This is a genomic window from Kutzneria sp. NPDC052558 (assembly GCF_044547355.1).
GTDB lineage: Bacteria > Actinomycetota > Actinomycetes > Mycobacteriales > Pseudonocardiaceae > Kutzneria.
This window is the reverse complement of the sequence record NZ_JBIUAG010000006.1, coordinates 115,343-173,013: the sequence shown is the minus strand read 5'-3', so window position 1 is coordinate 173,013 and position 57,671 is coordinate 115,343. Positions and strand designations below refer to the sequence as shown.

The window sequence follows — 57,671 nt, the reverse complement described above, 5'->3', positions numbered from 1 at the left end:
ACCAGTTCGGGCCGGGCTTCGCCGGCCTGCGGCCGAGCCCGCTGCTGGCCGAGCTGTACCAGCCGGAGCCGGGCCGGGCCGACGACGACCAGCTTTCGCTGGCCGGCCTGTCCGAGGCCGAGCAGAGCCGCAAGCTGCTGTCGGTCGTGCGCTCGTACGCCGCGGTGGTGCTGGGCTACGCCGGGCCGGAGGCGGTCGGACCCGACCGCGCCTTCCGCGACCTGGGTTTCGACTCGCTGACCGCAGTGGAGTTCCGCAACATCCTCGGCGCGGCAACGGGTCTGACCCTGCCGTCGACAGTGGTGTTCGACTACCCGTCGGCCGGGGTGCTGGCCGAGTACCTGCGCGGCGAGCTGGTCGGTGCTTCGGCTGACCTGTCGTCCGCGCCACTGGTGTCGGCGGTCGACGACGAGCCGATCGTGATCGTGGGCATGGCCTGTCGGTTCCCGGGCGGGGTCGACTCGCCGGAAGCCTTGTGGCGCTTGGTGTCCGAGGGCGTCGACGCCGTCGGCGAGTTCCCGGTTGACCGGGGTTGGGACCTGGACGCCCTCTACGACCCGGAGCCGGGCGCGGTGGGCAAGTCCTATGTCCGCGAGGGTGGTTTCGTCGATGGCGCGGGGGAGTTCGACGCCGGCTTCTTCGGTGTGTCCCCGCGTGAGGCCGTGGCGATGGACCCGCAGCAGCGGCTGCTGCTGGAGACGTCGTGGGAGGCGTTGGAGCGGGCCGGGGTCGCGCCGGCGTCGGTGAAGGGCGCGCCGGTCGGCGTGTTCGTCGGCACCAACGGCCAGGACTACCCGGCGCTGCTGGCCTACGCCGGCGACGACTTCGAGGGCCACTCCGGCACCGGCAACGCGGCCAGCATCGTCTCCGGCCGGGTTTCCTACACGCTGGGCCTGGAGGGTCCGGCCGTCACCGTCGACACCGCGTGCTCGGCGTCGCTGGTGGCGATGCACTGGGCGGCGCAGGCTCTGCGGTCCGGCGAGTGCTCGCTGGCGCTGGCCGGCGGCGTGACCGTGATGTCCACTCCGGGCATCTTCGTGTCCTTCTCCCGCCAGCGCGGCTTGTCGGCCGACGGCCGCATCCGGGCCTTCTCCGACGACGCCGACGGCACCGGTTGGGGTGAGGGTGTCGGCATGGTGGTTCTGGAGCGCCTGTCCGACGCGCAGCGCAACGGGCACCAGATCTTGGCCGTGGTCCGGGGTTCCGCGGTCAACCAGGACGGCGCTTCCAACGGTCTCACGGCCCCCAACGGTCCCTCGCAGCAGCGGGTCATCCGCCAGGCCCTGGCGTCCGCCGGGTTGAAGGCGTCCGATGTGGACGCCGTCGAGGCGCATGGCACCGGCACGACGCTGGGCGACCCGATCGAGGCCCAGGCGCTGCTGGCCACCTACGGTCAGGACCGAGAAGAGCCGCTGTGGCTGGGGTCGATCAAGTCCAACATCGGCCACACCCAGGCCGCGGCAGGTGTCGCCGGTGTCATCAAGATGGTGTTGGCGATGCAGAACGGCGTGCTGCCGCCCACCCTGCACGTCACCGAGCCGACGTCCCATGTGGACTGGAGTGCCGGCAAGGTCGAGCTGCTGACCGAGGCCCGCGACTGGCCGGTTGGCGCCGGCCCGCGCCGGGCTGGTGTTTCGTCTTTCGGCGTCAGCGGCACCAATGCGCACGTGATCCTGGAGCAGGCCCCGGTCGTCGAGTCGCCGGCGGTGGAGCGTTCCGTTGTGACGCCGTGGGTGCTGTCCGGCACCTCGGCCGAGGCCCTGCGGGACCAGGCCGCGCGCCTGGCGTCCCATGTGGACGGTGAAGACCCGGCCGATGTCGCCTTCTCGCTGGTGTCGTCGCGCTCGACGTTCGACCACCGCGCGGTGGTGTTCGGGGCGGAAGCCTTGCGCGCGTTGGCCGCCGGTCAGGCTTCGCCCGGTGTGGTCACCGGTGCCGCTGGCGATGGCCTGACGGCGTTCATGTTCTCTGGTCAGGGTTCTCAGCGGGTCGGCATGGGCAAGGCGCTGTACGCGGCCTTCCCGGTGTTCGCCGATGCCCTTGACGCCGTGTTCGCGCACCTAGACACCGAGCTGGACCGTCCGCTGCGTGAGGTGATGTTCGACGGTGCCGCCGACCTGGACCAGACCGGCTACACGCAGCCGGCGCTGTTCGCGATCGAGGTTGCCCTGTTCCGCCTGCTGGAGTCGTGGGGTGTGCAGCCCGACTTCGTGGTCGGCCACTCGATCGGCGAGCTGGCGGCGGCGCATGTCGCCGGTGTGCTCAGCCTTGAGGACGCCTCCAAGCTGGTGGCCGCGCGTGGCCGCCTGATGCAGGCGTTGCCGACCGGCGGCGCGATGGTGGCCATCCAGGCCACCGAGGCCGAGGTTCTGCCGCTGCTCAACGAGAAGGTCTCCATCGCGGCGATCAACGGGCCGAGCTCGGTGGTCGTCTCTGGCGATGAAGAGGCCGTCCTCGCGGTGGCCGCCCAGTTCGAGAAGACCAAGCGGCTCAAGGTGTCCCACGCGTTCCACTCGCCGCTGATGGACCCCATGCTCGACGAGTTCCGCGCGATCGCGGCGAGCATCACCTATGCCCAGCCTCGGATTTCCGTGGTGTCGAACCTGACCGGCGACCTGGTCGCCGAGTTCGACGCCGAGTACTGGGTGCGGCACGTGCGTGAAGCCGTGCGCTTCCACGACGGCGTCACCACGCTGATCGGCCTCGGTGTCTCCACCTTCCTGGAGGTCGGCCCCGACGGCGTGCTGGCCGGCATGGCCCAGGGCGTCGACTCGGTCGCCGCCCTGCGCCGCGACCGCGACGAGGTCGAAGCGATCACCAATGCCCTGGCCCGCCTGCACGTGCGCGGGGTCAAGGTCGACTGGCTCAAGCTGATCTCCGGCCGGCTGATCGACCTGCCCACCTACGCCTTCCAGAGCACGCGGTACTGGCCGACGGTCGACTTCTCCGCGAAGCCGGCTGCTGCCCTGTCGACCGGGACGGTGGACGCCGAGTTCTGGGCGGCCGTCGAGCGCGAGGACCTGGAGTCTCTCGCCGACACCCTGGAGCTGTCGGCCGACTCGCTGACCGACGTGCTGCCGAAGCTGTCCTCCTGGCGTCGCCAGCAGGACAAGCAGCACACCATCGACAGCTGGCGCTACCGGGCCACCTGGACGCCGGCCACCGAGCTCCCCAAGCCGGCCCTGGACGGGACCTGGCTGGTCATCGGATCCGACACCGTGGCCCAGGCCCTGAACACGACCTCGGTCACGCTCGATGAGCTGAGCACCGCCGCCACCGCCGACCTGAGCGGAATCCTCTACGTCGCCGGTGAGAACGCGACCGTCCCGAGTGGACTGGCGCAGATCGCCGACGTGCTGCGGACCCTCGGCGAGCAGTCGATCACCGCCCCGCTCTGGGTCGCCACCAGGGGCGCGGTCAGCGTCGGCCGCTTCGACATCGCGCCCGATCCCGCCCAGGCCGCCGTGTGGGGCCTCGGCCGGGTCGCCGCGCTGGAATACCCGCGCAACTGGGGCGGTCTGGTCGACCTGCCGGAAGCGCTTGACGACCGCGCCGCCACCCGGCTGCGCCAGGTGCTCGCCGGCGCCGGCGAGGACCAGGTCGCAGTCCGCACCTCCGGCGTCTTCGTCCGACGGCTGACGCACGCGCCGGCCGCCAACCACGACGACGTCTGGACCCCGCGCGGCACCGTCCTGATCACCGGCGGCACCGGTGGACTCGGCGCTGAGGTGGCCAAGTGGGCGGCTGGCAACGGCGCCGAGCACCTAGTGCTCACCGGCCGTCGCGGTCTGGAAACCCCTGGTGCGACTGAGCTTCGTGACGAGCTCACGGCCCTCGGCGCGAGGGTCACCATCGCCGCCTGCGACGTCCGCGACCGGGATGCCTTGGCGCAGCTGGCCAACGAGCACGCGCCGATCAACGCCGTGGTGCACGCGGCCGGCGTCAACGAGTCCGTCGCGCTGGCCGAGGCCACCGAGGAGACCCTGTCCGCCGTCATGTCGGCCAAGGTCGACGGCGCGGTGCAGCTGGACGCGTTGTTCGGCGAACTCGACGCCTTCGTGCTCTTCTCCTCGATCTCGGGGGTGTGGGGCAGTGGCCGGCAGTCGGGTTACGCCGCCGCCAACGCCTTCCTCGACGCGCTGGCCGAGAACCGCCGCGCCCGGGGCCTGGCCGCCACGGCCGTCGCCTGGGGCCCGTGGGCCGAGGTCGGCATGGCCGCCGATGTCCGCGAACAGCAGCAGCTGGCCAAGCGCGGCCTCACCGCCCTCGACCCGGCCCTGGCCGTGCGGGCGCTGGTCGAGGCCGTCGGCGGCGGCGACGCCTGCGTCACCGTCGCCGACGTGGACTGGGCCAAGTTCGCCGAGGGCTTCACCGTGCTCCGCCCGAGCGCGCTGATCAGCGGCCTGTGCCAGGAGAAGCCGGCGCAGGTCGAGGTCACGCGGGAAGCGGCCTCGGTCGAGCGGCACGAAGTGCTGGACCTGGTTCGCCGCGAGGCGGCCGTGGTCCTGGGGCACTCGGCCGCCGAGGCCGTCGACGCCGACCGGGCCTTCCGCGACCTCGGCTTCGACTCGCTGACCGCGGTCGAACTCCGCAACCGGCTGACCGAGCTGACCGGCCTGGCGCTACCCACGACCTTGGTGTTCGACTACCCGAACGCCACCGTGCTCAGCCGTTACATCATCGACGAACTCTTTGGCGGCGAGGACAACCAGCAGTCGGGGGCGGCCGTCGCCGAGGCCGACGAGGACCCGATCGTCATCGTCAGCATGAGCTGCCGCCTGCCCGGCGACGTGCGGGCGCCCGAGCAGCTGTGGCAGCTGGTCGACAGCGGCTCAGAAGCGCTGTCGAAGTTCCCGACCGACCGGGGCTGGGACGTCGACTCGATCAGCGGCCCGGCCGACGAGCAGCGGATCTACGCCGTCGACGGCGGCTTCCTCACCGGCGCGGGCGAGTTCGACCCGGCCTTCTTCGGGATGAGCCCGCACGAGGCGATGGCCGCCGACCCGCAGCAGCGCCTGCTGCTGACCACGACCTGGGAGCTGTTCGAGCGGGCCGGCATCACGCCCGCCTCGGTGCGCGGCACCCAGACCGGCGTGTACGTCGGGGCCGGCGGCTCCGGCTACGCCACCGGCGTCAGCAACCTGCCCGAGGAGCTCCAGGGGCACATCCTCACCGGCACCGCCCCGGCCGTCGCCTCCGGCCGCATCTCCTACACGATGGGCCTCGAGGGCCCGGCGATGACGATCGACACCGCGTGCTCGTCCTCGCTGGTGGCGATGCACCTTGCCGCGCAGGCACTTCGCCGCGGCGAGTGCACGCTGGCGGTGGCCGGCGGCGTGACCGTGATGGCCACTCCGTTCTCGTTCATCGAGTTCGGCCGGCAGAACGGCCTGGCCGCCGACGGCCGCTGCAAGGCGTTCTCCGACGACGCCGACGGCACCGGCTGGTCCGAGGGCGTGGCCATGCTGCTGCTGGAGCGCCAGTCCGACGCCATCCGCAACGGGCACCCGATCCTGGCTGTGGTCAAGGGATCCGCGGTCAACCAGGACGGCGCCTCCAACGGTCTGACGGCCCCGAACGGTCCGTCGCAGCAGCGGGTGATCCGGCAGGCGCTGATCGACGCCGGCGTCACACCGTCCGAAGTGGACGCGGTCGAGGCGCACGGCACCGGCACCGCGCTGGGCGACCCCATCGAGGCGCAGGCGTTGCTGGCCACCTACGGCCAGGACCGCGACGAGCCGCTGTGGCTGGGGTCGATCAAGTCCAACATCGGCCACACGCAGTCGGCCGCCGGTGTCGCCGGTGTGATCAAGATGGTGGAGGCGATGCGGCACGGCGTGCTGCCGCGCACCCTGCACGTGTCCCGGCCTTCGTCCCATGTGGACTGGAGCGCCGGCCAGGTCGAGCTGCTGACCGAGGCCCGCCGGTGGCCGGAGACCGACCACCCGCGCCGGGCCGGCGTGTCGGCGTTCGGCGTCAGCGGCACCAACGCGCACGTGATCATCGAGCAGGCCCAGCCCTTCGCCGAGGAGACGGATGTGATCGAGAACGCGCCGGGCGCGCTGCCCTGGGTGGTGGCGGGCCGCAGTGCGCAGGCCCTGCGCGAGCAGGCCGAACAGCTCGTCTCCGTCGCGGAGACGGCGAACCCGCTCGACCTGGCCTACTCGCTGGCGACCTCGCGGTCCGCGTTCGAGCACCGGGCGGTCGTGCTCGGCCAGGACCGGGACGACCTGATCCGAGGCCTGGCGGCCATCGCCGCCGACGAACGGGTTCCCGGCGTGCTGCGCGGCACGTCCACCGGCGGCGGCAAGACCGCGTTCATGTTCTCCGGTCAGGGTTCTCAGCGGGTCGGTATGGGTAAGGCGCTGTACGCGGCCTTCCCGGTGTTCGCCGATGCCCTTGACGCCGTGTTCGCGCACCTGGACACCGAGCTGGACCGTCCGCTGCGTGAGGTGATGTTCGACGGCACCGCCGACCTGGACCAGACTGGCTACACGCAGCCGGCGCTGTTCGCCATCGAGGTCGCGCTGTTCCGTCTGCTGGAGAACTGGGGCCTGCGGCCGGACTTCGTGGTCGGCCACTCGATCGGCGAGCTGGCGGCGGCGCACGTCGCCGGTGCGCTCAGCTTGGCGGACGCTTGCCGCCTGGTGGCCGCGCGGGGCCGTCTGATGCAGGCGCTGCCCGAGGGCGGGGCCATGGTGGCGATCCAGGCCACCGAGGACAAGGTGCTGCCGCACCTGACCGATGGTGTGTCCATCGCCGCGATCAACGAGCCCACGTCGGTCGTGGTCTCCGGGGTCGAGGCCGAAGTCCTTGCTATCGCGGCGAAGTTCGAGAAGACCAAGCGGCTCAAGGTGTCCCACGCGTTCCACTCGCCGCTGATGGACCCGATGCTGGCCGAGTTCCGCGAGGTCGCCGAGACCGTGACCTACCACCAGCCGCGTCTGGTGGTCGTGTCCAACCTCGACGGCGAGCTGGTGTCGGAGTTCGACGCCGAGTACTGGGTGCGCCACGTCCGCGAGGCCGTGCGTTTCCACGACGGCGTGACCACGCTGGCCCAGCAGGGCGTGAAGCGGTTCGTCGAAGTCGGGCCGGACGGCGTGCTGGCCGGCATGATCGAGAGCGGCGACGCCGTCGCGGTGCTGCGCCGGGACTGGGACGAGGTCGACGCGCTGCTGACCGCCGTGTCGCAACTGCACGTCGGCGGCCTCACCCCGAACTGGAACGCGGTGTTCGCCGGCTGGGGCGGCCGCCGGATCGACCTGCCCACCTACGCCTTCCAGAACGACCAGTACTGGCTGCTGCCGGCCGTCGAGGCCGCCGGCGCCGACCCGTCGGCCCTCGGCCTCACCGCGACCGAGCACCCGCTGCTGGGGGTCGCGGTCGGGCTGGCCGAGCAGAACGGCCTGCTGTTCACCAGCCGGATCTCCACGCAGGCCCTGCCGTGGCTGGCCGATCACGTCGTGGACGGCCAGATCCTGTTCCCCGGCACCGGTTTCGTCGAGCTGGCGCTGGCCGCCGGCGACCAGGTCGAGTGCGACGAGCTCACCGAGCTGGTCATCGAGACGCCGATGGTGCTGCCCCGACAGGGCGGCCTGCGGCTCCAGGTGGCGCTGGGCGCGGCGGACGACCGTGACGCCCGCACCGTGAACATTTACTCCCGTCCCGAGGACGACGACGCGGCGAGCTGGACCCGGCACGCGTCCGGCGAGATCAAGGCCGGCACGATCGCCGACGGCGAGGCCATGGCCCAGTGGCCGCCGGCCGACGCCACCGCGGTCGACATCGAGGGCCTGTACGAGCGGCGCGCCGGCTTCGAGTACGGGCCGACTTTCCGTGGCCTGCAAGCGGTGTGGCAGCGCGGCGCGGACGTCTACGCCGAGGTCAGCCTGCCCGAGCAGCTGCGCGAGGAGGCCGACCGCTTCGACCTGCACCCGCTGCTGCTGGACGGCGCCTTGCAGGCGTTGGCTTTCCTGCCCGGCATCGCCGGCCTGCCGTTCGTGTGGAGCGGAGTGTCGCTGGCCGCCGTTGGCGCGTCGACGATCCGCGTCCACCTGTCCACAAAGGACTCCTCGGTTCACCTGGCCCTGGCCGACGGAACCGGCCAGCCGCTGGCCACCGTCGACCGCCTGGTGCTGCGCGAGGCCTCGGCCGGCCCGGTCCAGGCGGCCGAGAACAAGGCAGCCGCGCCTTCCCGGCGACGCCGCAAGGCCCAGGACACCGTGGCCGCGGCAGTCGTCGCCGACAACGGCGGCAGCCTGCGCGAGCGGCTAGACGGCCTTGAGCCGGCCGACCAGGACCAGTTGCTGCTCACCATCGTGCGGACCCAGGCGGCGATCGTGCTGGGCTACCGCGGCCCGGACGCGGTCGACCCGACCTGGACCTTCCGCGACCTCGGCTTCACCTCGCTGTCCGCGGTGCAGTTCCGCAACGGCATGAACGAGGCCACCGGCCTGCGCCTGCCGGCGACCCTGGTGTTCGACTACCCGACCGCCACCACCCTGGCCGACTTCCTGAAGCAGGAGATCCTCGGCGCCGAGGAGACCGTGGCCGCCGCGGTGGTCCGCGCGGCCGATGACGACGACCCGATCGTCATCGTCGGCATGGGCTGCCGCTACCCGGGCGGCATCGACACCCCCGAGCAGCTGTGGCGGGTCGTGGCCACCGGCACCGACGCCATCTCCGGCTTCCCGACCGACCGCGGCTGGGACCTCGACACCCTCTACAACCCCGACCCCGACGTGCCCGGCACCTGCTACGCCCGCGAGGGCGGCTACCTGCACAGCGCCAGCGAGTTCGATGCCCCGTTCTTCGGCATCAGCCCCCGCGAGGCGGTGTCCATGGACCCGCAGCAGCGCCTGCTGCTTGAGGTCACGTGGGAGGCGCTGGAGCGCACAGGCCTGGACCGGGAGGCGTTGAAGGGCAGCCAGACCGGCGTCTTCGCCGGCATCACCTACGGCGACTACGCCGGCATGCTGGCCTCGTCCGACGAGGCCGCCGAGGGCATGATCGGCACCGGCAACTCGCCGAGCGTGCTGTCCGGCCGCATCTCCTACACGCTGGGCCTGGAGGGCCCGTCGGTCTCGATCGACACCGCCTGCTCCTCCTCGCTGGTCGCCATGCACTGGGCCGTGCAGGCCCTGCGCGACGGCGACTGCACGCTGGCGATCGCCGGCGGCGTCACGGTCATGGCCAGCCCGGTCTCGCTGATCGAGTTCAGCGCGCAGAAGGCCCTGGCCGCCGACGGCCGGTCCAAGTCGTTCTCGGCCGCCGCCGACGGCGCGAGCTGGGGCGAGGGCGCCGGTGCGATCGTGCTGGAGCGGCTGTCCGACGCCAAGCGCAACGGGCACCCGATCCTGGCCGTGCTGCGCAGTTCCGCGGTCAACCAGGACGGCGCGTCCAACGGCCTGACCGCCCCCAACGGCCCGTCGCAGCGACGCGTGATCCGCAAGGCGCTGGCCAACGGCGGCCTGACCGGCGCGGACGTCGACGTCGTCGAGGCGCACGGCACCGGCACCACGCTGGGCGACCCGATCGAGGCCGGCGCGCTGCTGGCCACCTACGGCCGCGACCACGCCGAGGACAACCCGCTGCTGCTGGGCTCGATCAAGTCCAACATCGGCCACTCGCAGGCCGCCGCCGGCGTCGCCGGCGTCATCAAGATGGTGATGGCGATCCGCAACGGGATCGTGCCGCCGACCCTGCACGTGGACGAGCCCTCGCCGCACATCGACTGGACCTCGGGCCACGTCAAGCTGGTCACCGAGGCGGTGCCGTGGCCGGAGACCGGCCGCCCGCGCCGGGCCGGCGTCTCCTCGTTCGGCATGAGCGGCACCAACGCGCACACCATCATCGAGCAGGCCCCCGAGATCGAGCCGGCCGCCGTGGAGCACGGCGACGCCGAGGTCGTTCCGTGGCTGGTGTCGGCCCGGTCGGCGGCGGCGCTCAAGGCGCAGGCCGAGAAGCTGCTGTCCGTTGTGGACGGTGACCCTTCCGACGTCGCGTTCTCCCTGCTGTCCAAGCGGTCCGCGTTCGAGCACCGGGCCGTCGTGGTCGGCGGCGACCGGGACGAGCTGGCCGCCGGCCTGCGGGCGCTGGCCGCCGGCATGCCGGCCGAGAACCTGGCCCAGCAGTCGGTCGGGGCCCGGGGCAAGACGGTGTTCGTGTTCCCCGGCCAGGGCTCGCAGTGGGTCGGCATGGCGGTGGAGCTGCTGGCCTCCTCGCCGGTGTTCGCCCAGCGGATGGCCGAGTGCGAGGCGGCGCTGTCGTCCTTTGTGGACTGGACGCTGACCGAGGTGCTGTCCGACGCCGAGGCCCTGGAGCGGGTCGACGTCGTGCAGCCCGCGTGCTGGGCCGTGATGGTGTCGCTGGCCGAGTTGTGGCGCTCCTACGGTGTCGTCCCCGACGCCGTGGTCGGTCACTCCCAGGGGGAGATCGCCGCCGCCGCAGTCTCGGGCGCGCTGTCCCTGGAGGATGCCGCACGCGTGGTTGCCTTGCGCAGCCAGGCGATCAGGGATGACCTGGCCGGCCTGGGCGGCATGGTGTCGGTCGGTTTGCCGGCCGCCGACATCGAGCTGGGCGAGCGGGTGTGGGTCGCCGCCCACAACAGCCCGACTAGCACCGTGGTCGCCGGTGACTCCGATGCCCTCGACGACCTGGTGGCCCGCTACGAGGCCACCGGCGTCCGGGTCCGCCGGATCCCGGTGGACTACGCCTCGCACACCGTGCACGTGGAGCGGATCCAGGACCGGGTCCTCGCCGACCTCGCCCCGATCACCCCGCAGGCGTCGCAGATCCCGTTCTTCTCCACGGTGACGGCCGACTGGATCGACACCGCCGGACTGGACGCCGCCTACTGGTACGCCAGCCTGCGCCAGACCGTCCGCTTCGACGAAGCCATCGCGGCGCTGGCCGAGCAGGGCTACGGCGTGTTCGTCGAGTCCAGCGCCCACGCCGTGGTGGCCCCGGTCATCCGCGAGACGCTGGACGGCGTCGAGGACCTCGAACCCCTCGTGGTCGGCTCGCTGCGCCGAGGGCAGGGCGGTTTGCGCCGATTCCTGCTGTCGCTGGGCGAACTGCACTGCGGCGGCGTCACGGTGGACTGGTCCGTGCTGCTGCCGGCCGGCCGCGCCGTCGACCTGCCGACCTACGCCTTCCAGCACCAGAGCTACTGGCCGAAGTTCAGCCAGCGGCAGGAGGAATCGGCCGTCGACCCGGTCGACGCCGCCTTCTGGACCGCGGTCGAGCAGGAGGACTTCACCTCGCTCGCCGACACCCTGAACCTCGACCAGTCCACTTTGGACGCGATGGTGCCGGCGCTGTCGGCCTGGCGACGGGCCCGCAGCGAGCAGTCGGCCATGGATGCCTTGCGGTACCAGGTCAACTGGACGCCGCTCGGCGACTCGCCGACCCCGAAGCTGGACGGCACGTGGCTGCTGGTCGTGCCGGCGGGGCACCCCGCCGAGTGGACGGCAGGCCTGGCCCGGTTCGGGGCCGAGTTCGTCACCGTCGAGGTCGACGCGGACGCCGACCGGCTGCGGCTGACCGACCAGGTCGGCGGCCGGGAGTTCGCCGGCGTGCTGTCCCTGTTGGCGCTGAACGAGAACCCGTCGGCCACGCACCCCGAGGTGCCCGCCGGCCTGGACCTGACCACGGCCCTGGTGCAGGCGCTCGGCGACGCCGGCGTCGAAGCCCCGCTGTGGTGCGTGACCAGCGGCGCGGTGTCGGTGGGTCGCTCCGACCCGCTGGCCAACCCGATCCAGGCCCTGGTCTGGGGTCTGGGCCGGGTGGCCGCGATGGAGCAGCCGCAGCGCTGGGGCGGTCTGGTCGACCTGCCCGGCACGGTCGACGACCGCGCCGTCCGCCGGCTGGCCTCCGTGCTGGCCGACTCCGACGGCGAGGACCAGCTGGCCATCCGCGGCTCGGGCGTGTTCGGCCGCCGGCTCGGCCGGGCTCCGCTGCCGGCGGTGCCGGCCGGGGTCTGGCAGCCGTCCGGCACGGTCCTGATCACCGGTGGTACCGGTGCCCTTGGTGGGCACGTTTCCCGCTGGCTGGCCGGCGCCGGGGCCGAGCACCTGGTGCTGCTCAGCCGGCGCGGCCTGGCGGCCGACGGCGCGGCCGAGCTGGTCGAGGAGCTGGGCGCGCTGGGCGTTCGGGTCACGGTCGCCGCGTGCGACGTGGCCGACCGGGACAGCCTGGCCGCCGTGATCGCCGAGCACCCGCCGACCGCCGTCGTGCACACGGCCGGTGTCCTCGACGACGGCATGATCGACTCGATGACCCCGGAGCGGCTGGCCGGCGTGCTGCGGGCCAAGAGCCTGGCCGCGCTGAACCTGCACGAGCTGACCAAGGACCTGGGCCTGACCGCCTTCGTGTCCTTCGCCTCCACCGCCGGCACCTGGGGCGCGCCCGGCCAGTCCAACTACGCGGCGGCCAACGCCTTCCTGGACGCACTGGCCGAGCACCGGCGGGGCCTCGGCCTGGCGGCGACCTCGCTGGCCTGGGGCCCGTGGGCCGAGGGCGGCCTGGCCGACGACGCGGCGCTGCTCGCGCGGCAGCGCCGAGGCGGCATCCTGGCCATCGACCCGCCCACGGCCATCACCGCGATGCAGCAGGCGCTGGACAACGACGACACGGCGCTGGCCATCGCCGGCGTCGAGTGGGACAAGTACGCGCCGGGCCTGGTCGCGGTCCGGGCCAGCAAGCTGATCGACAGCATCGCCGAGGCCCGCGCGGCGCTGGCCGCGGCGGCCGAATCCACCGGCGGTTCCGGCGGATCGGCCCTGGGCGACCGGCTGGCCGGCCTGTCCGAGGCCGAGAGCGAGCGGGAGCTGCTGGAGTTCGTCCGGTCCTTCGTCGCCGGCGTGCTCGGCTTCGGCGGACCGGAGGACGTGGAGTCCGGCCGGGCGTTCAAGGACATCGGCTTCGACTCGCTGACCGCGGTCGACCTGCGCAACCGGCTCAGCGCCGCCACCGGCGTCCGGCTGCCGTCCACGATGATCTTCGACTACCCGACGCCGACCGCGCTGGCCCGCTACCTGCGGGCGCAACTCGGTGGCGGGACGGCGAAGGACACCGGGACGACGACCACCGCCGCCGCCAACGCGATCGACGACGACCCGATCGTCATCGTCGGCATGGGCTGCCGGTTCCCCGGCGGCGCCGAGTCGCCGGAACGGTTGTGGGAGCTGGTGTCCGGGTCCGGTGACGCGATCACCGGGTTCCCCACCGACCGCGGCTGGGACCTGGACGCGATCTTCGACGACGACCCGGACAACGCCGGCACCAGCTACGCCACCGAGGGCGGCTTCCTGGGCGAGGCCGCACAGTTCGACGCGGCCTTCTTCGGCATCAACCCGCGTGAGGCCATGGCGATGGACCCGCAGCACCGGTTGCTGCTGGAGACGTCGTGGGAGGCGCTGGAGCGCGCCGGCATCGATCCCGGCACGCTGCTGGGCAGCCAGACCGGCGTGTTCATGGGCTCCAACGGCCAGGACTACAGCGCGATGCTGTCCGCCTCCGGCCAGAACGCCGAGGGCTACACGATGACCGGCAACGCCGGCAGCATCGTGTCCGGCCGCATCTCCTACACGCTGGGCCTGGAAGGCCCGGCGGTCACGGTCGACACGGCGTGCTCCTCCTCGCTGGTCGCGCTGCACTGGGCCACCCGGGCGCTGCGCTCCGGCGAGTGCACGCTGGCGCTGGCCGGCGGCGTGACGATCATGTCGACCCCGTTCTCGTTCATCGAGTTCAGCAAGCAGCGGGGGCTCGCGCCCGACGGCCGCTGCAAGCCGTTCTCCGACAGCGCGGACGGCACCGGCTGGGGTGAAGGAGCCGGCGTGCTTGTGCTGGAGCGCCTGTCCGACGCGCAGCGCAACGGCCACCCGATTCTGGCCGTGGTCAAGGGATCCGCGGTCAACCAGGACGGCGCCTCCAACGGTCTGACGGCCCCGAACGGTCCCTCGCAGCAGCGGGTGATCCGCCAGGCGCTGGCCGACGCCGGGCTTCGTCCGTCCGATGTGGACGCCGTCGAGGCGCACGGCACGGGCACCGTGCTGGGCGACCCGATCGAGGCCCAGGCGCTGCTGGCCACCTACGGTCAGGACCGCGAAGAGCCGCTGTGGCTGGGCTCGATCAAGTCCAACATCGGGCACACCCAGGCCGCCGCCGGTGTCGCCGGCGTGATGAAGATGGTGCTGGCGCTGGGGCACGACACGTTGCCGCCGACCCTGCACGTCTCGGCGCCTTCGTCCCATGTGGACTGGGCCGAGGGTCGGATCGAACTGCTGACCGAGGCACGGGAGTGGACCGGGTCCGAGCGTCCGCGCCGGGCCGGCATCTCCTCCTTCGGCCTGAGCGGCACCAACGCCCACGTGATCATCGAGCAGGCCCCGGCGGTCAAGGCGCCCGCGCCGTCGCAGCCGGCGACCGACGCCGTGGCGGTCCCGGTTTCCGGCCACAGCAAGGACGCCCTGCGCGCGCAGGCCGAGCGACTGCGGGACTTCGTGGCCGCCAACCCCGAGACCAGCCTGCTCGACCTGGGCTACTCGCTGGCGACGACGAGGTCGGACTTCGAGCACCGGGCCGTCGTGGTCACCCAGGACCGGGACACGCTGCTCACCGCGCTGGACGCGATCGCCGGCGACGGCACCGCGGCCGCGCTGATCCGTGGCGTCGCCCGCGCCGAGGTCCGCTCCGCGTTCCTGTTCTCCGGCCAGGGTTCGCAGCGGGCGGGCATGGGCAAGCGCCTGTACGAGGCCTTCCCGGTGTTCGCCGACGCTGTGGACGCGGTGTGCGCGCACCTGGACGCCGAGCTGGACCGTCCGCTGCGTGAGGTGATGTTCGACGGCGGCGCGGATCTCGACCAGACCGGCTACACCCAGCCCGCCCTGTTCGCCATCGAGGTGGCGCTGTTCCGTCTGCTGGAGTCCTGGGACCTCAAGCCGGACTTCGTGATGGGGCACTCCATCGGCGAGCTCGCCGCCGCGCACGTGTCCGGCGTGCTGTCGCTTTCCGACGCCAGCAAGTTGGTTGCCGCGCGGGGCCGTCTGATGCAGGCGCTGCCCGAAGGCGGGGCCATGGTGGCGATCCAGGCCACCGAGGACGAGGTTCTGCCCTACCTGTCGGAGAAGGTGTCGATCGCGGCCGTCAACGGGCCGACCTCGGTCGTCGTCTCCGGCGCCGAGGACGCGGTGCTCGCGGTGGCCGACCGGTTCACGAAGACCAAGCGGCTCAAGGTGTCCCACGCGTTCCACTCGCCGCTGATGGACCCGATGCTGGCCGAGTTCCGCAAGGTGGCCGAGAGCGTCACCCACGGCCGGCCGGAGATCACGGTCGTGTCCAACCTGACCGGCGAAGCGGTGTCGGAGTTCACCGCCGACCACTGGGTGCGTCACGTCCGCGAGGCCGTCCGCTTCCACGACGGCGTGACCACGCTGACCGGCCTCGGGGTCTCCACCTTCCTGGAGGTCGGGCCGGACGGCGTGCTCACCCCGATGCTGGACGACGCGGTGGCGCTGCTGCGCCGCGACCGGGACGAGGTCGAAACCCTCACCAAGGCGATCGCCGCCCTGCACGTCAACGGCCTGTCCCCGAACTGGACCGGCCTGTTCGACGGCGCTCAGACCATCGAACTGCCCACGTATGCCTTCCAGCACCGCAAGTTCTGGCCGGAGATGACGGCGCGGGCGACCGGCGACGTGACCTCGGCCGGTCTGACCACCACCGGCCACCCGCTGCTCGGCGCGGCCGTGCAACTGGCCGACACCGACGAGTTCCTGTTCACCGGGCGGCTGTCGCCGCAGACCCAGCCGTGGCTGGCCGACCACGTCGTCGGCGAGCAGATCCTGTTCCCCGGCACCGGTTTCCTGGAGCTGGCCATCCGGGCCGGCGACCAGGTCGGCTGCGACGTGGTCGAGGAGCTCACGCTGGCCACGCCGCTGAACCTGCCGGCCAAGGGCGGCACGCAGATCCAGGTGATGGTCGGCGCCGCCGACGGCCGGGGGTCGCGGACGATCACCGTGCACTCGCGGTCCGAGGACGCGCCGGTCGACCTGCCGTGGCTGCTGCACGCCTCCGGCGCGTTGGGCGTCGGCGCCCCAAGGACGACCGAGCAGGTGGCCGAGTGGCCGCCGGCCGGGGCGCAACCGCTTGCCGTGGAAGGCTTCTACGAGGCGTACGCGTCCAGCGGCTTCGAGTACGGGCCGATGTTCCAGGGCCTGCGGGCCGCCTGGCAGCTCGGGGACGAGGCGTTCCTGGAGGTGTCGCTGCCCGAGGGCCGCGCCGCCGACGCGGCCGCGTTCGGGCTGCACCCGGCGTTGCTGGACGCCGCCCTCCAGGGCCTGGTGTTCCTGCCGCTGGAGGGCACCGGCCGCAAGCGCCTGCCGTTCTCGTGGAGCGACGTCAGCCTGCACGCCAGCGGCGCGTCGACCCTGCGGGTCCGGCTGAGCAAGGCCGACGGCGTGGACGCGCTGGGCCTGGGCGTGTACGACGCCGACGGACACGCGGTCGCTTCCATCGGCGCGCTGGTGATGCGCGAGATCGCCCTCGACCAGCTCAAGCCCCGGCAGGAATCGCTGTTCCGGCTGGACTGGACGCCGACGCGGGTCACCGCCGAGGCCCCCGACGCCGACATCGCCGTGCTCGGCGCGGACGACCTGAAGCTGGCCGCCGCGCTGGAGTTCGACCGTCACGACGACCTGGCCTCGATCACCACCGCGCCGGACGTGCTGCTCGTGCCCCGGGTCACCAACGGCCACACCACCGGCGACCTGGCCACCGACGTCCGGGTCGCGGTCCGCGAGGTGCTGGACCTGATCCAGACGTGGCTGGCCGACGAGCGGCTCGCCGGCACGCACCTGGTGCTGGTGACTCGCGGAGCCGTTGCCGCGACTGAGGAAGAGGCCGTGCAGGATCTCGCCCACGCGGCGGTCCTGGGCCTGGTCCGCTCCGCGCAGTCGGAGAACCCGGGCCGGCTGACCCTGATCGACGTGGACGGCGAGCTGGAGTCGGTGGCCGCGCTGCCGGCCGCGCTCACCGTCGGCGAGCCGCAGCTGGTGATCAGGAACGGCGAGGTGCGCATCGGCCGGCTGGCCCCGGCCGGCGCGGGCACGGCCACACCGACCGCCGACCAGTGGCGGCTGGACGTCTCCGGCACGGTGCTGATCACCGGCGGCACCGGCGGTCTCGGCGGCCGGCTGGCCCGCCACCTGGTGACCGAGCACGGCGCTCGCGATCTGCTGCTCACCAGCCGCAGCGGTCCGGCCGCCGACGGCGCCGAGCAGTTGCGGGCGGAGCTGACCGACCTCGGCGCCACGGTCACGATCGCCGCGTGCGACGTGGCCGACCGGGACGCGGTCCGGCAGCTGCTGGCCGGGGTCGAGCCGACCGCGGTCGTGCACACGGCCGGCGTCGTCGACGACGCCCTGATCGCCTCGCTGACCCCGCAGCGCCTGGACGCGGTGCTGCGGCCCAAGGTGGACGCGATCATCAACCTGCACGAGATGGCCGGGCAGCGGGCGTCGTTCGTGATGTTCTCCGGCGCGGCCGGCGTGTTCGGCGGCCCGGGCCAGGGCAACTACGCGGCGGCCAACACCTTCCTGGACGCCTACGCCCAGCACCTGCGGCGGCACGGACGCACCGCGACCGCGCTGGCGTGGGGGCCGTGGAACCAGGAGGTCGGCATGACCAGCCGGCTGTCCGGGGCCGACATGGCCCGGATGGCCCGGGGCGGCATGCGGCCGCTGACCGTCGAGTACGGCATGGAGCTGTTCGACACCGCGCTGCGCCAGGACTGCTCGGCCATGCTGCCGATCGACCTGGACCTGGCGGTGCTCGCCACCCAGGGCGAGGCGCTTTCCCCGCTCTACAAGGGTTTGGTGCGGGTCCCGACCCGACGGACCGCGCGCGCCGCGACCAGGGTCAAGGCCGACGACGTCTCGCTGGCCGACCGGCTGGCCGAGCTGCCGGAGGCCGACCGCGGGCCGCGGCTGCTGGAACTGGTCACCGCGCAGGTGGCCGAGGTGCTCGGGCACGACACGACCGCCGACATCGAGCCGCACCGCGCCTTCGGCGACCTCGGCTTCGACTCGCTGACCTCGGTCGAGCTGCGCAACCGGCTGGGCGGGGTGACCGGGCTGCGGCTGGTCGCCACGGTGGTCTTCGACTACCCGAGCCCGGCCGAGCTGGCCGATCACCTGCTGGCCCAGGTGCTGCCCACGCAGAGTGTGTCCGAAGTGGACGCAGGCGAGTCCGACGTCAGCTTCGACGACGTCGAGTCCGCGAGCGCGGACGAGTTGTTCGACCTCATCGACCAGGAATTCGGCGTCTGATCCCGCCAGCGAACAGAAAGGACCTGACGTGGCTGACGAGGAAAAGCTGCTGGGGTACCTCAAGAAGGTCACCGCTGACCTGCGGCAGACCACCCGGCGCTTGCGGGATGTCGAGGACCGGGCCGGCGAGCCCATCGCCATCGTGTCGATGAGCTGCCGGTTCCCCGGCGGGATCGAGACCCCCGAACAGCTCTGGCGGATGCTGGCCGACGGTGTGGACGGCATGACGGCGTTCCCGGTCGACCGCGGCTGGCCGGAGTCGGCGCACGAGGCCGACTACGCCCGCGCCGGCGGATTCCTGCACGACGCCGCGCAGTTCGACCCGTCCCTGTTCGGCATGTCGCCGCGCGAGGCGCTTGCCACCGACCCGCAGCAGCGGGTGATGCTGGAGACCGCCTGGGAGGCGTTCGAGCGGGCCGGCATCGACCCGCACTCGCTCAAGGGCAGCAGCACTGGCGTCTACATCGGCGCCACCGCGACCGGCTACGGCGCGGGCGTGACCGAGGTGCCCGACGGCGTGGCCGGCTTCCTGATGACCGGCACCTCGAACGCGGTGATCACCGGCCGCGTCTCCTACGTGTTCGGCTTGAAGGGGCCGGCGGTGACCGTGGACACCGCGTGCTCGTCCTCGCTGGTGACCATGCACTTGGCGGCGCAGGCGCTGCGCAAGGGCGAGATCTCGCTGGCCCTGGCCGGCGGCGTCACGGTGATGGCCACGCACGGCCTGTTCTCGGAGTTCAGCCGGCAGAACGGTTTGGCGGCCGACGGCCGGATCAAGGCGTTCGCCGCCGGGGCCGACGGCACCAGTTGGGGCGAGGGCGCCGGCCTGGTGCTGCTGGAGCGGCTGTCCGACGCCCAGCGCAACGGTCACCCGATTCTGGCGGTGCTGCGCGGAAGCGCGATCAACCAGGACGGCGCGTCCAACGGTCTGACCGCCCCCAACGGCCCGTCGCAGCAGCAGGTCATCCTGCGGGCGCTGGAAAGCGCCGGCCTCAAGCCGTCCGATGTGGACGCTGTGGAGGCCCACGGCACCGGCACGACGCTGGGCGACCCGATCGAGGCGCATGCCCTGATGGCCACCTACGGCAAGGACCGTGAGCGGCCGCTGTGGCTGGGGTCGATCAAGTCCAACATCGGCCACACCCAGACCGCCGCCGGCGTCGCCGGGGTGATGAAGATGGTGCTGGCCATGCAGAACGGGGTGCTGCCCCGGACCCTGCACGTGGACGAGCCGTCCCCGAAGATCGACTGGCAGGCCGGCGCAGTCGAGCTGCTGACTTCGGAGCAGCCGTGGCCGGCGGGCGACCGTCCGCGCCGGGCAGGTGTCTCCTCGTTCGGCATCAGCGGCACCAACGCCCACGTCATCGTCGAGCAGGCGCCGGAAATCACCCGTGAGCCCGAGCCTGCGACGGTGAACTCGGACATCGTGCCCGTGCTGGTGTCCGGCCGGGGCGAGGCGGCGCTGCGGGCCCAGGCCGCCACCCTGGTGTCCACTGTGGACGACGACGTCGTCGGCCTGGCCCGCTCGCTGGCGACCACCCGGTCCTGCCTCGAACACCGCGCGGTGTTCGTCGGCTCCGGTCCGGACGAGCTGCGCGCCGCGCTGCGGGCCCTGGCCACCGGCGAGATCGCGACCGGTCTGGTCACCGGCGTGGCCGCCCCGGGCAAGACGGCCTTCATGTTCTCCGGCCAGGGTTCCCAGCGGGTCGGCATGGGCAAAGGCCTGTACGCGGCGTTCCCGGCGTTCGCCGAGGCCCTGGATGCCGTGCTGGCGCATCTGGACACCGGCCTGCGCGAGGTGATGTTCGAGGGTTCGGCCGACCTGGACCAGACCGGGCACACGCAGCCGGCCCTGTTCGCCATCGAGGTGGCGCTGTTCCGTCTGCTGGAGTCCTGGGGTCTGAAGCCGGACTTCGTGGTCGGCCACTCGATCGGCGAGCTGGCCGCCGCGCATGTTGCCGGTGTGCTGTCGCTGGAAGACGCCGGCAAGCTGGTCAGCGCTCGCGGTCGGTTGATGCAGGCGCTGCCCGAGGGCGGCGCGATGGTGGCGATCCAGGCCACCGAGGACGAGGTGCTGCCGCACCTGACCGACGGTGTGTCGATCGCCGCGATTAACGAGCCGACTTCGGTCGTGGTGTCCGGGGTCGAGGCCGAAGTCCTGGCCGTGGCGGCGAAGTTCGAGAAGACCAAGCGGCTGACGGTGTCGCACGCGTTCCACTCGCCGCTGATGGACCCGATGCTGGCCGAGTTCCGCGAGGTCGCCGCGAGCGTGACCTACGGGCGGCCGTCGATCTCCGTCGTGTCGAACCTGACCGGCCAGCCGGTGTCGGCGTTCGACGCCGAGTACTGGGTGCGGCACGTCCGCGAGGCCGTGCGCTTCCACGACGGCGTCGAGACCCTGCGCGCCGGCGGCGTCACGCGGTTCGTCGAGGTCGGCCCGGGCGGCGTGCTGGCCGGCATGATCGAGGGCGCGGTGCCGGTGCTGCGCAAGGACCGTGACGAGGTCGAGGCCATCACCACCGGCCTGGCCCGGCTGCACGTGAAGGGACTGTCCCCGGACTGGGGCAAGTTCTTCGCCGGCCGTGGCGCCGTCCGCACCGACCTGCCGACCTACACCTTCCAGCACGAGCACTACTGGCTGACCGGAACGGAACTCGCCGCCGGGGCCGGCGACGCCGTGGAGGACGGCCGGTTCTGGGAGATCGTCGAGGGCGGCGACCTGGCCGGTGCGCTCGGCGTCGACGCCGACACCCCGCTCAGCTCGGTGCTGCCCGCGCTGTCGACCTGGCGGCGCAACCGCCAGGAAAGCTCCACTGTGGACTCGTGGCGGTACCAGGTCGGCTGGAAGCCGGTCATTCCCGCCGCCTCGCCGGTGGTCTCCGGCAACTGGCTGGTGATCACCCCGGCCGGCGCCGACACAACCGTCCAGAATGGACTTGAGGCCCACGGGGCCACGGTCGCCGTCCTGACGGTCGAGGCCGACGCCGACCGCGACACGCTCACCCGGCAGCTGGCCGAGCTCGACGTCCGGCCCGACCACGTGGTGTCGCTGCTGGCGCTGGCCACGTCCGAGAACGCCGACGTGCCAACGGGTCTGGCCCTGACCGTGGCCCTCGTCCAGGCGCTGGGCGACGCCGACATCCGAGCCCGCCTGTGGTGCGTCACGCGTGGCGCGGTGTCCGCGGGCCGGTGGGACCGGCTCACCGACGTCGACCAGGCTGCCGTCTGGGGCCTCGGCCGGGCGGCCGCGCTCGAACTTCCCGACCGCTGGGGCGGTCTCGTCGACCTCCCCGCCGAACTCGACGACCGCGCCGTGTCCCGGCTGGTTGCGGTGCTGGCCGGCCTCGACGGCGACGAGGACCAGGTCGCCGTTCGCGCCAACGGCGTGTTCGTGCGCCGCCTGGCCCGGGCCGTGAAGTCCGCGACCGAGCAGGAGAAGTGGCAGCCGCGCGGCACCGTGCTGGTCACCGGCGGCACCGGCGCGCTGGGCGCCCACGTCGCCAAGTGGGTTGCCGCCAATGGGGCCGAGCACGTCGTGGTGGTCAGCCGGCAGGGCCCGAACGCGCCCGGCGCGGGCGAGATCGAGGCCGAGTTGGTCGGCCTCGGCGTGCGGGCCAGCGTGCTGGCCTGCGACGTCTCCGACCGGGCCGCCGTCGAGCGCCTGATCGCCGAGGTGTCGCCGAACGCCATCGTGCACACCGCCGGCGTGCTGGCCGACGGCATCCTCGATTCCGTTACGACGGACCAGCTTTCCACCGCGCTGCGGGCCAAGGCCCAGGCCGCGCGGAACCTGCACGAGCTGTCCGGCGACCTGGACGCGTTGGTGCTGTTCTCCTCGTTCGCCGGCACCGCCGGCGCCCCCGGCCAGTCCGCCTACGCGGCGGCCAACGCCTGGCTGGACGCGCTGGCCGAGTCCCGCCGAGCCGCCGGGCAGCCGGCGGTCTCGGTCGCGTGGGGCCCGTGGGCCGGTAGCGGCATGGCCGCCGACCCGACCGCCGCCGAGCGCATGCGTCGCGGCGGCATGCCGCCGATGGACGCCGAGTTCGCGCTGACCGCGCTGGCCCAGGCCGTCGCGTCCGGCGAGGCGACCGCCGTGGTGGCCGACATCGACTGGGAGAACTACGTTCCCGGCTACACCGTCGTCCGGCCGAGCGCCTTCATCGGCGACCTGCCCGAGGTCGCCAGCCGACCCAAGGCCGAGGCCCCGTCGCTGGGCGGCGGCCTGGCCGGCCTGACCCGGGCCGAGCAGGTCCGCCGGCTGCTGATCGTGGTCCGCGCGCACGCGGCCGCCGTGCTGGGCCATGCCGGCCCGGAGGCGATCGAGCCCGACCGCGCCTTCCGCGATCTCGGCTTCGACTCGCTGACCGCCGTCGAGTTCCGCAACGTCCTCGGCGCGGCAACGGGATTGAGCCTGCCGGCGACGGTGATCTTCGACTACCCGTCGGCCACCGCGCTGACCGAGTTCCTGCGCCAGGAGTTGGTCGGCGACTCGGCCGGCGTCGCACTGACCCCGGTCTCCGCTGGCCTCGACGACGAGCCGATCGTGATCGTGGGCATGGCCTGCCGGTTCCCGGGCGGGGTCGACTCGCCGGAAGCGTTGTGGCGCTTGGTGTCCGAGGGGACCGACGCGGTCGCCGGCTTCCCGGCCGACCGGGGCTGGGACGTGGAGTCCCTGTACGACCCGGACCCCGGGGCCGTGGACAAGTCGTACGTGAGTGAGGGCGGATTCCTCGACGGCGTCGGCAACTTCGACCCCGGCTTCTTCGGCGTCTCGCCGCGTGAGGCCGTCGCCATGGACCCCCAGCAGCGGTTGCTGCTGGAGACCTCGTGGGAGGCGCTGGAGCGGTCGGGTGTCGCGCCGGGCTCGGTGAAGGGCAGCCCGGTCGGTGTGTTCATCGGCGTCAACGGCCAGGACTACTCCACCCTGTTCATGTTCAGCGACCAGGATCTCGGCGCGCACGCCAGCACCGGCAACGCCGCCAGTGTCATGTCCGGCCGCATCGCCTACACGCTGGGCCTGGAGGGCCCGACGATCACCGTCGACACCGCGTGCTCGTCCTCGCTGGTGGCGATGCACCTTGCCGCGCAGGCGGTTCGGGCGGGGGAGTGCACGCTCGCGCTGGCCGGCGGCGTGACCGTGATGTCGACCCCGGGCACGTTCACCGCGTTCAGCCGGCAGCGGGGCCTGGCCGAGGACGGCCGCTGCAAGGCGTTCTCGGACGACGCCGACGGGACCGGTTGGGGCGAGGGCGTCGGCATGCTGGTGCTGGAGCGCCAGTCCGACGCCGTCCGCAACGGCCACCAGATCTTGGCTGTGCTGCGCGGAAGTGCGATCAACCAGGACGGCGCGTCCAACGGCCTGACCGCCCCCAACGGTCCGTCGCAGCAGCGGGTCATCCGCCAGGCGCTGGCCCAGGCCGGCCTGGCAGTGTCCGATGTGGACGCCGTCGAGGCCCACGGCACCGGCACGACGCTGGGTGACCCGATCGAGGCCCAGGCCCTGCTGGCGACCTACGGCCAGGACCGGGAAGAGCCGTTGTGGCTGGGTTCGGTCAAGTCCAACATCGGCCACACCCAGGCCGCCGCCGGCGTCGCCGGCGTGATCAAGATGGTGGAGGCCATGCGGCACGGTGTGCTGCCGCGGACTCTGCACGTCACCGAGCCGTCGTCCCATGTGGACTGGACCGCCGGCAAGGTCGCGCTGCTGACCGAGTCGCGCGAGTGGCCGGAGATCAGCCGTCCCCGCCGGGTCGGTGTGTCGTCGTTCGGCATGAGCGGCACCAACGCGCACGTGATCCTGGAGCAGGGTCCGTCGTTGCCCGCGCCGACGACCAGCGGCGAAACCACTGTTGTTCCTTGGGTGTTGTCCTCGCGGACCGCCAAGGGCCTGGCCGACCAGGCCGCGCGGCTGGCCGACTCGCTGCCCGATGGCTTTGCTGCCAACGACATCGCCTTCTCGCTGCTCAACTCCCGTTCGACATTCGAGCACCGCGCGGTGGTCATCGGGGCCGACAACGAGCAGTTGCTGGCCGGTGTCCAGGCGGTGGCCGCCGGCGCGCCGGGCACGGTCAGCGGTGTCGCGGCGGCGGTCGGCCGGACGGTGTTCGTGTTCCCGGGCCAGGGTGCGCAATGGGCCGGCATGGCAGTCGAACTGCTCGACTCCTCGCCGGTGTTCGCGGCGCGGATCGCCGAGTGCGAGGCGGCGCTGGCGCCGTTCGTGGACTGGTCGCTGATCGAGGTCCTGCGCGGCGACGCGGAACTGTTGGAGCGGGTGGACATCGTCCAGCCGGCCTCCTGGGCCGTGATGGTGTCGCTGGCCGAGTTGTGGCGTTCCCACGGCGTCGTTCCCGACGCAGTGGTGGGTCACTCGCAGGGAGAGATCGCCGCTGCCGCGGTGGCCGGCGCGCTGTCGCTGGCCGACGCCGCTCGGGTGGTTGCCTTGCGCAGCCAGGCCATTCGGGACGACTTGGCCGGCCTGGGCGGCATGGTCTCGGTCGGCCTGCCGGCCGACGAGATCGACCTGGGCGAGCGGGTTTGGGTGGCGGCGATCAACAGCGCCACCAGCACGGTCGTCGCGGGTGACCCAGATGCGTTGGACGAGCTGGTGGCCCGCTACGAGGCCGCCGGCGTGCGGGTTCGCCGGGTGCCGGTGGACTACGCCTCGCACACCGTGCACGTGGAGCGGATCCAGGCCCGACTCCGGGTCGACCTGGCCCCGATCACGCCGCAGGCGTCCCAGATCCCGTTCTTCTCCACGGTGACGGCCGACTGGGCCGACACCCGGCAGCTGGACGCCGGCTACTGGTACACCAACCTCCGGCAGACCGTTCGCTTCAACGACGCGGTGAACGCCTTGGTGGAGCAGGGTTTCGGCGTTTTTGTCGAGTCCAGCGCCCACCCGGTGCTGGCCCCGGTGATCGACCACGAGGGCGTGGTCACCGTCGGATCGCTGCGCCGCAACGAAGGCAGCCTCGCCCGGTTCCTGACCTCGGTCGGCGAGCTGTGGGTGCGCGGCGGGTCGGTCGAGTGGCCGGTGACCGGCCGCCTGACCGAGCTGCCGACGTACGCCTTCCAGCACCAGCGTTACTGGCTGGAGCTGAGCGGCGGCCGGCTGGCCCAGCGCGAGGAGCCGGCGGCCGACGGCTTCTGGGAGCACGTCGACCAGGACGACCTGGACACGCTCGTCGATGTCCTGGACGTCCGGGGCACCAGCCAGGAGGCCAGCCTGACCGAACTGCTGCCGGTGCTGTCCTCGTGGCGTCGTCGGCGGCAGGCCGACGCGGAGACCGATGCGCTGCGCTACCACGTGAAGTGGCAGCCGGCCGGCGGCTCCTGGTCGGGACGGCTGTCCGGCGCCTGGGTTCTGGTGACCTCGGAGGGCGAGCAGAGCCAGCACGCCGTGGCCGCCGCCATGACCGAGCGCGGGGCCGAAGTCGTCACGCTGACGGTGGATCTCGACGCTGCCGACCGGGCCGCGTTGGCCGACAAGCTCCGCGCCATCGCGGTTCCGGTCAACGGGCTGGTGTCGCTGCTGCCGCTGGACGAGCGCGTGCTGACTGGCCACGAGGCCGTGCCGAGCGGCTACGCCGCCTCGATCGCGTTGGTGCAGGCCATGGGAGACGTGGACCTGGACGCCCCGCTGTGGTGCGTGACCCGCGGCGCGGTGTCGACCGGGGCCGCCGACCAGCTCGCGAACCCCTCGCAGGCGCTGGTCTGGGGCGCCGGCCGGATCGTCGGTCTGGAGCACCCGAGCCGCTGGGGCGGACTGATCGACCTGCCGGCCGAGCTGGACGAGCGGGCCGTGCAGCGGTTCTGCGGCGTGCTGGCCGGCACCGACGGCGAGGACCAGGTGGCCATCCGCAGCCAGGGCGTGTACGTGCGTCGGCTCGTGCGGGCCCCGCTGACCGGTGCGGCCAAGCGGAACTGGCGGCCGGAGGGCACCGTCCTGATCACCGGCGGCACCGGCGTGCTGGGCGCGCACGTGGCCCGGTGGCTGGCGGTCAACGGCGCGGAGCACCTGCTGCTGGTCAGCCGGCGTGGCCCGCAGGCCCCGGGCGCGCCCGAGCTGGAGGCCGAGCTGGCCGAACTCGGCGCGAAGACGACGATCGTGGCCTGTGACATCACCGACCGGGAAGCCTTGCGCGGCCTGGTCGAGGACCACCCGGTGACCGCGGTGGTGCACACGGCGGCGGCGCTGGACGACTGCACCGTCGACCGCATCACGCCCGAGCGGATCGACTACGCGCTGCGGGCCAAGATGGGCGCGGCGTGGCACCTGCACGAGCTGACCAAGGACCGCGACCTCTCCGCGTTCGTGCTGTTCTCCTCCTTCTCCGGCACCTTCGGGGCGACCGGACAGGGCAACTACGCGCCCGGCAACGCCTACCTCGACGCGCTGGCCCAGCACCGCCGGGGCCTCGGCCTGCCGGGCACCTCGGTGGCGTGGGGCCCGTGGGCCGACGGCGGCATGGCCGACGAGGACGCGGTCAAGGAGATGCTGCGCCGCCACGGTGTTCCCGAGGTGCCGTCCGACCGTGCCATCACCATCCTCCAGCAGGCCGTCGACCACGAGGAGACCTTCCTGCTGGCCGCGGACATCGACTGGAAGCGGTTCAAGGTCGCCTACACCGCGACCCGGCCCAGCCCGTTCCTGGAGCACCTGGTCGACGCGCGGGCCGTGACGGCGGCCGTCGAGCAGCAGGCGGCGGCCGGCTCGATCGTGGACCGGCTGGCCGAGGCCTCCGACGCCGACCGCGAGCGGGCGCTGCTGGAACTGGTCCGCTCGCACGTGGCGGCCGTGCTCGGCCACGCGTCGCCGGACGAGGTCGAAAGCGCCCGGGCCTTCAAGGAACTGGGCTTCGACTCGGTGACCTCGGTCGAGCTGCGCAACGGCATCAACGGGGCGACCGGGCTGAAGCTGCCGGCCACCCTGGTGTTCGACCACCCCAACTCGCTGGCGCTGGCCCGGCACCTGAAGGAGTCGCTGTTCACCGGGGCCGCGCCCAAGCAGTTCGACCTGGACCGGCTGGAATCCCTGTTCTCCGAACTGTCCACAGAGGACATCGAGGAGAGCAGGCTGGTGGTCCGGCTGCGGGCGCTGGCCGACAAGCTCGGCGCACGGGCGGCGGAGACCGCGGCCCCGGCCGCCACCGTCACCGAGCAGCTCCAGGACGCGACCTCCGACGAGGTCTTGGCCTTCATCGACCAGGAGCTGGGGCTGGCCTGACCCGGCCCACCCCGCCGACGAGCACACCCGAGTAGAAGAGGCCGAGGAAATGGCGGATCAAGACAAGCTCCTGGACTACCTCAAGCGGGTTACCGCGGAGCTGCACGAGAGCAAGCGGCGGCTGCACGAGCTGGAGGCCGGCGTCCCGGAGCCGATCGCGATCGTCGCCATGAGCTGCCGTTTCCCCGGCGGCGCGGACACTCCCGAGGACCTGTGGCGGCTGCTGGCCGACGAGTCCGACGTGGCCGGGCCGTTCCCGACCGACCGGGGCTGGGACCTGGGCGCGCTGTACGACGAGAACCCGGACGCGCCCGGCACGACCTACTCGACCGAGGGCTACAGCCTGGACGGCGCCGGCGACTTCGACCCGGCCTTCTTCGGCATCTCGCCGCGCGAGGCCATCGCCATGGACCCGCAGCAGCGGCTGCTGCTGGAGACCTCGTGGGAAGCCTTCGAGCGGGCCGGCATCGACCCGGTGTCGCTGCGGGGCGACCGGGTCGGCGTGTTCGCCGGCACCAACGGCCAGGACTACTCGGGGCTGCTGGCCTACGCCAAGGACACCGACACCTTCCTGGGCACCAGCAACTCGGCCGCGGTGATCTCCGGCCGGATCTCCTACGTGCTGGGGCTGGAGGGGCCGGCCGTCACCGTCGACACGGCGTGCTCGGCGTCCCTGGTGACCCTGCACCTGGCCGCGCAGGCGCTGCGGGCCGGGGAGTGCAAGCTCGCGCTGGCCGGCGGGGCGACGGTGATCGGCACGCCGGCGATCTTCGTCGGGTTCAGCCGGCAGCGCGGCCTGGCCTGGAACGGGCGGTCCAAGGCGTTCTCCGACGACGCCGACGGCATCGGCCTGTCCGAGGGCTGCGGCATGCTGCTGCTGGAGAAGCTGTCCGACGCCCAGCGCAACGGCCACCCGGTGCTGGCGGTGCTGCGCGGTTCGGCGATCAACCAGGACGGCGCGTCCAACGGCCTGACCGCGCCAAGCGGCCCGTCGCAGCAGCGGGTGATCCGGCAGGCGCTGGCCGCCGCCGGCCTCTCGACGTCCGATGTGGACGTGGTCGAGGCGCACGGCACCGGCACCGCGCTGGGCGACCCGATCGAGGCCCAGGCGCTGCTGGCGACCTACGGGCAGGACCGGGAAACCCCGCTGTGGCTGGGATCCGTCAAGTCCAACATGGGTCACACGCAGGCGGCCGCCGGTGTCGCCGGCGTGATGAAGATGGTGTTGGCGCTGCGGAACGGGGTGCTGCCCAAGACCCTGCACGTCACCGAGCCGTCGTCCCATGTGGACTGGAGCGCCGGCAAGGTCTCGTTGCTCACGGAGTCCGTGCCGTGGCCGGCGGGGGACCGTCCCCGCCGGGCCGGTGTGTCGTCGTTCGGCGTGAGCGGCACCAACGCGCACGCGATCATCGAGGAGGCGCCCGCCGCCCCGGCTTCGCCCGTCACCGAGTCGAACGTCGCCGTGCCGTGGGTGTTGTCGGCGACGTCCGAAGCCGCGCTGCGGGCCCAAGCCGGGCGACTGGTGTCCCATGTGGACGGTATGAACCCGGTCGACGTCGGCTGGTCCCTGTTGACCACGCGGTCGGTGTTCCATCACCGCGCCGTGGTGCTGGGCGAGGACCCGCTCGCCGGGGCTCGGGCGCTCGCGTCGGGCACGGCCAATGCCGACGTGATCACCGGGACGGCGGTCGCCGGCCTGACCGCATTCTTGTTCTCCGGTCAGGGTTCGCAGCGGGTCGGCATGGGTCGCGAGCTGTACGCGGCCTACCCGGCGTTCGCCGAGGCGTTGGACGCGGGGCTGGCCCACCTGGACGCCGATCTCCGTGACGTGATGTTCACCGGCAGCGCCGACCTGAACCAGACCGCTTATACGCAGCCGGCCTTGTTCGCCATCGAGGTGGCACTGTTCCGTCTGCTGGAGTCGTGGGGCGTCAAGCCCGATTTCGTGGTCGGCCACTCGATCGGCGAACTGGCCGCGGCGCACGTCGCCGGCGCACTGTCCCTTGAGGACGCTTGCCGTCTGGTCGCCGCTCGCGGTCGGTTGATGCAGGCGCTGCCCGAAGGCGGCGCGATGATCGCGATCCAGGCCACCGAGGCCGAGGTTCTGCCGTACCTGTCGGACAAGGTCTCGATCGCCGCGATCAACGGGCCGAACTCCGTGGTGGTGTCGGGTGACGAGGAGGCCGCCCTCGCGGTGGCCGCGAGGTTCGAGAAGACCAAGCGGCTCAAGGTTTCCCACGCGTTCCACTCGCCGCTGATGGCCCCGATGCTGGACGAGTTCCGCAAGGTCGCGGCGAGCATCACCTACCAGCGGCCGGAAATCGCGGTCGTGTCCAACCTGTCCGGCGACCTGGTGTCGGCGTTCGACGCCGAGTACTGGGTGCGGCACGTACGCGAGGCTGTGCGCTTCCATGACGGCGTCGAGAGCCTGCGCCGTAGTGGTGTGACGCGGTTCGTGGAGGTCGGGCCGGACGGCGTGCTGGCGGCCATGGTCGACGGCGCGGTGGCGGTGCTGCGCCGCGAGCGGGACGAGGTGCGCACCCTGACCTCGGCCCTGGCCACTTTGTACGTCCAGGGCGGGCCCGTGGACTGGCGTCAGGTGCACGCCGGCTCCGGCGGCCGTCGGGTCGACCTGCCGACTTATGCCTTCCAGCACAACCGTTACTGGGTCGAGCTGACCGAGGTCGCCACCGATTTGCGCGCGGCCGGCCTGACCGCCGCCGACCACCCGCTGCTGGCGGCGATGACCGTGGTCGCCGACTCCGGCGGCTACGTCTTCTCCGGCCGCCTCTCGACACGGACCCAGCCGTGGCTGGCCGACCATGTGGTGCTGGGCAACGCGATCCTGCCCGGCGCGGCGTTCGTGGAGCTGGCCGTGCGGGCCGGCGACCAGGTCGGCTGCGGCCGGGTCGACGAGCTGGTGCTGGCCGCGCCGCTCGTGCTGCCCGAGCAGGACGGCGTCCAGCTCCAGGTGATCGTGGGCGCGGCCGACGAGCACGGCGTCCGGCCGGTCAGCGTGCACTCCCGGCCCGAGGACGGCCAGGACTGGACCCTGCACGCGACCGGTGGCGTGCGCGCCGCCGACGGCGTCGAGGGCGACCGGCTGGAGCAGTGGCCGCCGGCCGGGGCCGTGGAAGCCGACATCACCGCCGTCTACCAGACGTTCACTGCCGCCGGCATCGACCACGGCCCGGCATTCCGGGGCCTGACCCGGGCGTGGCGGCTGGGCGAGGAGGTCTTCGCTGACCTCGCCCTGCCCGACGGCGTCGCCCGGGACGCGCAGCGGTTCGGCATCCACCCGGTGCTGCTCGACTCCGGCCTCCAGGCGCTGGGACTGGGCGTCGGCGTGGGCAAGCAGGACACCGCGCTGCCGTTCCTGTGGAGCGGCGTCACCCTGCACGCCACCGGCGCGGCGGCCGCGCGGGCCCGGCTCACGCCGGCCGGCGACGGCGTGGCCATCACCTTCGCCGACCTCGACGGCCAGCCGCTGCTCACGGTGGAATCCTTGGAGCTCAAGGAAGTCACCGGCGTGCGTGACACCAGCGCCGACCCGCTGCACGGCATGGACTGGGTCCCGCTGACCGCGCCGACGCCGGCCAGCACCCCGCGCTGGGCCGTGCTCGACGGCTCCGAGGAGACCGACCTGGGCCTGTCGGCCGGCGCGGTCTGGACGGCCCTGGACATCGAAGGCCTGATGGTCTCGGTGGCCGGCGGCATCACCCGTCCCGATTACGTTGTGCTGCCGTGCGTCGGCAGCGACCTCCGAGCCGCCATCGATCGGACGCTCACGCACGTGCGGGCCTGGCTGGCCGACGACCGCGTGACCGATCAGCAACTGGCGATCGTCACCCGCGGCGCGCTGGCCGCCACCGCCGACAGCGACGTCACCGATCTCGCGAATTCCGCGCTGTGGGGCCTGATTCGCTCCGCGCAGGCGGAGAACCCCGGCCGGTTCATCCTGGTCGACGTCGACGGCACGGAGTCCTCGCGGGCCGCGCTGCCGGCGGCGCTGGCCTCCGGCCAGAGCCAGTTGGCGCTGCGGGACGGCGTGATCCACGTGCCCAGGCTGGCGCGGATCCAGCCGGCTTCCGTGGACCAGGTCGACCTGAGCGGCCCCGGGGCCGTGCTGCTGACCGGCGGGACCGGCACGCTCGGCAAGATCTTCGCCCGGCACCTGGCCGCCGAATACTCCGCCCGTGAGCTGATTCTGTTGAGCCGCAAGGGAATGGACGCCCCCGGCGCACCCGAGCTGGTGGCCGAACTGGCCGAACTCGGGGCCACGGCCCGAATCGTCTCCTGCGACGCCGCCGACCGCGACGCGCTCGCCGCCGTGCTGGCCGGCCAGCGGCTGACCGGCGTGGTGCACCTGGCCGGCGTGATCGCCGACGGCGTGATCGAGTCGCTCACCCCGGACAGCGTCGCGCAAGTGCTGCGGCCCAAGGCCGACGCCGCCTGGCACCTGCACGAGCTGACCCAGGGCCAGGATCTGCGGATGTTCGCGGTGTTCTCCTCGGTCTCCGGCGCGATCGGCGCCGCCGGGCAGGGAAACTACGCCGCTGCCAACACCTTCCTGGACGCCCTGATGGCTCGGCGTCGCGCCGCCGGCCTCCCCGGTGTCTCGCTCGCGTGGGGCCTGTGGGGCGAGGGCAGCGAGCTGACCGGCGGGTTGCAGGATCGCATCGCCCGCGGCGGCTTGCTCCCGATGTCCACTGTGGAGGGAACGCGGCTGTTCGACGCCGCGCTGCGGGCCGACCGCTCGCTGGTCGTCCCGGCCGCGCTGGACCTGAAGGCCGTCCGCGAGCAGGGCACGACCTTGGCCAAGCTGCTCGGGCTGTCCGCCCCGGTCACTCGCCGCAGCGCCGCCACCGGCACGGACAGCGGCGGCCTGCTCCGCGAGCTGGCCGGCAAGTCGACGGCCGAGCGCGAGGACACGCTGCTCACCCTGGTCCGCTCCTGCGCCGCCGCCGTGCTGTGGCACGACGGGCCGGAATCCATCGACCCCAACCAGGGGCTGGGCGAGCTGGGCCTGGACTCCCTGACCGCGCTCCAGCTGCGCAACGCCCTCAACGCCTCGACCGGCCTGCGCCTGCCGGCGTCCATCGTGTTCGACCACCCGCTGCCCGTCGACCTGGCCCGGCACCTGCTCGACAAGCTCGCCGACTCCCTCGACGGCGCCCCGACTCCCACCGCCCAGCCCGCCGCCGCCGCGATCCCCGGGCAGACGCTCGGCGACCTGTACTGGTCCGGCAGCCGCAACGGCAAGGAGAACGAGGCGTTCGCCGTGGTCTACGCCGCCGCGCAGCTCCGCGACACCTTCGACACGGTGTCCGGGGCGACCCGGGCCCCGCAGCCGATCAAGCTGGCCCGTGGCGGCGGGCTCAAGCTGCTGGCGTACTCGTCCTATGCCCTGCTCGGCGGCGTGCACCAGTACATCCGCCTTGGCCACGAGTTCAACGGCTCACACGACCTGCTCGCCTTCCCCAACCCCGGTTTCATGGACGACGAGGCCCTGCCCGCCTCGTTCGACCTCGCCGCCCAGGTCCTGGCCGAGGCCACCCTCCCGCACGTGACCGACGAGCCCTTCGCGGTCCTCGGCCACTCCGCCGGCGGCATGATGGCCCACACCGTCGCCAGCCACCTCGAAGCCGCCGGCGTCCACCCCGCCGCCGTCCTCGTGATCGACAGCTTCGCCCCCGGCGACAAGGCCTGGAACGCCACCGCCCAGGGCGACACCCTGCGCGAGGCGCTGGCCATGGGCGACCAGTTCTCGGGCTACATGGACTTCACCAAACTGACCGCGATGGCCTGGTACATGCGGGAAAGCGAGACCTGGACCCCGCCGGAGGTCAAGGCCCCGGTGCTGTTCCTGCACGCCACCGACGAAATGGGCGAAGGCCGCCCCCGCGCCGTGCAACCCACCTGGCGCACCGACCACGTCGCCCTACCCGCCCCCGGCGACCACTTCACCCTGATCAGCGGCCGCGAGAAGTCCACCGTCCGCATCCTGACCGACTGGCTCCGCGACACCGTCTGACCCCTCGCCAGCCGCGCCCGCTCCCCGGAGCGGGCGCGGCCCACGTCTTCCGGAAGGACCCCTACCCGAGATCGGCGATCTGCCGGCGCAGGCGGTCGCTGTCCGCGTCACGTCCCTGGGCCCGGCACAGGATCTCCGCCTCCCGCCACGCGGTTCGCGCCTGGTCGGGCTGGCCGATCTCGGCGTGCAGGGCGCCGATGTGCTCGAGTGTGTCCGCGACCTGGTAGTCGTTGCCCAGCGTGCGGAACAGGCCCAGCGCCTGCTCGTAGTTGGCGAGCGCGTCCGCGTGGCGCCCGGTCATGGCGTCGATGTAGCCGAGGCTGTCCAGGGCGGCGGCGAGGCCGTCGCGGTTGTCCTGGCTGCGGTACAGGGGCAGCGAGGCCAGGCACTGCTCGCGGGCGAACTCGTGCTCGCCGACGTGCGCGGCTTGCCACGCGACCAGGTTGAGGGCCTCCGCCACGCCCGGTCCGAAGTCGACGGCCCGATAGAGGTCCAGGGCGCGTTTGGCGTGCTCCAGCGCCTCGCGGCGACCGTCAGGCTCCCGTGCGCGAGCCATGGACAGGAATCGGTGGGTCTGCGCCTGCTCGAAGGGATTCCCGCTGTCCTCGGCGAGGGCGAGCGCCTGGTGAAGGTGGGTGAGCGCGGCATCGTGCTCGCCGAGACGGAGGAACGCGTCACCCAGCCGCCGCGTGGCCGTGATGACCGTGGCTACGTCCTCCAGGCGCCGCGCGGCGGTGAGCCCGGCCCGGCAGCTCGCGAGCTCGTCGCCGTGTCGGCCGCGCCTGATGTGGTACGTGTTCAGTATTCGGGTCAGCAGCCACACCACCCGGTGCCAGCCGTGATCAGCCGCGACCTGCTGGGTCGCCATGAGGCAGGCGTGTTCGGCGTCGAACCAGGCCATGGCCTCCGCGTTGTCCCGCACGGCCTGCGGCACGCATCCCTCGACCGGCGGGTCGAGGTCCAGCGGAAGCGCGTGGGGGGTGAGGATCCGGTTCGCGGCGTAGGCGGTGTGCAGGTAGAAATCGGTCACCCGGCGCAGCGCCGACCGCCGGACATCGTCGTCCGACACGGAGTCGCGGGCGTACAGCCGTACGAGATCGTGCATCCGGTACCGGTCGGCGGCAGTGCGTTCGACCAGGGACGCCTGCGCGAGCGCGGCCAACCGAACACCGGTGTCACGGTGCGGCCCTCCGGTGAGGGAGGCGGCCGCGGCCAGGCCGATGTCCGGGCCCGGCGCGAGTCCGAGCAACGCGAAGACGGCGGCCTGCTCGCTCGGGAGGGCACGTGCCGACCAGGACAACACGGCGGGCAGACTGGCCTCCGGGTCCTCGTCCCGGAGCACAGTCAGACGCTGGCCTTCGTCGCGCAGTTGCGCGGCCAGCGCCGACAAGGGCTCACCGGACGCCAGCTGCGCCCGGGCACAGACGATGCCGAGGGCCAGCGGCATGCCGGCGCACGCCTGGAGCAGATCCACGACCGCCTCGGGTTCCGCCGCCACCCGATCCGCTCCCAGCCGCGTGGTGACCAGTTCACGCGCCTCCCGCTCGGCGAGGACGTCGACCACGAGATGCCGTGCGCCGTGCCGGACGACCAGCCCGGTCAACTGGCGACGGCTGGTGACGACCACCGCGGACGCGGAGGCGCCGGGAAGCAGCGGAGTCACCTCGGCGGCGTCCTCGGCGTTGTCCAGGACGATCAACATCCGCCGGTCGGCGAGCAGGTCACGCAGCATCGCGGTCCGTCCGGTCAGATCAGGGGGGATCCGGCCGGCGGCGACACCGAGCGCCGCCAGGAACTCCCGCGCCACGGCGGCGACGGCCACCGGCTCACCACCGGGCGAGAATCCCCGCAGGTCGACGAACAGCTGTCCGTCCGGGAACCGGTCGAGCTGGTGGTGCGCCCAGTGCAGCGCCAGCCAGGTCTTGCCCATGCCGCCGGCGCCGGCGAGCGCGAAGATCACCGGCGCGCGGCCGGCGGCGATCGCGGCCTCCAGCGCCGAGGTGAGGGTGGCGAGCTCATCGGCCCGTCCGATGAAGTCCGCCGGGGCGGGCGGCAGCTGCCGCGGCGCCGGGAGGCGTTGCGCGCTCGGCGCCGACGGACGGTCCAGGTCCGGCGCGGTGGTCAGGATCCGCTGGTACAGGTCCTGTAGTTCGGGACCGGGGTCGGTGCCCAGCTCGTCGGCCAGGCCGGCCCGAACGACGTGGTAGTGCCGCACCGCCTCGGCCTGCCGGCCGCCGCGGTAGAGGGCGAGCATCAGCTGCCCGGCGGCTCGCTCGTCCAGTGGCCGATCCCCGGTCCGCAGGGTCAGCGTCGGCACGAGTCGCTCGTGCCGGCCGCAGCGCAGCGCCACGTCGGTCCACTCGTTCTCGACGGCTTCCCGTTCGACCTCCAGCGCCGCCCGGGCCGACGCCAGCCATTCCGTGTCCAGATCGGCGAAAGCGGGGCCACGCCACAGGTTCCGCGCCTCGTCGAGCAGCGCGAGGGTTTGCTCGTCGTTGTCGGCCCTGCGCGCGCGGGCCACCAACGCGTGGAAGCGATGCGCATCGATGAGCGACTCGTCCACGGCCAGCAGGTAGCCACCCGATCGACGCTCGATCCGGACCTCCGTCGCCGGCATCAGCGCGCTGCGCAGGCGGGAGACGTAGCTGTAGACGGCATCCCGGCGCGGTCGGCGGTCCCGCCACGCCCGCTCCAGCAACTGGTCGGCGGTCACCAGCCGGTTCGCCTCCATCAGCAACACCGCCAGCACACACCGCTGCCGGGCATGGCCCAGCTCGATCCGTCCCGCCCCGGTCACCGCCTCCACGGCCCCCAACACCCGGAACTCGACCGCCACCGTGCATCCCCCCACTGGTCGACCGCCTACCGGGGTAACAGATCCGACCAGCCGATTCAAGGTTTTCTCCAGGTTCGCCGACAGCCCCGGCGCGCACGGTGACCAAGGCAACCGACAACCACGACGAGAGGGGAAGACCATGCGGATCACCGCGAGAATCCTCGCCGGCGCCGGATCGGCGGTGCTGGCCCTGGCCTGCGCCGCGGCCGTCGCCGCGCCCGCGAACGCCTCGCCGAACTCACTGACGCTCAAGGTCGACAACGTGCAGCTCGGACACGGCGGTGACACCACCGGCGCGACCTACATCTACGCCTGCGACGACAGGGCCGACGGTCTTGGCGTGCGGATGCACTACCTGCTCCGCAACGGGGCCGGCGGGACGGTGGGCGACGCGAACGGCTCCGCCGCGGGCTGCGGTGGACGCACCGTCACCAGCGCCTCGAACCCAGCGGTGGAGATGGAGCTCTGCGCCGGCGTCAACAGCGCGGACACGTACTGCACGGGCTGGTGGCCGGCCTAGTCGGCGGCCGGTGCTGAGACAGCGAGGGATGAGATGGACATCAGGAAAGCGATCACCGTGGCCGTGATCGCGGTGAGCTGCGTCGGCGGCGGCGCCACGGCGGGTGTCGCCGACGCGGCGCCGACGTCGGTGCCGGAGTATTGCAGCGCCAACCCGTACAACAGCGCGAACGGCTTCATCCTCCCGGGGAAGGTGGTGCGGGGACCGCAGGCTGTCGCGGCCGGACGGACCGTCGCGCTGTATCGGGCGCAGAGCACGGTGAACGGCGGCTTCTACGACTGGGCCGAGATCCACGGCGCCGGCGCGGGGTCGGACCGGGTGTGGATGGACGTCAGCTCGGACGGCGGCAAGCACTGGGACCAGTGCGGACCGTTCAACCGCAGCAGTCGCTACTACACGCCGGCCACGCGGGAGAGCTCCAACTCGAGTGTCGAGTTCCGGGCCTGCGGCGACGTGCTGGTCAACGGCAGCCGCGTGCACGCGTGCACCACCTGGTTCTGAGTGCTCGGCCGACGGAAAAGGCGGCGTAGTCGGGGTGGGGACCGACTACGCCGCCCGGGGGTTCCGGTCACGACGTCAGCGGCGGGCCGGGTGGTGGTAGAAGCCGGCGCCGGCCTTGCGGCCGAGGCGGCCGAGGCGGGTGAGCTCGGTGAGCATGAGGGTGGGCTTGACGTCGGGGTCGTGGTTGACCTCGTGCAGGCGGCGCTGGATGGCCTCGCCGACGTCGAGGCCGATGGCGTCCATGAGGGCGAAGGGGCCGAGGGGGTAGCCGAGGCCGCTCTCGACCGCGGCGTCGATGTCCTCGATGGCGGCGGCGCCGGCCTCGACGAGCAGGACGGCGTCGTTGAGGTAGGGGAAGAGCAGGTAGTTGACGATGAAGCCGGCGCGGTCGGAGCAGTCGACGGGGGTCTTGCCGAGCGAGCGGGCCAGGGCGTGGGCGGTGGCGACGACGTCGTCGGCGGTGAACTTGGTGCGGCAGACCTCGACCAGCGCCATGGCGGGCGCGGGGTTGAAGAAGTGCATGCCGAGCACGTCGTGGCGACGGGAGGTGGCCTCGGCGCAGTCGCCGACCGACAGGCTGGAGGTGGTGGTGGTGAGAATGGCCCCGGGGCGGCAGACGCGGTCGAGGCGGCCGAAGATCTCGGCCTTGACGTCGTCGTCCTCGGCGACGGCCTCCATCACCAGGTCCCGGTCGCCGAGGTCGGCGAAGGTCGATGACGGGTGCAGCCGGGCCAGGGCGGCGCGGCGCTCGTCGGGGCTGACCTGCCCGCGGCGCACGGCCCGGACCAGGGCGGCGTCGATGGCCTCGACGGCGGCCTCGGCCTTGTTCTGGTTGCGGGCCAACAGGATCGTGTCGAAGCCGCCCAGCGCGGTGACCTGCGCGATGCCGCGGGCCATGGTGCCGGAGCCGACGATGCCGATCGTGGCGACCGGGCGCGGCGCGGCCTCGTCGGCGCGGCCGGCGGTGGCCGGCGGGACGACGGCGCCGGCGGGTTGGTAGTCGTAGATTCCCTTGCCGGCCTTGCGACCCAGCTCCTGGCGGGCGACCATCGCGGTCAGCAGCGGGGCGGGCGCGTGGGCGGCGCGGCCGCTGCGGCGGTGCAGGTCCTCCAGCCCGGCGACGACCACGTCCAGGCCGATCCGGTCCAGCAGCTCCAACGGCCCGGCGGGCAGGCCGCAGCCCAGCCGCATGGCGGTGTCGATGTCCTCACGGGTGGCGTAGCCGGCCTCGTACAGCGCGGCCGACCGGTTGAGGTAGCCGAGCAGCAGGTCCCAGGCCAGCGGTCGAGCGGGGCCGAAAGCCTTCTCCACCAAAGGAAGTCGGCCCAGCAGCGCCCGTAGCGCGCCGACGGATTCGGGGTCGGACATGGTGGTCGCGACGACCTCGAAGCCGGTGCCGGCCACCGGCGGGAGCAGCAGGCGCAGGCCGACCAGCTTGGTCGGGTGGCCGGAGGCGGTGGCCAGCGCCGGCAACGACAGCGACGCGGTGGTGGAGACCAGGACCGTCTCGGGGGAGCAGGTCGCGGCCACCGCGCGCAGCACGGCGCTCTTGACCTCGGGGTCCTCGGTCACGGCCTCGATGACCAGATTCGCCTCCGCCAGCGCGGAGATCTCGCCCGCGACCGGGATCCCCCGGGCCGCAGCCCGGGCGGTGGCGACCGGGTCGCAGTCCACGGCGACGACCGGGATCCCCGCCCCCGTGAGCAGTTCGGCGCAGGCCAGCCCGAGCGAGCCGAGTCCGACGACGCCGACAGCGGTGTTCTGTTCAGTCACAGCAGATGTCCTTCCCGGTCAGATGCGGAACCTGGTCAGCTGGGGCAGGTGGCGTTCCCGGGTCTCGTGGTCGGTCACGCCCAGGTCGGCCTGGGGGGCGAGGCAGAGCACGCCGACCTTGCCGTCGTGCCGGTTGGCGTGCACCTCGCCGACGGCCTCGCCGATGTCGTCGAGTCCGTACACAGTGGACAGTGTGGGGTGCACCATGCCCTTGGCGATCAGGCGGTTGGCCTCCCAGGCCTCGCGGTAGTTGGCGAAGTGGGTGCCGACGATGCGCTTGAGCCGCATCCACAGGTGCCGGTTGTCGTAGACGTGCTCGTAGCCCGAGGTCGAGGCGCAGGTGACGATGGTGCCGCCGCGACGGGCCACGTACACGCTGGCGCCGAAGGTCTCCCGGCCCGGGTGCTCGAACACGATGTCGGGGTCCTCGCCGCCGGTCAGCTCGCGGACCAGGCCGCCGAACCGCTTCCACTCCCGCTGGTTCTGGGTGTGCTCGTCGGACCAGAACCGCAGGCCCTCGGCCGAGCGGTCGATCACCAGCTCCGCGCCCATGGACCGGACCAGCTCGGCCTTGCGCGGGCTGGACACCACGCACACCGGGATGCCACCGCCGTTGAGCACGAGCTGGGTGGCGTACGAGCCGAGGCCGCCGGCCGCGCCCCAGATCAGCACCACGTCGCCCTGCTTCATGTGCGCGCCGTTGGCCGAGACCAGCTGCCGGTAGGCGGTGGAGTGGACCAGCCCGGAGGCGGCGGCCTCCTCCCACGTCAGGTGGGCCGGCTTGGGCATCAGCTGGTTGGCCTTGACCAGGGCCAGCTCGCCCAGGCCGCCGTAGTTGGTCTCGAAGCCCCAGATCCGCTGCTCGGGGTCGAGCATGGAGTCGTCGTGCCCGTCGGGATGGGTCAGCTCGACGTTGAGGCAGTGCGCGACGACGCGGTCGCCGGGCTTGACCGAGCGGACCGCGCCGCCGGTGCGCAGCACCACGCCGGACAGGTCGGAGCCGACCACGTGGAACGGCTTGTCGTGCTGCTCCGCGCCCGGCACGGACCGGGCGTAGCGCTGGAGGAAGCCGAAGGTCGGCAGCGGCTCGAAGATCGAGGTCCACACGGTGTTGTAGTTGATGCTGCTGGCCATCACGGCCACCAGCACCTCGTCCGGGCCGATCTCGGGGGTGGGCACGTCGTGGATGTGCAGGGCCTTGGCCGGGTCCTTGTCCCGGGTGGCCATGCCGGCGAACATCTCGGACTCCTCGGCCAGCACGACCGCGCCGCGGTAGTTGTCCGGCACCGGCAGGGAGTTGAACTCCTGGGGTGGGGTGTCCTCGGCGAGGACGGCGTCGACTATGTGTTTCACTGCGCTCCCTAGCCGGACCTGTCACCGGCGCTCGGCTTTGCCAGTACTGGACGGAACGTGCGCGGGCGCCGGTCGGTCCGGCGCCCGCGCCCCTGGCCGTGATCAGTTCACGCCCAGCTCCCGGTCGATCAGGTCGAAGATCTCGTCGTCGCTGGCGCTGTCCATGTCCAGCCCGAACTCCTCGTCCTCGCTCTCCTCCGGGCCCCACTTGGCCATCAGCTCGCGCAGCCGGGTCTGCACCCGGGTGCGCAGCTCGGCGTCGGAGGCGGTGTTGATCAGCATTTCCTCCAGCCGGTCCAGCTCGTCGAGCGGATCAGTCGCGGCCACCGGCGGCAGCAGCAGCTCCAGCACGTGCGCGGCCAGGCTCTGCGGCGTCGGGTGGTCGAACACCACGGTCGCCGGCAGCGAGCAGCCGGTCAGCGCGTTGAGCCGGTTGCGCAGCTCAACGCTGGTCAGCGAGTCGAAACCCAGTTCCTTGAACGGCTTCTCGACGCGCAGCGACTCGGCCCGCTGGCCGATGACCAGCGCGGTCAGGTCCCGGACCTCGCCGGTCAGCACCCGCAGCCGCTCGTCGGCCGGCAGCGACGTCAAGCGCCGCACCAGCTCCCGCTCGCCGCCGGCGGTCTCGGCGTTGACCTCCACCGGGGCCGGCGTGGCCTCGGGGATGTCGGCGAGCAGCGGGCGCGGGCCGGCCAGGTTCATGACCGCGCCGAAGGCATCCCACTCGATCTTGGCCACGACCAGTTGCGTGGCGTCGGCGTCCAGTGCCCGCTGGAGGCCGGCGACCGCCAGCTCGGGGGCCATCAGCGTGACGCCGCGCTTGCGGTAGTGCTCGGCGGCGTCCTCGTGCACCATGCCGCCGCCACCCCACGCGCCCCACGCCACCGAGGTCGCGGTCGCCCCGCGCGCCCGGCGTCGGTGGGCCAGGCCGTCGAGGAAGCCGTTGGCGCTGGCGTATGCCGCCACGCCGGAGCTGCCCCAGGTCGAGGCCCCGGACGAGAACAGCACGAACGCGTCCAGGTCGCCGAGCAGCTCGTCGAGGTTGGTGGCGCCGACCCGCTTGGCCCGCCCGATCTCGGCGAACTCGGCGATGGACACCTCCGCGGTCGGCGTCTGCTCCTGCACCAGGCCGGCGGTGTGCATCACGGCCGTCACCGGCTCGCCGAGCGAGTCGAGCAGCTCGACCAGGGCCGCCCGGTCGCTGACGTCGCAGGCGGCGATCGTCACCCGCGCGCCCAGCTCGACCAGCTCGGCCTCCAACTCGGCCGCACCCGGCGCGGCGCTGCCGCTCCGGCTGGTGAGCACCACGTGCTCGGCGCCGTTGGCGGCCAGCCAGCGGGCCACGTGCCCGCCGATCGCGCCGGTGCCGCCGGTGACCAGCACGGTGCCCCGAGGCTGCCACTTCCGGTGCGGGACAGTGGTTTCCGCCGCCCGGACCATCCGGCGGGCGAACCGGCCGCCGGCCCTGATCGCCACCTGGTCCTCGCTGCCGTCGGCCAGCGCCGCGCACAGCTCGCCGGCGATCCGGTCGTCCACCACCGCCGGCACGTCGATGATGCCGCCCCAACGGTCGGGCTCGTCCAGCGACAACACCGCGGCCGCGCCCCAGAGCGAGGCCTGCACCGCGTCGGTGACCAGGTCGCTCGGGTCGATCGACACGGCCCCGCTCGTCACGCACCACAGCGGCGTCCGGGTGCCGGCCTCGGCCAGCGCCGTGATCAGCCGCATGGTGTCGACCACGCCGACCGACAGCTCCGGGTGGTCCGGGTGCGGCCGGGTGTCCAGGCCCAGCAGGGAAAGCACGCCCTCGGCCATCAGGAAGTCCACAGTGGACAACGTGGACGTCATGATCTGCATGCCCTGGGCGCGCAGCCGGTCGAGCAGGGTGGTGACCGCCTCGATCTCCACCTCCGGCACGACCGCGATCCAGTCCCCGTACGGCCGGTTCTGGCTGCCCGACAGCGGCCGCCAGTCGATCCGGTACAGCCAGTCGTCCACAGTGGACTCGGTCCGCTGGTTGCGGTACCAGGACGACAGCGCCGGCAGCACGCCGTTCAGCTCGGCGCTGTCGACCCCGAGCGTGCCGGCCAGCGTGTCGAGGTCGTTGTCCTCCACCGCCGCCCAGAACGAGGCGTCCACGCCGCTGCCGCCGGCCGGGGCCGCCGCGGCGGCCTTGACCGAGTCGGCCAGCCAGAAACGCTCGCGCTGGAACGGATAGGTGGGCAGGTCGACCCGTCGCGCGTTCCGGCCATCGAACACCAGGTCCCAGCGGATCGGCACGCCCCGGGTCCACAGCTCGGCGGCCGAGGTGAAGAACCGCTGGAGGCTGCCCTCGTTGCGGCGCACCGAACCGGAGGTGATCACACCCTCCCGGTCGATCAGCGAGATCAGCACCGGATGGGTGCTGGGTTCGACGAACACCCCGAAGCCCTGCTCCGCCAACGCGGTCACCGCGTCGTGGAAGCGGACCGGCTGGCGCAGGTTGGTGTACCAGTACTCGCCGTCCAGGGCGGCGGTGTCGATCCAGTCCGCCGTCGCCGTGGAGAAGAACGGCACCTGCGGGACCAGCGGTGTGATCGACGCCAGCTCGGCGACGAGCCGGTCGTGGATCGGCTCCACCAGCGGGGTGTGCGATGCGTAGGCCGCCGGCATCCGGCGCACCCGCACCCCGGCCGCCTCGTACCGGGCGACGAATTCGTCGATCGCCTCGGACTGGCCGCCGACCACGGTGCTGGTGGCGCTGTTGACCACCGCGACCCACACACCCTCGCCCAGCTCGATCTCGTCGGCCGGCAGGGCGATCGTGGCCAGGCCGCCGAGAATGTCCATGGCGTCGTTGGTCACCATGGCCCGCACCACGCTCAGCTTGGCCGAGTCCTCAAGGGACAGCGCCCCGGCCACGCAGGCCGCCGCGACTTCGCCCTGCGAGGTGCCGACCACCGCGTCGGGAACCACGCCGATCGAACGCCACAGCTCGGCCATCGACACCATCACGGCCCACAGCAACGGCTGTAGCACGTCGACCCGCTCCAGCAGGGCGGGATCGCCGTGCAGGACCTCGGTCAGCGACCAGTCCACGTGCGGCGCCAACGCCGCCTCGCACTCGGCGATCCGCTGAGCGAACACCGGGGAGGAGTCCAGCAGTTCCACCGCCATGCCGGCCCACTGCGCGCCCTGGCCCGGGAACACGAACACGGTCCGGCCGGAGGCGGAGGTGAAACCCTCGACCACGCCGGGGGCCGGTTCGCCGGAAGCCAAGGCCCGCAACGATTCCTCGTCGAACACCACCGCGCGGTGCTCGAACGCCGACCGCGTGGTCGCCAGCGACCAGCCGACGTCGGTCAGGTCAAGACCGTCCACTCGGGACGCCAGGTTCGCGGCCTGGGCCCGCAGGGCCTGCTCCGACCGGGCCGACAGCACCAGCGGCGTGACGCCCGGAACCGGCTGGGTCTCGGGCTCGTCGACGGCCGGGGCCTGCTCGATGATCACGTGCGCGTTGGTGCCGCTGATGCCGAACGCCGAGACCGCCGCGCGGTGCGGGCGATCGGTCGCCGGCCACGGGATCGTCTCGTTGAGCACCTGGACCCCGCTGCCCTCCCAGTCCACGTGCGGGCTGGGCTGCTCGGCGTACAGGCTCTTGGGCAGCACCCCGTGCCGCAGCGCCATCACCATCTTGATGATGCCGGCCACGCCGGCCGCGGTCTGGGTGTGGCCGATGTTGGTCTTCACCGAGCCGACCCACAGCGGCTCGGTCCGGTCCTGGCCGTAGGTCGCGATCAGGGCCTGGGCCTCGATCGGGTCGCCCAGCTTGGTGCCGGTGCCGTGGGCCTCGACGGCGTCCACATCGGACGGTCGCAGGCCGGCGGCCGACAGCGCCTGCCGGATGACCCGCTGCTGGGCGTTGCCGTTGGGCGCGGTCAGGCCGTTGGACGCGCCGTCGGAGTTCACTGCGGAACCCCGCAGCACCGCCAGCACCGGGTGGCCCAGCTCCCGGGCCCGGGACAGCCGCTCGACCACGACGACGCCGGCGCCCTCGGCCAGGCCGGTGCCGTCGGCGTCCGCGGAGAACGCCTTGCAGCGGCCGTCGGCGGCCAGGCCGCGCTGCCGGCTCACCCCGAAGAACTGCGACGGCGTCGCCATCACCATGGCGCCGCCGGCGACGGCCAGCTCGCACTCGCCGCCACGGATCGCTTGCGCGGCAAGGTGAAGCGAGACCAACGAGGAGGAACACGCGGTGTCGAGCGAGATCGACGGGCCCTCCAGGCCCAGGGCGTAGGAGATCCGGCCCGAGCCCACGCTGGAGGCGTCCCCGGTGAGCAGGTAGCCGTCGTCGACGGCGTTCGCGGCCCGGTTCGGGGCCCCGTAGTGCTGCTCGTTCAGGCCGATGAAGACGCCGGTCCGGCTGCCGCGCAACGACTTCGGGTCGATGCCGGCCCGCTCGAAGGCCTCCCACGAGGTCTCCAGCAGCAGCCGCTGCTGGGGATCCATCGCCAGCGCCTCGCGCGGGGAGATGCCGAAGAACTCGGCGTCGAAATCCGGGCTGTCGTAGAGGAAACCCCCGGCCCGCACGTACGTCGTGCCCTGCCGGGACGGATCGGCGTCGTAGATGGCGGCCAGGTTCCAGCCGCGGTTGGTGGGGAAGCCGGAGATGACGTCGGCCTCGGCCACCACCAGCGACCAGAGGTCCTCGGGGGTCCGCACGCCGCCGGGCAGCCGGCAGCTCATGGACACGATGGCGATCGGGTCCTCGTCGTCGGTGACGACCACCGCGTCCGACGGCCCCTCGACCGTCGAGCCCAGCAGCTGCGTGCGCAGGTAGCCGGCCAGCGCCACCGGCGTCGGGTTGTCGAAGACGATGGTCGCCGGCAGCCGCAGCCCGCTGGCCGCGGTCATCGCGTTGCGCAGGTCGACCGAGGTCAGCGAGTCGAAGCCGAGCTCCTTGAACGCCCGGTCGACCGCGACCGCGGCCAGGTCGGTGTGCCCGAGCACCTTGGCCGTGTGCTCGCGGACGAACTCGACCAGCGTGCGGTCGATCTCGGCCGGGGCCAGGCCGGCGATCCGCCGCCGCAGCGCCGGCTCGTCGCCCGCCTCGGCCGCCTGCTCCTCGGCCGGCGCCGACACGAGCTCGGCCAGCAGCGGCGACGGGCGGGAGGAGGTGAAGGTCGGCACGAACCGGTCCCAGTCCACGTCGGCCACCGCGATCACGGTGTCGTCGTGGTCGAGCGCCTGCTGGAGGCCGGTGATGGCCGGCTCGGGGTCGATCACCGGGATGCCCCGGCGGCGCAGCACGTCCTGGAGCTCCTCGGCGATCATGCCGCCGCCGGCCCACGGACCCCAGGCCACCGAGGTCAGCGGCACGCCACGCTGCCGGCCGTGCCAGGCGAACGCGTCGAGGAAGGCGTTGGACATCGCGTACGCGGCGTGGTCGGCCACGCCCCAGGTGCCCGAGATCGACGAGAACAGCACGAACGCGTCGAGCTCATAACCGGTGAGCAGTTCGTCCAGCAGCAGCGTGCCGGCGACCTTGGTGGCCGCGACCTCGGCGACGGTGGCGGCGGTGAGGTCCTCGACAGTGCCGAGCGGGGCCAGGCCCGCCGCGTGCACCACCGACCGCACCTCGTCGCCGTGCTCGGCCAGTTCGGTCAGCACCCCGGACAGGGAGTCCCGGTCGGTGATGTCGCAGGCGGCGAAGGTGACCCTGGTGCCGAGGGTGTCGAGCTCGGCCGCCAGCTCGGTCATCCCCTCGGCGGCGCCGCCCTTGCGGCTCAGCAGCACGAGGTGCTCGGCGCCGTTGCCGGCCAGCCAACGGGCGATCCGGACGCCCAGCGCACCGGTGCCGCCGGTGATCAGCGTGGTGCCGCGCGGCCGCCACGTGCGGGCCGGGGCCTGTGTGCCGGCGGGGGAGGGAATCAGTCGCCGACCGTGGATTCCGTTGGCCCGGATGGCCACCTGGTCCTCGCCGGCGGTGGACGCCAGCACCGAGCACAGCCGGTCGGCGGCCCGCTTGTCCAGCTGCTCGGGCAGGTCGACCAGACCGCCCCAGCGGGTCGGGTGCTCCAGCGCGATCACGCGGCCCAGGCCCCACAGCAGGGCCTGCGCCGGGTCGGTGATCGGGTCGGACTTGCCGGTCGTCACGGCGCCGCTGGTCGCGACCCACAGCGGGGCCTCGATCCCGGCGTCGCCCAGCGCCTGGGCCAACGCCAGCGTCGCCGTCACGCCGAAGCTCAGCGTCGGGTGCTCGCGGTCGGGCCGCCGGTCGTGGGCCAGCAGGGAGAACACGCCGGAGAAGTGGGTGCCCAGCGCCCGCAGCCGCTCGGCCAGCGCGGCCCGATCGGCGTTGTCCACCACTACGCGGACCACCGAGGCGGTGTCGAACGCGGTGGAGATCTCGCCGGCGGCGTCGGCCGGCACGATGACCAGCCAGGTGCCGTCCAGCCGGCCGGCCGGCAGCGACAACGGCTTCCAGGCGACCGAGTACCGCCAGTTGTCCACAGTGGACTTCTGGTGCCAGCGCTCGCGCCAGGTCGTCAGCGCGGCGGTCAGGGCCCCGGCGTCGATGTCGAGCTCACCGGCGACATCGGCCAGCTCGTCGCGTTCCACCGCCTGCCAGAACCGGTCGTCGGTCGACTCGACCACGGCCGGCGTGCCGGAGTCGAGCCAGAAACGGCTGTGCTGGAAGGCGTAGGTCGGCAGGTCGACTACGCGGCCGGCGACCGGCCAGGTGACGTCGATGCCCCGGGCCCACAGCTCGCCGGCCGAGGTCAGGAACCGCGCGAGGTTGCCTTCGTTGCGGCGCAGCGATCCGACGGTGACCACGTCGTCGTGGTCGATCACCGGCGCGAGCACCGGGTGGGCGCTGGACTCGACGAACACGCCGAATCCCTGGTCCACCAGACCGTTCACTGCCTCGTTGAAGCGAACGGTCTGGCGGAGGTTGGTGTACCAGTAGCCGGCGTCCAGCTGCGTGGTGTCGGCCCAGTCGGCGGTGACGGTGGAGAAGAACGGGATTTCCGAGGTGCGCGGGGTGATCGGGGCGAGGTCCGCGCGGACCCGGTCCTCGATCAGCTCCACGTGCACGGTGTGCGAGGCGTAGTCCACCGGCACCCGGCGAACCCGGACCCCGGCGGCCTCGTAGCGGGCCACCAGCTCGTCCAACGCATCCGGGTCACCCGCGACCACAGTGCTGGTGGCGCTGTTGACGGCGGCGACCCACACGCGGTCGCCGAGCTCGATCTCGGCCGCCGGCAGGCCGACGGAGACCATGCCGCCCCGGCCGGCCAGGTCATCCCTGATGGCCTGGCTGCGCAGGGCTACCACGCGGGCGGCGTCCTCCAGCGACAGCGCGCCGGCCACTGCGGCGGCGGCGATCTCCCCCTGGGAGTGGCCGACCACGGCGTCGGGGACGACGCCGAAGGACCGCCACAGCGCGGAGAGGGAGACCATGACCGCCCACGAGGCCGGCTGGACGATGTCCACCCGCTCCAACAACTCCGCGCCGCCGCGCAGGACCTCGGTCAGCGACCAGTCCACATAGGACGACAACGCCGCCTCGCACTCGGCGATCCGAGCGGCGAACACGGGGGAGGAGTCGAGCAGCTCGACGGCCATGCCGGCCCACTGCGAGCCCTGGCCCGGGAACACGAACGCGATCTTGCCGGTGGCGCCGACCGTGCCGGTCACCGAGCCGGAACCCGCGGCCACGTCCCGAACGCCGGCCAGCAGCTGCTCGTTGTCGGCCCCGATGACCACCGCGCGGTGCTCGAACGGCGATCGCGTGGTCAGCAGCGAGAAGGCGATGTCGTTGGCGTCAAAGCCATCGGCGAGCGAGTCGGCCAGCCGGGCCGCCTGCTCGGCGAGGCCTTGGGCGGTCCGCGAGGACAACACCCACGGCACGACAGCGTTTTCGTCGCTGGTCGTAGGAGCGGGCAGCGACGGCCCCTGCTCCAGGATCACGTGGGCGTTGGTGCCGCTCATGCCGAACGACGAGACGCCGACCCGGCGCGGGCGGTCGACCTCCGGCCAGTCGTGGGCCTCGGTCAGCAGCTCGATGTTGCCGGCGGTCCAGTCCACCCGGGAGGACGGGTCGGCGATGTGCAGGGTCTGCGGCAGCACGCCGTGCCGCATCGCCATGACCATCTTGATGACGCCGGCGACGCCGGCGGCCGCCTGGGTGTGGCCGATGTTGGACTTCAGGGAACCCAGCCACAGCGGGGTTTCCCGGTCCTGGCCGTAGGTCGCCAGCAGCGCCTGGGCCTCGATCGGGTCGCCGAGCCGGGTGCCGGTGCCGTGCGCCTCCACGGCGTCCACATCGGACGGACGAAGCCCGGCCGAGGCCAGCGCCTGGCGGATCACCCGCTGCTGCGAGGGACCGTTGGGGGCGGTCAGACCGTTGGAAGCACCGTCCTGGTTGACCGCGGAACCCCGGACCACGGCCAGAATCTGGTGCCCGTTGCGCTGCGCGTCGGACAGGCGCTCCAGCACCAGCACGCCGACGCCCTCGGACCAGCCGGTGCCGTTGGCGTCGTCGGAGAATGCGCGGCAGCGGCCGTCGAGCGACAACCCGCCCTGCCGGCTGAACTCCACGAAGATGCCGGGAGAGGACATCAGCGACACGCCGCTGGCCAATGCCAGCGAGCACTCGCCGGCCCGAAGTGACTGCGTGGCAAGGTGAAGCGCGACCAGCGACGCGGAGCACGCGGTGTCCACGGTGATCGCCGGGCCCTCAAGACCCAGGGTGTAGGCGATGCGGCCGGACGCGATGCTGGTCGAGGTGCCGGTGAGCAGATGCCCGTCCACGCCCTCGCCGCCGTCGTGCAGCTGCGGGCCGTAGGACTGCGACATCGCGCCGACGAACACGCCGCTTCGGCTGCCCCGCAACGACTGCGGGTCCAGCCCGGCGCGCTCCAGCGCCTCCCACGACGTCTCCATCAGCAGTCGCTGCTGCGGGTCCATCGCCAGCGCCTCACGCGGCGAGATGCCGAAGAAGCCGGCGTCGAACTCGGCCGCGTCGTAAAGGAAGCCGCCCTCGGCGGTGTCCGAGCCGCCCTGGCGCAGCCGGGCCAGATCCCAGCCACGGTCGGTGGGGAACCCGGAGATGGCGTCCGTGCCGTCGGAGACCAGCTGCCACAGCTGCTCCGGCGAGCGCACGTCGCCGGGGAAGCGGCAGGCCATGCCGACGATGGCGATGGCCTCGCCGGGGGCGGCGATGGTGGCGTAGTCGTCGTCGACCGGTGTCTGGCCGGCCATGGTCTGCTCGATGTGGGCGACCAGCGCGTCCGGGGACGGGTAGTCGTAGATCAGCGAGGCCGGCAGCGGCAGGCCGAGCTCGGCCTGGAGCACGCCCTGGAGCTCGACGCCGGTGACCGAGTCGAAGCCCAAGTCCTTGAAGGTGCGGGCGGTCTCGACCGTGCGGGCGTCGCCATGCCCCAGCACGGCGGCGATTCCGCCGCGAACAGTGTCCACAGTGGACTGGTGCGGCGTCGCGGCGGCTGCCGGGCGCTCGGCTGCCGGCGTGCTGAACCAGTAGCGCTCACGCTGATACGCGTAGGTCGGCAGCGGGATCCGGTTGTGGGACCCCGGGAGCAGCGCGTCCCAGTCGACGGCGACGCCGTGCGTGTGCAGACGGGCCAGCGTGGTCAGCACGCAGGCCCAACCGGGCTCGTTGCGGCGCAGGGTGCCGACCGCGATCGCCTGCGGCGGAAGGATTCCGCTCACGTCCATGGTGGCGATCCGGTGCGGGCTGCACTCCACGAACGTGCCGTGGCCGGCCTCGCCCAGCGCCTGGAGGGCGGCGGCGAACCGCACCGGCTCGCGCAGGTTGCGGTACCAGTAGTCGGCGTCCAGCGTGCTGGTGTCGATCAGCTCGCCGGTCACGGTGGAGCAGAAGGCGATCTCGGCGGCCCGAGGGGTGATGCCGGCGAACTGGGCCAGCAGCCGGTCACGCAGCACCTCGACGTGCGCGCAGTGCGAGGCGTAGTTCACCGGCACCAGGCGGGCGCGAACTCCCTCGGCCTGCAACTGTTCCACCAACTCGGCCAGCGGGGCCCGAGTGCCGGACAGCGTGACCGAGGCGGGGCCGTTGATCGCGGCGATGACCAGGTCACCCGACAGCCGGGGCTGGATGTCGGCGGCCGACAACGCCACCGCAGCCATGCCGCCGGTGCCGGCCAGCTCGGTCAACGCCTGGCTGCGCAGGGCGACCACGCGGGCGGCGTCCTCCAGCGACAGCGCGCCGGCCACGCACGCGGCGGCGATCTCCCCCTGGGAGTGGCCGACGACGGCGTCCGGCTTGATGCCCAGCGACTGCCACAGCGCGGCCAGCGACACCATGACGGCGAACAGCGAACACTGGGCCACGTCGTCGGTGTCGAGCGCCCTCGCCTCGCGCAGGACCTCGGTCAGCGACCAGTCCACGTACGGGGCCAGCGCCCGCTCGCACTCCTCGATGCGGCGGGCGAAGACGGGGGACCGCTCCATCAGGTCGGCGGCCATGCCCGGCCACTGGGAACCCTGGCCGGGGAAGACGAACACGGTCCGGCCGGGGTCGCCGGCGATGCCCTGGACCACGCCGGCCACCGGCGACCCGGCGGCGATGGCGTCCAGACCGGCGGCCAGGCCGTCGAAGTCCTCGGCGGTGACCACGGCCCGGTGGCCGAGGTGCGTACGGGCCGTGCCCAGTGAATACGCCAGGTCGGCCAGGTCGGTGTCGGCGGTGATCGCCTCACGCAGCCGCTGGGCCTGCGCCTGCAACGCCGGCCGGGTGTGCCCGGACAGCACCACCGGCACCGCCGACGCGGTCGGGGCGACCCGTTCCTCGTGCTGCTCGTTGATCACCGGCGGCTCGCTGACCACCACGTGGCAGTTGGTGCCGGCGACACCGAAGGAGGACACACCCGCGGTCAGCGGACGGTCGGGACGCGGCCAGGGGCCGGTCTCCCGGTTCACCGTGATCGTGGCGGGGATCTTCGGGTTCGGGGTGACGTGGTTCAGCGTCGCCGGCAGCTGCCGGTGGTGGATCGCCAGAATCGTCTTGAGCAGGCCGGCGATGCCGGCGGCGGCCTCGAGGTGGCCGATGTTGGTCTTGACCGAGCCGACGACCATCGGCGTGCCGGCGGCCTCGGCCAGCGCGACGCCCTCGATGGGGTCGCCGACCGGCGTGCCGGTGCCGTGCAGCTCCACGTACTGGACGTCCTCGGCGCCGAGCTTGGCCGCCTGCCAGGTGTCGCGGATCAGGTCCCGCTGGGCGTTCCCGTTGGGCACGGTCAGCCCGGTGTCGCCGCCGTCGTTGTTGACCGCGCTGGCGGTGAGCACGCAGTAGACGCGGTCGCCGTCGGCCTGGGCGTCGGCCAGGCGCTTGAGCAGCACCAGGCCGCCGCCCTCGCCGCGCACGAAACCGTTGGCGCGCTCGTCGAACGTGAAGCACTCGCCGTCGGGGGACAGGCCGCCGAACCGGTCCAGCGTCAGTGTGCTGACGGGGGACAGGTTCAGGTTCACGCCGCCGGCCAGCGCCACGTCGGTCTCGCCCCGGCGCAGGCTCTCGGCGGCCAGGTGCACCGCCACCAGCGACGAGGACTGGGCGGTGTCCACGGTCATGCTGGGGCCACGTAAGCCCAGCACGTGCGAGACCCGGTTGGCGATGACCGCTCGGTTCAGGCCGGTCAGCGTGTGGTGGGTGATCGCCGAGTCGCCGCGCCCGTAGGTCAGGGTGGCGTAGTCGCCGGAAGTCGCGCCGACGAACACGCCGGCCGTGCCGTCGCGCAGCCGTGCGGCGGGAATTCCGGCGTCCTCAAGGACTTCCCAGCCCAGTTCGAGTGCCAGCCGCTGCTGTGGGTCCATGACGGCGGCTTCTCGTGGGGAGATGCCGAACAGTGCGGGGTCGAACTGGTCCACCCCGTCGAGGAATCCGCCGCGCTCGGCGGCAGGGAAGCGGCCGGCCGGCGAGTCGCCGATGGCACTGTGCCCGCCGGCCAGCAGTTCCCAGAATCGTTCGGGACCGGACGCCCCGGGCAGCCGGCAGGCCAACCCGACGACCGCGATCTCCACCACGTCCGCTGGCATAGCACTCATGGCGAAAGTATTGGACCGCCCCACCACCCGACCATGGGCCGCGACCGGTCGGTCTAGGTGAATTTCTAAGAAGGCGGCGGCGCTCAGCCCATGGCGTAGGCGGTGCTGACCACCGGGCCGACGTAGTGGTCGAGCAGCCGCGACAGGTAGTCCCCGCCGAAGTCGATCTCGTTCCAGTCCGGCACCAGGGTCCGCAGCTTCGCGGTCGAGGTGGGGTTGGTGGTCACCTTCACGTCCACCATGGTCCGGCTGGCCCGCACCCCGACCCGGTCCTCGATGCCGTCCACGATCCGCTCGATCGGCTCCAGCACACCGGAAGCGACGTTGATCACCTCGTTGCGCACGCCGGCCCGCAGCACGCCGTCAAGCGCCTCGATCATGTGCCGCACGTCGAGCAGGTCGCGGTAGGCGTTGCGGTGCAGGGTGACCGAGCCGCCGCGGATCTGGCTGATCAGCGACGGGATCAGCTGGTGCGGCTGCTGCCCGCGGCCCACGATGTGGCTCAGCCGCAGGGCCAGCCAGCGCGCCCCGGAGTTGGCCAGCGTGGCCTCCAGCGACAGCTTGTGCCGGCCGTAGGCCGAGATCGGGTACACCGGGCCGCTCTCGCGGCCCGAGCAGCCCTCGGAACCGTACATCGAGTCCGACGCGGTGGAGAAGAACACCAGCGTGCGCCCGGCCTTGCGGCAGATCCGCGCCGTGTTGTGCACGAGTTCGGCCTCACGGTCGAAGTCGGCGATCGAGGCGCTGTTGGTCCTGGTCACCCCGGCGGCGATCACGGTGGTGTCCCGGTGCCGGTCGCCGAAGGCGGCACTCAGGTGGTTGGACAGGAACCCCTTGCCGATGATCTCCATCGCCACTCCCTCTCGTCGTCCGTCCCCGTGGCGGGCATGGGAATCCCAATGGGACGGGCCGGAGATGGTGGCAACGCGAGTGTCGAGGCGCTTTCCGTTTCGTGTCAACGGAAGCTATAAGCACAACTAGGGAACCGGCCGATCCGGTTGACCTCAGGTGCAGTGCGAGCGTATGGCCAGGCCGGCGCTGTCGGCGAACACCGCGATCTGCACCCGGTTGTGCAGCCCCAGCTTCACCAGCAGCCGGGACACGTGCACCTTGACCATGGCCACGCTGATGGACAGCTCGCGGCCGATCTCCGGGTTGGACATGCCCTCGCCGATGAGCCGGGCCACGTCCAGCTCGCGCGCGCACAGGCCGCGGGCCAGGTCGACCGACCGGTCCCGGCGGGCGTCCACCGCGTCCAGCACCATGGTGACCAGGCTGCGCACCACCGGCTGGCACAGCACGACCTCGCCGGTGGCCGCCGCGAGCACCGAGGGCACCAGGTCGGCCGGCGCGTCGTCCTTGAGCAGGAACCCGCTCACCCCCATCCGCAGCGCCTCGACCACGTCCTGCTCGGCCAGCTCGGTGGCCAGGATGACCGCCTTGGGGGCCGAGTCGCCGTCGGTGATCCGGTCCAGGCCGGGCAGCAGGGCGTCCAGCAGCACCACGTCCGGCCGGTGCGTGGCGACCGCGTCGGCCAGCAGCGTGCCGTCGGCCACCTCGGCGATCACACCCAGCCGGTCGTCCGCGCCGAGGATGGTGGTCAGGTGGGCGCGCACCAGTGGATCGCTGTCGACGACGAGGACGGAGACCCGGGACCGGCCGGCTGGTGCGCACATGTCGCGGACGGTAGCCGATCCGTGTTGTCTTCCGAATCGGACGAAGGTCGAGACCTGGAGCTCCTTACGTCCAAGATCATCTTCCCGGCGACTCGGGTCACCGACGGTGAGCGAAGGGGCAGAGTCGGCGCGACGGGCCGCCGACCGGGCCCGGCCGGCCACTAGGATGACTCTCCGTGACTCGTGTGAGGGCAGACGCGCACCGCCCCGGAACGGGTCCTGACCACCCGGGCATGCCGCCGGCCAGGCTCGACGGCGACGGGACCGAGGACGACCCGGGCCCGCGCTCGGCCCGCGACTGGGCCGTGGACGTGCTCTGCGTGGTCGTCTCCCTGCTCATCGGCGCCTTCACCCTGGTGGTCTCGCCGATCGACGACCCGTTCACCCCGATCTGGACGATCAGCGTGGTGATCGGCGTGCTCGCCTCGCTGTCGCTGCTGGCCCGCCGCGAGCTCGCGGTCACGCTGACGCTGGTCCTGGGCGTGCTGTCGTCGGTGTTCATGACCGCGGGCGGGGCCACCGTGATCGCGCTGTTCACCACCGCGGTGCACCGCCGGGCCAAGCCGGTCGTGCTGCTCACCGCACTGGCCATCGCCTCCACGCTGCTCCAGTACAAGACGCAGTCGCCCGGCGACGACTCGATCGCGGCGTACTGGATCGCGGTGATCATCGATTCGCTGCTGGTGGTGCTGGCCGTCGGCTGGGGCATGGCCGTGCGGGCCCGCCGGCAGCTGGTGCTGTCGCTGGCCGAACGGGCCCGCCGGGCCGAGACCGAGCAGGAACTGAGGGTCGGTCAGGCTCGCATGCGGGAACGCGAGCGCATCGCCCGCGAGATGCACGACGCGCTCGCGCACCGGCTGTCGCTGCTCAGCATGCACGCCGGCGCGCTGGAGTTCCGGCCCGACCTGCCGGCCGAGGAGCTCGGCCGGGTGGCCGGCGTCATCCGGGCCACCGCCCACCAGTCGCTGGTCGACCTGCGCGAGGTCATCTACCTGCTGCGCGAGACCGACGGCGGCGGCGACCTGCCGCTGACCAGGGTCACCCTGGACGACCTGACGACCCTGGTCGAGGAGACCCGGCAGACCGGAACCACCGTGCTCTTCCAGGCCAGGGTCGAGGCGGCGGAGGAGACGCCGGCGTCGTTGTGCGGCAACGTCTATCGCGTGATGCAGGAGGGGCTGACCAACGCTCGCAAGCACGCCCCGGCGGCGACGGTGCACGTCGAGCTGAGCGGCGGCCCGGAGTCCGGCCTCACCCTGGAGCTGCGCAATCCGCTGCTGGCCGGGCCGCAGGCGGCGAAGGTGCCCGGGGCCGGTTACGGGCTGGCCGGGCTGACCGAGCGGGTGACTCTGGCCGGCGGCCGGCTCGAGCACGGCCGCACGGTCAGTGACGACTACCGGGTCCGGGTCTGGCTGCCTTGGCCGTCCGAGTGACGTTCTGGGATTACGACCAAAGTCGGTGATCACGGGCTACCAACGGCGCGCGGCGCTGTGCTATTGCCCGCTGTGACGCTCCGGAACGAGTCAGCAGACTTGATGCCAGGTCGTTCTCGTTCCGGCCTTCGCTCACTGACTAGGGGTACTACTGTGGAAGACTGGCGTTCGATCGTCGCTCTCGTCCTCGCTGTCGGGTTCGCGCTGGTGCTGGTGCGGCTCCTGCTGGCCATGCTCAACGTGGTGTCCTCGACGGCCAAGACGACCAAGGGCGGCCCGTACAACCGGCTGCTGGGCTTCGTGCACCTGTTCAACCTGGTCGGACTGGCCGCGGTGGTCTACGCCCAGCTGCTCTACAGCGGCGAGCCGCCGCAGGTCCCGCTGGACGTCGTCGGCGTCGCCTGCCTGGTGGTCGGCCTGACCTGGTCGAGCATCCTGGAGCGCAAGGCGCAGCGGCTGTCCCGCCGGGTCCCGTCCTGAAATCGCGGCCGTAATCGGGGACGGCGACCGCCGGCGGAAAACACTTTAGGGAGATTTATAGAAAACCGCCGGCGGATCTTTGAGTCGCATTTGCGGACGCGAATAACCGTCGATAGGGGTTGGTTATGGCCGGGGAAGTGCATAGACTCGCAACTATGACAGCTTGCCGTATCTGCGGCGGTGACCTCGTGGAGTTCTACGATTTCGGGCGCCAGCCGCTTTCTGACGCATTCCACAAGCCGGGCCAATTCCAGGACGAGTTCTTCTTCCGCCTCGCGGTCGGGCTGTGCACCGACTGCACGATGGTGCAGCTCATGGAGGAAGTGCCTCGGGACAAGATGTTCCACGAGGACTACCCGTACTACTCCTCGGGCTCCGCGGTCATGCGCAAGCACTTCGAGCTGACCGCTCGCCGTTTCATCGAGACCGAGCTGACCGGCCCCGCGCCCTTCGCGGTGGAGATCGGCAGCAACGACGGCATCATGCTCAAGACCATCGCCGACGCCGGCATCAAGCACCTGGGCGTCGAGCCCTCGGGCGGCGTGGCCGAGCTCTCCCGGAGCAAGGGCGTCCGGGTGCTCAACGAGTTCTTCCAGGAGTCCACCGCGGTCGAGATCGCCGCGACCGACGGCCAGGCCGACGTGATCTTCTCGGCCAACACGATCTGCCACATCCCCTACCTGGACTCGATCTTCAAGGGTGTGGACGCGCTGCTCAAGCCGAACGGCGTGTTCGTGTTCGAGGACCCGTACCTGGGCGAGATCGTCCGTCGCACCTCCTTCGACCAGATCTACGACGAGCACTACTACTTCTTCACCGCCCGCTCGGTGCAGTCGATGGCCAACCGCTACGGCTTCGAGCTGGTCGACGTCGAGCGCCTGCCGGTGCACGGCGGCGAGACCCGCTACACCATCGCCCGCCAGGGCGCGCGCACGCCCTCGCCCGCGGTGGCCGAGATGATCGCCGAGGAGAACGAGCGCGGCCTGGCCACGCTGCCCACGCTGGAGGGCTTCGGCGAGAACGTCACCAAGATCAAGGACGACCTGGTGGCGCTGCTGACCAAGCTCAAGGCCGAGGGCAAGACGGTGGCCGCCTACGGCGCGACCGCCAAGAGCGCGACCGTGGCCAACCTGTGCGGGCTGAGCACCGACCTGGTGTCCTACGTGTGCGACACCACCCCGCAGAAGCAGAACCGGGTCTCCCCGGGCACCCACATCCCGGTCCGCCCGGCCGAGGCGTTCCACGAGGACACGCCGGACTACGCCCTGCTGTTCGCCTGGAACCACGCCGAGGAGATCATGGCGAAGGAGAAGGCTTTCCGCGACGGCGGTGGCAAGTGGATTCTGTACGTCCCCGAGGTGCACGTGGTCTGACCGACAGCCAACTGACGAGATAGCGTCACACCGGAAGGGGTGTGACGCTATTTCTTTGTGTCGGGTTCTTG

At 72.3% G+C, this 57,671-nt stretch carries 13 protein-coding genes and 1 pseudogene (1 of these 14 cut by a window edge); 8 read left to right on the top strand and 6 right to left on the bottom strand.

What is annotated here, in order from left to right; all coding sequences use genetic code 11:
- The 3 genes and pseudogenes from ACIG5F_RS13310 to ACIG5F_RS13300 all read left to right on the top strand — a co-directional run.
- On the top strand, window positions 1–18,329 hold the 3' portion of the coding sequence (locus tag ACIG5F_RS13310; protein ID WP_396517895.1) for a type I polyketide synthase. Its footprint begins 4,132 nt before the window's first position; the window shows 18,329 of its 22,461 coding nt (coding positions 4,133–22,461); its start codon lies beyond the left edge, outside the window; it ends in the stop codon at window positions 18,327–18,329.
- A 64-nt stretch (window positions 18,330–18,393) separates the two neighbouring features.
- A pseudogene (locus ACIG5F_RS13305) lies at window positions 18,394–27,555 on the top strand (type I polyketide synthase); the annotation flags it as partial.
- Between the two features lie 49 nt (window positions 27,556–27,604).
- Entirely contained in the window at window positions 27,605–33,589 is a 5,985-nt protein-coding gene (locus ACIG5F_RS13300; RefSeq protein ID WP_396517894.1) for a beta-ketoacyl synthase N-terminal-like domain-containing protein, read from the top strand.
- Window positions 33,590–33,650: 61 nt separating this feature from the next.
- Here ACIG5F_RS13300 and ACIG5F_RS13295 read toward each other — a convergent pair whose 3' ends face one another.
- Window positions 33,651–36,425 (bottom strand): BTAD domain-containing putative transcriptional regulator, encoded by a 2,775-nt coding sequence (locus ACIG5F_RS13295; protein WP_396517893.1) that lies wholly within the window; start codon window positions 36,423–36,425, stop codon window positions 33,651–33,653.
- A gap of 139 nt (window positions 36,426–36,564) precedes the next feature.
- Here ACIG5F_RS13295 and ACIG5F_RS13290 point away from each other — a divergent pair, with 139 nt between their 5' ends.
- Window positions 36,565–36,945 (top strand): hypothetical protein, encoded by a 381-nt coding sequence (locus tag ACIG5F_RS13290; protein WP_396517892.1) that lies wholly within the window; start codon window positions 36,565–36,567, stop codon window positions 36,943–36,945.
- Between the two features lie 33 nt (window positions 36,946–36,978).
- A complete protein-coding gene (locus ACIG5F_RS13285) occupies window positions 36,979–37,446 on the top strand; it encodes a hypothetical protein (protein WP_396517891.1) in 468 nt (155 codons plus the stop codon).
- 75 nt (window positions 37,447–37,521) lie between these two features.
- Here the strand turns inward: ACIG5F_RS13285 and ACIG5F_RS13280 are convergent, their stop codons facing one another.
- The 5 genes from ACIG5F_RS13280 to ACIG5F_RS13260 form a co-directional block, all read right to left on the bottom strand.
- A complete protein-coding gene (locus ACIG5F_RS13280) occupies window positions 37,522–39,219 on the bottom strand; it encodes a 3-hydroxyacyl-CoA dehydrogenase family protein (protein WP_396517890.1) in 1,698 nt (565 codons plus the stop codon).
- A gap of 18 nt (window positions 39,220–39,237) precedes the next feature.
- Window positions 39,238–40,572 (bottom strand): crotonyl-CoA carboxylase/reductase, encoded by a 1,335-nt coding sequence (gene ccrA, locus ACIG5F_RS13275; RefSeq protein ID WP_396517889.1) that lies wholly within the window; start codon window positions 40,570–40,572, stop codon window positions 39,238–39,240.
- A 102-nt stretch (window positions 40,573–40,674) separates the two neighbouring features.
- Entirely contained in the window at window positions 40,675–52,638 is an 11,964-nt protein-coding gene (locus tag ACIG5F_RS13270) for a type I polyketide synthase (RefSeq protein WP_396517887.1), read from the bottom strand.
- A gap of 83 nt (window positions 52,639–52,721) precedes the next feature.
- Window positions 52,722–53,489 (bottom strand): NAD-dependent epimerase/dehydratase family protein, encoded by a 768-nt coding sequence (locus ACIG5F_RS13265; RefSeq protein WP_396517885.1) that lies wholly within the window; start codon window positions 53,487–53,489, stop codon window positions 52,722–52,724.
- A gap of 153 nt (window positions 53,490–53,642) precedes the next feature.
- Window positions 53,643–54,314 carry a LuxR C-terminal-related transcriptional regulator gene (locus tag ACIG5F_RS13260; protein WP_396517884.1) on the bottom strand — a complete coding sequence of 224 codons (672 nt, stop codon included), beginning with the start codon at window positions 54,312–54,314 and terminating at the stop codon, window positions 53,643–53,645.
- A gap of 233 nt (window positions 54,315–54,547) precedes the next feature.
- Between ACIG5F_RS13260 and ACIG5F_RS13255 the strand changes: the two genes are divergently transcribed.
- From ACIG5F_RS13255 to ACIG5F_RS13245, 3 genes are all read left to right on the top strand, one after another.
- The gene (locus ACIG5F_RS13255; RefSeq protein WP_396517882.1) at window positions 54,548–55,747 is read left to right on the top strand and encodes a sensor histidine kinase; all 1,200 of its coding nucleotides are present in this window, start codon (window positions 54,548–54,550) and stop codon (window positions 55,745–55,747) included.
- Window positions 55,748–55,900: 153 nt separating this feature from the next.
- Window positions 55,901–56,227 carry a hypothetical protein gene (locus tag ACIG5F_RS13250; RefSeq protein WP_396517881.1) on the top strand — a complete coding sequence of 109 codons (327 nt, stop codon included), beginning with the start codon at window positions 55,901–55,903 and terminating at the stop codon, window positions 56,225–56,227.
- Between the two features lie 155 nt (window positions 56,228–56,382).
- The gene (locus ACIG5F_RS13245) at window positions 56,383–57,600 is read left to right on the top strand and encodes a methyltransferase domain-containing protein (protein WP_396517880.1); all 1,218 of its coding nucleotides are present in this window, start codon (window positions 56,383–56,385) and stop codon (window positions 57,598–57,600) included.
- Window positions 57,601–57,671 lie beyond the last annotated feature (71 nt).

Bases quoted from the DNA above. Each gene is read 5' to 3' on its own strand.
- ACIG5F_RS13290 (WP_396517892.1), top strand. From the start codon at position 36,565: ATGCGGATCACCGCGAGAATCCTCGCCGGCGCCGGATCGGCGGTGCTG.
- ACIG5F_RS13270 (WP_396517887.1), bottom strand. From the start codon at position 52,638: ATGAGTGCTATGCCAGCGGACGTGGTGGAGATCGCGGTCGTCGGGTTG.
- ACIG5F_RS13300 (WP_396517894.1), top strand. From the start codon at position 27,605: ATGGCGGATCAAGACAAGCTCCTGGACTACCTCAAGCGGGTTACCGCG.
- ACIG5F_RS13260 (WP_396517884.1), bottom strand. From the start codon at position 54,314: ATGTGCGCACCAGCCGGCCGGTCCCGGGTCTCCGTCCTCGTCGTCGAC.
- ACIG5F_RS13245 (WP_396517880.1), top strand. From the start codon at position 56,383: ATGACAGCTTGCCGTATCTGCGGCGGTGACCTCGTGGAGTTCTACGAT.
- ACIG5F_RS13285 (WP_396517891.1), top strand. From the start codon at position 36,979: ATGGACATCAGGAAAGCGATCACCGTGGCCGTGATCGCGGTGAGCTGC.
- ACIG5F_RS13255 (WP_396517882.1), top strand. From the start codon at position 54,548: ATGCCGCCGGCCAGGCTCGACGGCGACGGGACCGAGGACGACCCGGGC.
- ACIG5F_RS13265 (WP_396517885.1), bottom strand. From the start codon at position 53,489: ATGGAGATCATCGGCAAGGGGTTCCTGTCCAACCACCTGAGTGCCGCC.